Source organism: Geodermatophilus sp. SYSU D01119, from assembly GCF_054049975.1.
In genome coordinates this window covers 1-55,378 of record NZ_JBJGYL010000027.1, presented here as the reverse complement: position 1 = coordinate 55,378, position 55,378 = coordinate 1, and the positions used below count along the sequence as shown (strand labels likewise).

At 76.2% G+C, this 55,378-nt stretch carries 61 protein-coding genes (1 of these 61 cut by a window edge); 36 read left to right on the top strand and 25 right to left on the bottom strand.

Translation table 11 applies throughout. The annotated features are described in order from the left end of the window. Positions 1-1,294, bottom strand: partial view of an APC family permease gene (locus tag ACI79X_RS18825; RefSeq protein WP_457026945.1) — the 5' portion only. Its footprint begins 746 nt before the window's first position; only the first 1,294 of its 2,040 coding nucleotides appear in the window; it begins with the start codon at positions 1,292-1,294; the stop codon falls past the left edge of the window. A 160-nt stretch (positions 1,295-1,454) separates the two neighbouring features. On the opposite strand from ACI79X_RS18825, the gene ACI79X_RS18820 reads away from it, so the two are divergent. The 3 genes from ACI79X_RS18820 (at position 1,455) to ACI79X_RS18810 (ending at position 3,803) form a co-directional block, all read left to right on the top strand. Next, positions 1,455-2,120: a potassium channel family protein gene (locus tag ACI79X_RS18820; protein WP_457026944.1), complete on the top strand. Its 666-nt coding sequence runs from the start codon at positions 1,455-1,457 to the stop codon at positions 2,118-2,120. Then, positions 2,120-2,785 carry a potassium channel family protein gene (locus ACI79X_RS18815; RefSeq protein WP_457026943.1) on the top strand — a complete coding sequence of 222 codons (666 nt, stop codon included), beginning with the start codon at positions 2,120-2,122 and terminating at the stop codon, positions 2,783-2,785. The genes ACI79X_RS18820 and ACI79X_RS18815 overlap by 1 nt, the downstream gene beginning before the upstream one ends. A 130-nt stretch (positions 2,786-2,915) precedes the next feature. Then, the gene (locus tag ACI79X_RS18810; RefSeq protein WP_457026942.1) at positions 2,916-3,803 is read left to right on the top strand and encodes an alpha/beta fold hydrolase; all 888 of its coding nucleotides are present in this window, start codon (positions 2,916-2,918) and stop codon (positions 3,801-3,803) included. Here the strand turns inward: ACI79X_RS18810 and ACI79X_RS18805 are convergent. From ACI79X_RS18805 to ACI79X_RS18775, 7 genes are all read right to left on the bottom strand, one after another. After that, entirely contained in the window at positions 3,800-4,711 is a 912-nt protein-coding gene (locus ACI79X_RS18805) for a DUF3159 domain-containing protein (RefSeq protein ID WP_457026941.1), read from the bottom strand. The genes ACI79X_RS18810 and ACI79X_RS18805 overlap by 4 nt on opposite strands. Further along, positions 4,708-5,085: an OB-fold nucleic acid binding domain-containing protein gene (locus ACI79X_RS18800; protein WP_457026940.1), complete on the bottom strand. Its 378-nt coding sequence runs from the start codon at positions 5,083-5,085 to the stop codon at positions 4,708-4,710. Before ACI79X_RS18800 ends, ACI79X_RS18805 begins: the two co-directional genes overlap by 4 nt. After that, positions 5,082-5,867 (bottom strand): alpha/beta hydrolase family protein, encoded by a 786-nt coding sequence (locus ACI79X_RS18795; protein ID WP_457026939.1) that lies wholly within the window; start codon positions 5,865-5,867, stop codon positions 5,082-5,084. The genes ACI79X_RS18800 and ACI79X_RS18795 overlap by 4 nt, the downstream gene beginning before the upstream one ends. Further along, positions 5,864-6,628 (bottom strand): DUF3710 domain-containing protein, encoded by a 765-nt coding sequence (locus tag ACI79X_RS18790; protein WP_457026938.1) that lies wholly within the window; start codon positions 6,626-6,628, stop codon positions 5,864-5,866. The genes ACI79X_RS18795 and ACI79X_RS18790 overlap by 4 nt, the downstream gene beginning before the upstream one ends. 1 nt (position 6,629) lies before the next feature. Then, positions 6,630-7,109, bottom strand: a complete 480-nt coding sequence (dut, locus tag ACI79X_RS18785) for a dUTP diphosphatase (RefSeq protein ID WP_457026937.1) — start codon at positions 7,107-7,109, stop codon at positions 6,630-6,632. A gap of 23 nt (positions 7,110-7,132) precedes the next feature. Continuing rightward, positions 7,133-8,017, bottom strand: coding sequence for a hypothetical protein (locus tag ACI79X_RS18780; protein WP_457026936.1), 885 nt, complete (start codon positions 8,015-8,017; stop codon positions 7,133-7,135). 124 nt (positions 8,018-8,141) lie between these two features. After that, the gene (locus tag ACI79X_RS18775) at positions 8,142-8,444 is read right to left on the bottom strand and encodes a DUF4193 domain-containing protein (protein WP_336033166.1); all 303 of its coding nucleotides are present in this window, start codon (positions 8,442-8,444) and stop codon (positions 8,142-8,144) included. Positions 8,445-8,735: 291 nt separating this feature from the next. Between ACI79X_RS18775 and ACI79X_RS18770 the strand changes: the two genes are divergently transcribed. Continuing rightward, a complete protein-coding gene (locus ACI79X_RS18770; RefSeq protein WP_457026935.1) occupies positions 8,736-9,779 on the top strand; it encodes a phosphotransferase family protein in 1,044 nt (347 codons plus the stop codon). An 85-nt stretch (positions 9,780-9,864) separates the two neighbouring features. Beyond that, on the top strand, positions 9,865-10,401 hold the full coding sequence (locus ACI79X_RS18765) for a LytR C-terminal domain-containing protein (RefSeq protein ID WP_457026934.1): 537 nt from the start codon (positions 9,865-9,867) through the stop codon (positions 10,399-10,401). A gap of 66 nt (positions 10,402-10,467) precedes the next feature. On the opposite strand, the gene ACI79X_RS18760 is transcribed toward ACI79X_RS18765, so the two are convergent. Beyond that, the gene (locus ACI79X_RS18760) at positions 10,468-11,280 is read right to left on the bottom strand and encodes an inositol monophosphatase family protein (RefSeq protein WP_457026933.1); all 813 of its coding nucleotides are present in this window, start codon (positions 11,278-11,280) and stop codon (positions 10,468-10,470) included. Between the two features lie 51 nt (positions 11,281-11,331). On the opposite strand from ACI79X_RS18760, the gene ppgK reads away from it, so the two are divergent. From ppgK to ACI79X_RS18735, 5 genes are all read left to right on the top strand, one after another. Beyond that, positions 11,332-12,111 (top strand): polyphosphate--glucose phosphotransferase, encoded by a 780-nt coding sequence (gene ppgK / locus ACI79X_RS18755; RefSeq protein ID WP_457026932.1) that lies wholly within the window; start codon positions 11,332-11,334, stop codon positions 12,109-12,111. A 239-nt stretch (positions 12,112-12,350) separates the two neighbouring features. Next, on the top strand, positions 12,351-13,706 hold the full coding sequence (locus tag ACI79X_RS18750; protein ID WP_457026931.1) for an RNA polymerase sigma factor: 1,356 nt from the start codon (positions 12,351-12,353) through the stop codon (positions 13,704-13,706). Positions 13,707-14,102: 396 nt separating this feature from the next. Beyond that, a complete protein-coding gene (locus ACI79X_RS18745; RefSeq protein WP_199505451.1) occupies positions 14,103-14,312 on the top strand; it encodes a DUF7455 domain-containing protein in 210 nt (69 codons plus the stop codon). Between the two features lie 446 nt (positions 14,313-14,758). Beyond that, the gene (locus ACI79X_RS18740; protein WP_457026930.1) at positions 14,759-16,876 is read left to right on the top strand and encodes a VanW family protein; all 2,118 of its coding nucleotides are present in this window, start codon (positions 14,759-14,761) and stop codon (positions 16,874-16,876) included. A gap of 83 nt (positions 16,877-16,959) precedes the next feature. Further along, positions 16,960-18,045: a YihY/virulence factor BrkB family protein gene (locus ACI79X_RS18735; protein ID WP_457026929.1), complete on the top strand. Its 1,086-nt coding sequence runs from the start codon at positions 16,960-16,962 to the stop codon at positions 18,043-18,045. A gap of 9 nt (positions 18,046-18,054) precedes the next feature. Here ACI79X_RS18735 and ACI79X_RS18730 read toward each other — a convergent pair whose 3' ends face one another. Further along, the gene (locus tag ACI79X_RS18730; protein ID WP_457026928.1) at positions 18,055-18,285 is read right to left on the bottom strand and encodes a DUF3039 domain-containing protein; all 231 of its coding nucleotides are present in this window, start codon (positions 18,283-18,285) and stop codon (positions 18,055-18,057) included. Positions 18,286-18,373: 88 nt separating this feature from the next. Here ACI79X_RS18730 and ACI79X_RS18725 point away from each other — a divergent pair, with 88 nt between their 5' ends. Together ACI79X_RS18725 and ACI79X_RS18720 are read left to right on the top strand one after the other, a co-directional pair. After that, positions 18,374-19,315, top strand: a complete 942-nt coding sequence (locus ACI79X_RS18725) for a pseudouridine-5'-phosphate glycosidase (protein WP_457026927.1) — start codon at positions 18,374-18,376, stop codon at positions 19,313-19,315. A 14-nt stretch (positions 19,316-19,329) separates the two neighbouring features. Next, positions 19,330-20,196, top strand: a complete 867-nt coding sequence (locus tag ACI79X_RS18720) for a carbohydrate kinase family protein (protein WP_457026926.1) — start codon at positions 19,330-19,332, stop codon at positions 20,194-20,196. A 3-nt stretch (positions 20,197-20,199) separates the two neighbouring features. Here ACI79X_RS18720 and ACI79X_RS18715 read toward each other — a convergent pair whose 3' ends face one another. Further along, entirely contained in the window at positions 20,200-20,559 is a 360-nt protein-coding gene (locus ACI79X_RS18715) for a DUF3099 domain-containing protein (RefSeq protein WP_457026925.1), read from the bottom strand. 247 nt (positions 20,560-20,806) lie between these two features. Further along, the gene (locus tag ACI79X_RS18710) at positions 20,807-21,406 is read right to left on the bottom strand and encodes an HhH-GPD-type base excision DNA repair protein (protein WP_457026924.1); all 600 of its coding nucleotides are present in this window, start codon (positions 21,404-21,406) and stop codon (positions 20,807-20,809) included. Positions 21,407-21,498: 92 nt separating this feature from the next. Here ACI79X_RS18710 and ACI79X_RS18705 point away from each other — a divergent pair, with 92 nt between their 5' ends. Further along, positions 21,499-22,095 carry a DUF1349 domain-containing protein gene (locus ACI79X_RS18705; RefSeq protein ID WP_457026923.1) on the top strand — a complete coding sequence of 199 codons (597 nt, stop codon included), beginning with the start codon at positions 21,499-21,501 and terminating at the stop codon, positions 22,093-22,095. Positions 22,096-22,225: 130 nt separating this feature from the next. Next, positions 22,226-22,516 (top strand): DUF1540 domain-containing protein, encoded by a 291-nt coding sequence (locus ACI79X_RS18700; RefSeq protein ID WP_457026922.1) that lies wholly within the window; start codon positions 22,226-22,228, stop codon positions 22,514-22,516. On the opposite strand, the gene ACI79X_RS18695 is transcribed toward ACI79X_RS18700, so the two are convergent. Next, the gene (locus tag ACI79X_RS18695) at positions 22,501-22,941 is read right to left on the bottom strand and encodes a hypothetical protein (protein ID WP_457026921.1); all 441 of its coding nucleotides are present in this window, start codon (positions 22,939-22,941) and stop codon (positions 22,501-22,503) included. The genes ACI79X_RS18700 and ACI79X_RS18695 overlap by 16 nt on opposite strands. 104 nt (positions 22,942-23,045) lie before the next feature. On the opposite strand from ACI79X_RS18695, the gene dtd reads away from it, so the two are divergent. The 4 genes from dtd to ACI79X_RS18675 all read left to right on the top strand — a co-directional run bounded on the left by dtd (position 23,046) and on the right by ACI79X_RS18675 (position 26,100). Further along, complete coding sequence (dtd, locus tag ACI79X_RS18690) at positions 23,046-23,477, top strand: D-aminoacyl-tRNA deacylase (RefSeq protein ID WP_457026920.1); 432 nt, start codon at positions 23,046-23,048, stop codon at positions 23,475-23,477. Between the two features lie 245 nt (positions 23,478-23,722). Continuing rightward, positions 23,723-24,706: an RNA polymerase sigma factor SigB gene (sigB, locus tag ACI79X_RS18685; RefSeq protein ID WP_456939766.1), complete on the top strand. Its 984-nt coding sequence runs from the start codon at positions 23,723-23,725 to the stop codon at positions 24,704-24,706. Positions 24,707-24,826: 120 nt separating this feature from the next. Next, complete coding sequence (locus ACI79X_RS18680; protein WP_457026919.1) at positions 24,827-25,378, top strand: TIGR03086 family metal-binding protein; 552 nt, start codon at positions 24,827-24,829, stop codon at positions 25,376-25,378. A 77-nt stretch (positions 25,379-25,455) separates the two neighbouring features. Beyond that, the gene (locus tag ACI79X_RS18675; RefSeq protein WP_457026918.1) at positions 25,456-26,100 is read left to right on the top strand and encodes a dihydrofolate reductase family protein; all 645 of its coding nucleotides are present in this window, start codon (positions 25,456-25,458) and stop codon (positions 26,098-26,100) included. 38 nt (positions 26,101-26,138) lie between these two features. Here the strand turns inward: ACI79X_RS18675 and ACI79X_RS18670 are convergent, their stop codons facing one another. After that, the gene (locus ACI79X_RS18670; RefSeq protein WP_457026917.1) at positions 26,139-28,853 is read right to left on the bottom strand and encodes a bifunctional acetate--CoA ligase family protein/GNAT family N-acetyltransferase; all 2,715 of its coding nucleotides are present in this window, start codon (positions 28,851-28,853) and stop codon (positions 26,139-26,141) included. Beyond that, entirely contained in the window at positions 28,846-30,027 is a 1,182-nt protein-coding gene (locus ACI79X_RS18665) for an acetoin utilization protein AcuC (RefSeq protein WP_457026916.1), read from the bottom strand. Before ACI79X_RS18665 ends, ACI79X_RS18670 begins: the two co-directional genes overlap by 8 nt. A 205-nt stretch (positions 30,028-30,232) precedes the next feature. Here ACI79X_RS18665 and ACI79X_RS18660 point away from each other — a divergent pair, with 205 nt between their 5' ends. Both ACI79X_RS18660 and ACI79X_RS18655 read left to right on the top strand, forming a co-directional pair. Next, positions 30,233-30,940 carry a metal-dependent transcriptional regulator gene (locus ACI79X_RS18660; protein WP_457026915.1) on the top strand — a complete coding sequence of 236 codons (708 nt, stop codon included), beginning with the start codon at positions 30,233-30,235 and terminating at the stop codon, positions 30,938-30,940. A gap of 176 nt (positions 30,941-31,116) precedes the next feature. Further along, entirely contained in the window at positions 31,117-33,195 is a 2,079-nt protein-coding gene (locus ACI79X_RS18655) for a S9 family peptidase (protein WP_457026914.1), read from the top strand. Between the two features lie 72 nt (positions 33,196-33,267). Here ACI79X_RS18655 and ACI79X_RS18650 read toward each other — a convergent pair whose 3' ends face one another. The 3 genes from ACI79X_RS18650 to ACI79X_RS18640 all read right to left on the bottom strand — a co-directional run bounded on the left by ACI79X_RS18650 (position 33,268) and on the right by ACI79X_RS18640 (position 35,596). After that, positions 33,268-34,353 (bottom strand): DUF4192 domain-containing protein, encoded by a 1,086-nt coding sequence (locus tag ACI79X_RS18650; protein WP_457026913.1) that lies wholly within the window; start codon positions 34,351-34,353, stop codon positions 33,268-33,270. A gap of 140 nt (positions 34,354-34,493) precedes the next feature. Beyond that, positions 34,494-35,249, bottom strand: coding sequence for a hypothetical protein (locus tag ACI79X_RS18645; protein WP_457026912.1), 756 nt, complete (start codon positions 35,247-35,249; stop codon positions 34,494-34,496). A gap of 53 nt (positions 35,250-35,302) precedes the next feature. Then, complete coding sequence (locus ACI79X_RS18640; RefSeq protein WP_457026911.1) at positions 35,303-35,596, bottom strand: Dabb family protein; 294 nt, start codon at positions 35,594-35,596, stop codon at positions 35,303-35,305. A gap of 53 nt (positions 35,597-35,649) precedes the next feature. On the opposite strand from ACI79X_RS18640, the gene ACI79X_RS18635 reads away from it, so the two are divergent. The 7 genes from ACI79X_RS18635 (at position 35,650) to yczE (ending at position 41,883) form a co-directional block, all read left to right on the top strand. Beyond that, positions 35,650-36,903, top strand: coding sequence for a glycosyltransferase family 4 protein (locus tag ACI79X_RS18635; protein WP_457026910.1), 1,254 nt, complete (start codon positions 35,650-35,652; stop codon positions 36,901-36,903). Next, positions 36,897-37,658, top strand: a complete 762-nt coding sequence (locus ACI79X_RS18630; protein ID WP_457026909.1) for a class I SAM-dependent methyltransferase — start codon at positions 36,897-36,899, stop codon at positions 37,656-37,658. The genes ACI79X_RS18635 and ACI79X_RS18630 overlap by 7 nt, the downstream gene beginning before the upstream one ends. 49 nt (positions 37,659-37,707) lie before the next feature. Continuing rightward, the gene (locus tag ACI79X_RS18625; RefSeq protein ID WP_457026908.1) at positions 37,708-38,733 is read left to right on the top strand and encodes a prenyltransferase; all 1,026 of its coding nucleotides are present in this window, start codon (positions 37,708-37,710) and stop codon (positions 38,731-38,733) included. After that, entirely contained in the window at positions 38,730-39,620 is an 891-nt protein-coding gene (locus tag ACI79X_RS18620) for a glycosyltransferase (RefSeq protein WP_457026907.1), read from the top strand. Before ACI79X_RS18625 ends, ACI79X_RS18620 begins: the two co-directional genes overlap by 4 nt. Further along, complete coding sequence (locus ACI79X_RS18615) at positions 39,617-40,552, top strand: glycosyltransferase family 2 protein (RefSeq protein ID WP_457026906.1); 936 nt, start codon at positions 39,617-39,619, stop codon at positions 40,550-40,552. Before ACI79X_RS18620 ends, ACI79X_RS18615 begins: the two co-directional genes overlap by 4 nt. A 9-nt stretch (positions 40,553-40,561) precedes the next feature. Then, positions 40,562-41,083, top strand: coding sequence for a DinB family protein (locus ACI79X_RS18610; RefSeq protein ID WP_457026905.1), 522 nt, complete (start codon positions 40,562-40,564; stop codon positions 41,081-41,083). A gap of 158 nt (positions 41,084-41,241) precedes the next feature. Further along, a complete protein-coding gene (yczE, locus tag ACI79X_RS18605) occupies positions 41,242-41,883 on the top strand; it encodes a membrane protein YczE (RefSeq protein WP_457026904.1) in 642 nt (213 codons plus the stop codon). Here the strand turns inward: yczE and ACI79X_RS18600 are convergent. The 4 genes from ACI79X_RS18600 to ACI79X_RS18585 all read right to left on the bottom strand — a co-directional run bounded on the left by ACI79X_RS18600 (position 41,867) and on the right by ACI79X_RS18585 (position 44,724). Beyond that, positions 41,867-42,196: a TraR/DksA family transcriptional regulator gene (locus tag ACI79X_RS18600; RefSeq protein ID WP_457026903.1), complete on the bottom strand. Its 330-nt coding sequence runs from the start codon at positions 42,194-42,196 to the stop codon at positions 41,867-41,869. The genes yczE and ACI79X_RS18600 overlap by 17 nt on opposite strands. Next, entirely contained in the window at positions 42,186-42,761 is a 576-nt protein-coding gene (locus ACI79X_RS18595; RefSeq protein WP_457026902.1) for a class I SAM-dependent methyltransferase, read from the bottom strand. The genes ACI79X_RS18600 and ACI79X_RS18595 overlap by 11 nt, the downstream gene beginning before the upstream one ends. Positions 42,762-42,862: 101 nt before the next feature. Next, complete coding sequence (locus tag ACI79X_RS18590; RefSeq protein ID WP_457026901.1) at positions 42,863-44,131, bottom strand: YibE/F family protein; 1,269 nt, start codon at positions 44,129-44,131, stop codon at positions 42,863-42,865. A 143-nt stretch (positions 44,132-44,274) separates the two neighbouring features. Next, a complete protein-coding gene (locus ACI79X_RS18585) occupies positions 44,275-44,724 on the bottom strand; it encodes an STAS domain-containing protein (protein ID WP_457026900.1) in 450 nt (149 codons plus the stop codon). Between the two features lie 162 nt (positions 44,725-44,886). Between ACI79X_RS18585 and ACI79X_RS18580 the strand changes: the two genes are divergently transcribed. The 6 genes from ACI79X_RS18580 to ACI79X_RS18555 all read left to right on the top strand — a co-directional run bounded on the left by ACI79X_RS18580 (position 44,887) and on the right by ACI79X_RS18555 (position 49,584). Beyond that, positions 44,887-45,381: an Hsp20/alpha crystallin family protein gene (locus tag ACI79X_RS18580; RefSeq protein ID WP_457026899.1), complete on the top strand. Its 495-nt coding sequence runs from the start codon at positions 44,887-44,889 to the stop codon at positions 45,379-45,381. Between the two features lie 75 nt (positions 45,382-45,456). Continuing rightward, positions 45,457-45,867: a MerR family transcriptional regulator gene (locus tag ACI79X_RS18575; RefSeq protein ID WP_457026898.1), complete on the top strand. Its 411-nt coding sequence runs from the start codon at positions 45,457-45,459 to the stop codon at positions 45,865-45,867. A 32-nt stretch (positions 45,868-45,899) separates the two neighbouring features. Then, on the top strand, positions 45,900-46,208 hold the full coding sequence (locus tag ACI79X_RS18570) for a metal-sensitive transcriptional regulator (RefSeq protein WP_457026897.1): 309 nt from the start codon (positions 45,900-45,902) through the stop codon (positions 46,206-46,208). A gap of 25 nt (positions 46,209-46,233) precedes the next feature. Then, positions 46,234-46,443 (top strand): heavy-metal-associated domain-containing protein, encoded by a 210-nt coding sequence (locus tag ACI79X_RS18565; protein WP_457026896.1) that lies wholly within the window; start codon positions 46,234-46,236, stop codon positions 46,441-46,443. Between the two features lie 25 nt (positions 46,444-46,468). Next, a complete protein-coding gene (locus tag ACI79X_RS18560; RefSeq protein ID WP_457026895.1) occupies positions 46,469-47,359 on the top strand; it encodes a hypothetical protein in 891 nt (296 codons plus the stop codon). Further along, positions 47,356-49,584, top strand: a complete 2,229-nt coding sequence (locus tag ACI79X_RS18555; protein WP_457026894.1) for a heavy metal translocating P-type ATPase — start codon at positions 47,356-47,358, stop codon at positions 49,582-49,584. Before ACI79X_RS18560 ends, ACI79X_RS18555 begins: the two co-directional genes overlap by 4 nt. A 15-nt stretch (positions 49,585-49,599) precedes the next feature. Here ACI79X_RS18555 and ACI79X_RS18550 read toward each other — a convergent pair whose 3' ends face one another. After that, the gene (locus ACI79X_RS18550; protein ID WP_457026893.1) at positions 49,600-50,181 is read right to left on the bottom strand and encodes a TetR/AcrR family transcriptional regulator; all 582 of its coding nucleotides are present in this window, start codon (positions 50,179-50,181) and stop codon (positions 49,600-49,602) included. A 64-nt stretch (positions 50,182-50,245) separates the two neighbouring features. On the opposite strand from ACI79X_RS18550, the gene ACI79X_RS18545 reads away from it, so the two are divergent. Next, positions 50,246-51,136 carry an oxidoreductase gene (locus ACI79X_RS18545; RefSeq protein ID WP_457026892.1) on the top strand — a complete coding sequence of 297 codons (891 nt, stop codon included), beginning with the start codon at positions 50,246-50,248 and terminating at the stop codon, positions 51,134-51,136. Between the two features lie 79 nt (positions 51,137-51,215). Here the strand turns inward: ACI79X_RS18545 and ACI79X_RS18540 are convergent, their stop codons facing one another. Then, positions 51,216-52,154, bottom strand: coding sequence for a M56 family metallopeptidase (locus tag ACI79X_RS18540; RefSeq protein WP_457026891.1), 939 nt, complete (start codon positions 52,152-52,154; stop codon positions 51,216-51,218). Positions 52,155-52,178: 24 nt separating this feature from the next. Continuing rightward, on the bottom strand, positions 52,179-52,541 hold the full coding sequence (locus ACI79X_RS18535) for a BlaI/MecI/CopY family transcriptional regulator (RefSeq protein ID WP_457026890.1): 363 nt from the start codon (positions 52,539-52,541) through the stop codon (positions 52,179-52,181). A 172-nt stretch (positions 52,542-52,713) separates the two neighbouring features. Here ACI79X_RS18535 and ACI79X_RS18530 point away from each other — a divergent pair, with 172 nt between their 5' ends. Then, positions 52,714-54,297 carry a cytochrome ubiquinol oxidase subunit I gene (locus ACI79X_RS18530; RefSeq protein ID WP_457026889.1) on the top strand — a complete coding sequence of 528 codons (1,584 nt, stop codon included), beginning with the start codon at positions 52,714-52,716 and terminating at the stop codon, positions 54,295-54,297. A 12-nt stretch (positions 54,298-54,309) separates the two neighbouring features. Then, the gene (gene cydB, locus ACI79X_RS18525; protein WP_457026888.1) at positions 54,310-55,323 is read left to right on the top strand and encodes a cytochrome d ubiquinol oxidase subunit II; all 1,014 of its coding nucleotides are present in this window, start codon (positions 54,310-54,312) and stop codon (positions 55,321-55,323) included. The last annotated feature ends 55 nt before the right edge of the window (positions 55,324-55,378 follow it).

The following is a 55,378-nucleotide window of genomic DNA, read 5'->3' as shown; positions in this document are numbered from 1 at the left end:
TCTCGCGGTTCCAGTGCCGGACCATGCCCCACTGGCCGATCGAGAAGCTGGTGAAGACCCCGACGATGTACATCTGGATCAGCCGGTTGGGGTCGGCCTCGAAGGCGACGATGAGCAGCGCCGCGAAGCCGGCCAGCAGCAGGATGCCGTTGCTGTAGACGAGCTTGTCGCCGCGGGTGTGCAGCTGGCGGGGCAGGAACCGGTCCTGCGCGAGCACCGAGCCCAGCAGCGGGAAGCCGTTGAAGGCGGTGTTGGCGGCGAGGATGAGGACCAGCGCGGTGGCCGCCTGGATGTAGAAGAAGCCGACCGAGGTGTCCCCGCCGAAGGTGGCGGCCGCGAGCTGGGCGATGACGGTGCGCTGCGGGTCGGTCTCGCAGTTCCCGGGGAAGCCGACGAGGTCGCAGGTGTTCTCCGCGTACCGGACGTCGCCGAGCAGGGCCAGCGCGGTGACGCCGGCGAACATCGTGGCCGCGATGCCGCCCATGAGCGCGAGCGTCGTCGCGGCGTTGCGCGACTTGGGCGGCCGGAAGGCGGGGACGCCGTTCGCGATCGCCTCCACGCCGGTGAGCGCGGTGCACCCGGAGGCGAAGGCGCGCAGCGCGAAGAACACCAGCGCGACGCCGCCCAGGTTGTCGTAGCCGTCCTCGGGGAGGACCGACCAGGCGGCGCTCTCGGCGACCACCGGGGAGGCGGTGAAGAAGTCGCGGATCAGCCCGGTGACGATCATCACCATGATCCCGGCCACGAACAGGTAGGTCGGGACGGCGAACGTCTTGCCCGACTCCCGGACCCCGCGCAGGTTGGTCGCGGCCAGCAGGGCGACCAGGCCGACGGCGATGAGCACGCGGTGCTCGTTGAGCGACGGGAACGCCGAGATGATGTTGTCGGTGCCGGCCGACACCGACACGGCCACGGTGAGCACGTAGTCGACCAGCAGCGCGCTGGCCACCGTCAGCCCGGCGAACTGGCCGTGGTTCTTCATCGCGACCTCGTAGTCGCCACCGCCCGAGGGATAGGCGTGCACCACCTGGCGGTAGGACAGCACCACCGTCGCGAGCAGCAGCACGACGACGACGGCCAGCCACGGGGCCAGGAAGAGGAACGCCGTCCCCGCGAGGGTCAGGACGATGAGGATCTCCTGCGTGGCGTAGGCCACCGAGGAGAGCGGGTCGCTGGCGAAGATCGGCAGCGCGAGGGACTTCGGGAGCAGCGACTCGCCGGCCCGGTCACTGCGGACCGGTCGGCCCAGGACGAGCCGTTTCGGGAGTTGCCCGAGGTCGGACAGCTTGGGCACGGCGGCGATGGTACGGACGCCGGGGCACCCGGTGCCGCACGCGCCGGGCGGCTCGCCCACCCGGGTGGGGAGCGGGCGCCCCGCGTCCCGGAGCGGGTGTAGCTTCGCGCCCGGCACGCGGGCGGACGGTCCGCGGCCACGAGGACCGAGGGAGCCACACGTGCACGTGGTCGTCATGGGCTGCGGCCGTGTCGGCTCGGCGATCGCCCGGCGCCTGGAGCAGATCGGCCACAGCGTGGCCGTCATCGACCAGGACCCCGAGGCGTTCCGCCGGCTGGGACCGGAGTTCAGCGGGCGCCAGGTCACCGGCCTGGGCTTCGACCGGCAGGTCCTGCTCGACGCCGGCATCGACTCGGCCGGCGCCTTCGCCGCGGTCAGCAGCGGCGACAACTCCAACATCATCAGCGCGCGGGTGGCCCGGGAGACCTTCGGCGTCCAGCACGTCGTCGCCCGGATCTACGACTCCAAGCGCGCCGAGGTGTTCGAGCGCATGGGCATCCCGAGCGTGGCCACGGTGCCCTGGACGGTGAACCGGCTGCTGCGCGAGCTGCTGTCGGTCAAGGTCAGCGAGCTGTGGCGCGAGCCCACCGGCAAGGTGCTGCTGATGCGGGTGACGGTCACCGACGCCTGGGTGGGCCGCAAGCTCGCCGAGCTCGAGGCCGCCTCCGGCGCCCGCGCGGCCTGGCTGGTGCGCTTCGGCGACGCGCAGCTCCCCACGCCGTCGACCGTGCTGCAGGACGGCGACCAGCTCGTCGTCGCGGCCACCGACGAGATCTCCGACCGCGTGCACCAGACCATCGAGTCCCCCGAGGGAGGCAGGGCCTGATGCGCGTGGCCATCGTGGGCGCCGGCGCGGTCGGCCGGTCGATCGCCGGGGAGCTGCTGTCCAACGGGCACACCGTGATGCTCATCGAGAAGGACGGGCGCAAGGTGCGCGCCCGCTCGGTGCCCGGCGCGGAGTGGGTGCAGGCCGACGCCTGCGAGGTGTCCTCCCTCGAGGAGGCCCAGCTGGCCACCTGCGACGTCGTGGTGGCCGCCACCGGCGACGACAAGGCCAACCTGGTCGTGTCGCTGCTGGCCAAGACGGAGTTCGCCGTCAACCGCGTCGTCGCCCGGGTCAAGGACCCGCGCAACGAGTGGCTCTACACCGAGGCGTGGGGCGTCGACGTCGCCGTCTCCACCCCGCGCGTGCTCGCCGCCCTGGTGGAGGAGGCGGTGACCGTCGGCGACGTCGTCCGGCTGATGAGCTTCCGCAAGGGCGCGGCGACGCTGGTGGAGATCACCCTCGCCGAGGACACCCCCTGGGCCGGCCGGCCGCTGCGGGAGGTGCCGCTGCCGCGGGAGACGGTGCTGACGGCGATGCTGCGCGGCGACCGGGTCATCACCCCCACACCCGACGAGCCGCTCGAGGTCGGCGACGAGCTGCTGTTCATCACGCACGCCGACGTCGAGGAGCAGCTGCAGCAGGTGCTCTCCCCCGCCGGGACGTGACCCCCCGCCGGTGACCCCCTGCCGGTGACCCCCCGCCGCTGACCCGCGCCCGTTGACCGACGTCGAGGCGCGCGGCCACGATGGCGCCGGTCCGGGCGGACGGCCGCCGGGCACCGGCGAGGAGGGCTCGATGAGCGAGACGCAGACCGTTGCCGTGCCGCACCTGGGCGGCTCGACCGTCGGGTACCGGACCGCGGGTCCCCTCGACCCGTCGCGGCCCACCGTGGTGCTGGTCAACTCCTTCACCACGTCCGCCGACCTCTACCGCCCGCAGTTCGCCGACGGGGAGCTCACCGCCGCGGCGAACCTGCTGGCCGTCGAGCCCTACGGCCACGGCCGCACCCGCGCCGGGTACGCGCACTTCACCTACTGGGACACCGCGCTCGCCGCCCTGCAGGTCCTCGACGCGCTCGGCGTCGGCGAGGCGTTCGTCCTGGGCACCTCGCAGGGCGGTTGGATCGCCGCGCGGATGGCGCTGCTGGCGCCGCGCAGCGTCCGGGGCATCGTCGTGCTCGGGACCTCCATGGACGCCGAGAGCCCGCGCAGCCGCGACCTGGGCTGCTGGGACGGCGTCGCCTTCTGCAGCCCGGCGATCGACGCCCTCGCCGAGCCGGTCGGCGAGGACTGGGTGATCCCGACCGAGCTGGTCGACGCCGTCCTCGCCGAGGGCCTCGGGCCCGACGTGACGGATGAGGAGCGGGCCTTCTGGCACGCCCGGCACCAGGAGCACTACGCCGGCGACGACGGGCGCCGGCGCCTGCGGCTGAGCACGGTCAACCTCCGCGACCGCGACGGCCTGCACGCGCGGCTCGACGACGTCCGGTGCCCGGTGCTGTGGCTGCACGGCACCGAGGACACCGTCTACTCCGTGGCCAACGCCGAGCGGGAGATCCGGCTGTTCACCGGCAGCCCGGCCGCCGAGCTGCGCGTCGTCGACGGCGGGCGGCACTTCCTCAGCGCCTCGCACCCGGCGGAGGTCGACGCCGCGACGGTGGAGTTCGTCCGCCGCTCCGCCTAGCGCGCGGGGCCCTCGTGCTCGGCTCTCCCGGCCTCGTCCAGGGACCCGCCGAGGACCTGCGGAGGGCGGGGAGGACGAGGTCCTCCATCGGTCTCCACCCGGTGCCGGTGCAGCCGGGCGACCACCCACAGGGTCACCGCGAGCGCCGCGGCGGTGACCGGCAGGCCGAGCACCAGCGAGGCGACGCCGAGCAGGTCCTCCTCGTTGGCGAGGTACAGCGGTGTCTGCACCGCCACCCGCAGCAGGAAGGTGACCGCCCACATGACGGTCAGCCAGCCGTAGGCGCGCACCACCCGCGGGTCGTCGCGCCAGTGCCGCTCGGGCTCGGGGTCGGCCGGGCGGGCGCCCGGCGGGGGCTCGGGGGGCGGCGGCTGGTGGTGCAGCCGGGCGCGGGCCGTGTCGACGCGGCGGCGCAGGCCGGGCAGCGAGTGCGCGGCCATCGACCCCAGGTGGCTGGGCGCGAGGAACTCGGCGAGCACGCCGACCAGCGGCCAGCGCAGCGGCACCGACCCGAGCAGCACCACGCCGATGACGGCGTTCCGGATGATGCCGGGGACGAAGTAGTTGCGCGCCTGCCCGGAGGCGGCGGCGATGGCGACGGCCACGGCGACGCCGAACAGGCCGCTGAAGGCCTGCTGCAGGCTCTCCCGCCGCACCAGCCGGAAGACCACGACGAGCAGCGCCGCGCCGATCGCGCACCAGATGCCGGTGCGCAGGTCGCCGATCGCGTTGGCGACGATGAACGCCACCGTGGGCAGCGTCGCGTCGACCATCCCGCGCCAGCCGCCGAGCTGCTCGAGCACCAGGTGGCGGTCGAAGGTCAGGCCGCTGCCGGCGTCCCCGGTCTGCTCCTGCGGTGCTGCTCCCCCCGGGTCGCGCCGGCCGTCGTCGTCGGCCGGGGAGGTCACCCGGCGCTCAGCTCGTACCAGGGGTTGTAGATGACCTTGCGGCCGTCGAAGTTGGCGAAGCGCCCGCGCGCGGTGAGCGTGCGGCCCGGCTCGATGCCGGGGATGCGCCGCCGGCCCAGCCACACGAGGGTGACCGAGCCCGAGCCGTCGAACAGCTCGGCCTCCAGCGTGGGGACGGTCTCGCGCGGGGTGTAGACGACCGACTTCAGCCGCCCCGTCACCGTGACCACCGCCCCCTTGCGACAGGAGCTCACCGGCTCGCAGCCGGCGCGGTCGGCCTCGGCGCGCAGCTCCTGCGCGTCGAGCGTGGAGTCGTCGGCGGTCAGCCGCTGCAGCCTGCGCGCGAGCCAGCCACCGGGACGCGTCTGTGTCACGGCTCCAGGGTAGTGCGGTCACGGCGCGCTGCGGCGCGCTCCCGCAGCCAGTTCCGGACGACCGCCCAGCCCTCCCCCGCCGGGTCGATCGGGTCGCGGTGCCCGCCCGGCACGTGGCGCACCTCGACCCGGTCGCCGGCCGCGCGGGCGGCCGCGGCGTAGCGCCCGCTCTGCTCGGGCGGGACGACGTCGTCGCCGGTGCCGTGCACGCACAGCACGTCGGCACCGGTGGGCAGCAGCCGCACCGGGTCGGCCGCGGCGTAGCGGCCGGGCACCTCGCCGGGCTCCCCGCCGAGGAACTCCTGCGTCGCGCGGCGGCCGAGCTCCTGCTCCGCGGCGCGCTCGAGGTCGAGCACGCCGGCCTGGAGCACCGCGGCGGTGACCCGCACCCGCGGCGCGGCGCCGGGGGCGCCCTCGGGCAGCCGCCCGCGGCCGGCGGCCCAGGCGGCCAGGTGACCGCCGGCGGAGTGACCGACGACGGTGACGTCGCCGAGGTCGAGCCCCGCCTCGCCGGCGAGGGCGTCGATCGCGGCGGCGACGTCCTCCAGCGTGGCGGGCCACCCGCCGCCGCTGCCCAGGCGCCGGTACTCGACGGCGACGGCGGCGGACCCGGCCGCGGCCAGGTCGGCGGCCAGCGGCCGGGCGAGCTCGACGCCGTACGCGGCCCGCCAGAAGCCGCCGTGCAGCACGACCACCACGGGCGCCGGCCCGTCCCCGTCGGGGAGGGTCAGCTCGAGGAACTGGTCGGGGTGCGGGCCGTAGGCGAGGGTGCGGGTGCTCACGCGGGCGGGCCCGCGGGCGGCGTCCGCGGGGCCTGCGGCCGGACCGCCGGCGCCTGCCCGCCCTGGGCCTGTCCGCCCTGGGCCTGGGCGGCCTGCTGCTGGCGGGCCAGCTGCTCGGCGGCCTGGGCCGGGAGGGTGAGCGGCAACTGCTCGCGCACCGGCATCGGGTCGGTGCCGCGGACGACGACCACCTGGCGGAACGCCTCCTCCAGCACGGCCGCGGCCTCGGGGCTCTCCGCCGCCGGGCCGCTGATCATGCCGCGCAGGAACCACCGCGGGCCGTCGACGCCGAGGAAGCGGGCCGCGCGGCGCTGCGGCTTGGGCGGCGGGCCACCGGGCTGGGCGGCCGGGGTGACCACGACGCTCCCGGCGAGCTCGGGGCCGAACGGGCCCTCGACCTCGGTCAGCCGCCCGCCCTGGCCCGACGCGCTGCGGGCGAGGTCGGCGCGGACGTCGTCCCAGATGCCGGCGGCACGCGGCGCGGCGAACGCCGACAGCTGCAGGAGCGAGTCGCCGTAGCGCAGCGTCGCGCCGATGACCTTCTGCTGCTGGTTGAGGTCGACCCGCAGCTCCGTGCCCGGCAGCGCGGGCAGCCGCAGCGCGCCGAGGTCGATGCGGGGCCGGCCGTCGTCGGGCGCGTCGGCGGCGTCCCAGGGCCCGGAGGTCTCCTCCACGTCGCGCTCGCGGTGCTGCGGCTCGGGCGGCACCCCGCGCTCGCGCAGGCTGCGGTCGATCCGGTTGCGCCGTCGTCCGAAGGGCATCTCAGGCCTCCTCTCCCGCGGCCCGGCCGGTGGAACCGTGACCGGCCTCGCCGCGGACGCTGGCCGGCAGTTCCTCGACCGGCACGAAGCGCGCCTGCACCACCGGCTGCACGACCAGCTGGGCGACCCGCTCGCCGCGGCGCAGGGTCAGCGGCGTCTCGGGGTCGAGGTTGACCAGGTTCACCTTGATCTCCCCCCGGTAGCCGGCGTCGATGGTGCCCGGCGCGTTGACCAGGCTCAGCCCGTGCCGGTGGGCCAGGCCCGAGCGCGGGTGCACGAACCCGGCATACCCCTCGGGGATCGCCACGGCCACGCCGGTGCCCACCAGCGCCCGCTGGAACGGCGCCAGGACGACGTCCTCGGCCAGCGTCAGGTCCGCGCCCGCGTCGCCGGGGAGGGCGTAGCGGGGCGGCTGCGCGCCGTCGCCGGTGAGCCGCACCGGGACGTCGAGCGGAGGGGGTGCAGGGGCGGGCTCGGGCACGACGGCGACCCTAACCGCGGTGCTCAGGCGTCGCGGCGGCGCAGGTCGGACCGGACGCGCCGGGCGAGGGTCTCGGTCGCCTTGAGGTTGCCGCGGCCGCCGAGTGCGGCGCCCACGAGCAGCGGCGCGGCCGACCCGAGGTTGCGGGCCAGCCGGCGGGACAGGCGGCGGCGCAGCGCCCGGAAGCCCGCGGTGCCGAGCACGGTGCCCATCCCCTGGCGGGCACCGCCCTCCACGGCGCGCTGGGAGGTCCAGCTCGCGAGGTAGGCGGCGGCCCGCTCGCGGTCGCTGCCGGGCGCCGGGCGCCCGTACAGCTCGTGCAGCTCGCCGAGCAGCACCACCTCGACGGCGGCGGTGAGCAGCGTCTCGGCGCCGAGCTCGAGCGGCAGGGCCACCAGCGACGGCGGCGCGAACCAGTGCGCCGCCGACAGCCCGCCGGTGGCCGCGCCGACGGCGGCGGTCATCCGCGCCGCCCGGGTGGTGAGCGCGTCGGCGATCTCCTCGTCCGAGCGCCCGGGGTGGGCGGCGCGGATCCGGGCCGCGTCGCGGATGGGTAGCCGGGGCGCGGCCGCGGCGAGCAGCTCGCCGAGGACCGTGCCGGGGCCGCGGGAGTCGTCGTCGCCCGCCTCGGCCGGCTCCTGCCGGCGACCGGCGGACGCGGCGGTGGACGCGGCGGCGGACGCGACCGCGCCGACGACGTCGCGCAGCAGGCCGGCCGTCGAGCGGCGCCCCTCCCCGGGCGGGGTGGCGCCGGGGGCGCGGTCGGCATCGGCATCGGCGTCGGTGTCGCCGCCGAGCAGCCCGGAGACCGCGTCGGCGAGCGCCCGGGCGGCGCGGCCGAGACCGGTGTCGGCATCGAGCCAGCCGGCGCCGGTCTCCTCCGGCGCCGGCCCCTCGACCCGTTGCACGGGCCGCGGCGGCGGGACGTCCCTGGGCGCAGCCGTCCGCCTCGTGTGCTCGGTCATCGTCTGCTCCCTCCCCGTGCGTCCCGCCGCACGCCGTCGCCGGTCATGCCGCCGATCGGGCGGCGGATCAGGCCGCGCAGTCGCGGCAGTAGTTCTCGCCGCCGCGGCTGGCGGCCAGGCGGCTGCGGTGCTGCACGAGGAAGCACCGCGAGCAGGTGAACTCGTCCTCCTGCTTGGGCAGGACGCGGACGGTCAGCTCCTCGTTGGACAGGTCGGCGCCGGGCAGCTCGAGGCTCTCGTTGAAGTCGGTCTCGTCGACGTCGACCGAGCTGGACTGCGCCTCGGCGCGCCGGGCCTTGAGCTCCTCGAGGGAGTCCTCGCCGAGCTCGTCGGCCTCGTTGCGGCGCGGGGCGTCGTAGTCGGTGGCCATGGGGTGTGCCCCTCCTCCGGGGTCGTTCGCGGGCGCGCCCGCGGCGAGCGCCGGCGGCGGTGGCCGCCGGCGTCCTGGCCGGCCGCACGGGGCGGCCGCTGGACTGTGTCCGGACCGGCTGCCGGACGACCCCGGGGGGCCGTCCGCGCCGGACCGGCAGCCCCCCAACGCCGTGCGGTCCCGGTTTGTGCCCACGCGCGGGCACGGGACACATCGGCCGTTCCTGGGCCGCGGATCGGGGCCCGGACGGGCGGGTCGGGGAGCGGAGTGCCGGAGGTTACCCTGCGGCGCGTGTCGAGTGCCGTGGGAGCTGACCCCACCGTCGTCGGTCCGTACCTCGCCGCAGCCCTCGGCGACGAGCGCTGGCGGGAGGTGACCGTCGACCTCGTCGCGGCCGGCATGTCCAACCTCACGTACGTCGTCACGCCCGCGGGCGGGTCCGCCGACGACGCGGTGATCCTGCGGCGCCCGCCCACGGGCGCGGTGCTGGCCACCGCCCACGACATGGCCCGGGAGCACCGGGTGATCAGCGCGCTCGGGCCGACGCCGGTCCCGGTGCCGCGGACGCTGCACCTGTGCACCGACCCGGAGGTCCTCGGCGCGCCGTTCTACGTGATGGAGCGCGTCGTCGGCCTGCACGTCGTCGACGCGATCCCGGAGGGCTACGCCGACACCCCGGAGCTGCGGCGGCAGATCGGCGACGGCCTGATCGACGTGCTGGCGCAGCTGCACGCCGTCGACCCCTCCTCGGTGGGCCTCGACGACTTCGGCCGGCCCGAGGGCTTCCTGGCCCGGCAGGTGCGCCGCTGGACCAAGCAGTGGGACGCCACGCGCGACCGCGACCGGCCCGGCATGGACGCCCTCGCCGCGCGGCTGGCCGAGACGGTGCCGCAGACGCAGCGCACCGGGATCGTGCACGGCGACTACCGCCTCGACAACTGCCTGCTCGACCCCGAGCGGCCCGGCGGCATCCGGGCGGTCCTGGACTGGGAGATGTCGACGCTGGGCGACCCGCTCACCGACATCGGGATGCTGTTCGTCTACTGGCCCGAGGCCGGCGAGACGCGCCCGGTCCTGTCCCCCGTGACGACGCTGCCCGGCTTCCCCACCCGCCGGGAGATCGCCGAGCGCTACGCGCAGCGCGCCGGCGTCGGCCTCGACGACCTGAACTGGTACGTGGGCTTCGCCTTCTTCAAGTTCGCCGCGATCGTCGCCGGCATCGTCGCCCGCTCGGCGGCCGGTGCGATGGCCGGCAAGGACACCTCCGGCTACGCCGACCGCATCGACCCGTGCGTCGAGCTGGGACGCGCCGCGCTCGACGACGGTGCCCTCTGAGCCGCCCGGCCGCCCCTAGACTCCGGCCGATCCGACCCCGCACGGCCCGCCGGTCCGTGGCGGGTCGGCGCCGAGGAGGACGAGCGTGAGCACCAGCACCGACAGCCCGCCGGTGCGCCGCCGCAGGGACCGCCGGCTGCTGCCTCCCCTGGTCTTCCTGCTGGTGCTGGCGCTGGCCGCGCTGGGCGTGTGGTGGAAGGTCTTCCAGGACGCCGGGGCGCGCGCCGACGCCGCCGAGGCCGCCTGCGAGACGGCCGCCGCCGCGCCGCCGTCGCTGGACCCCAGCACGCTGTCGATCCGCGTCTACAACGCCACCGACCGCGGCGGGCTGGCCAACACCGTCGCCGCCGAGCTGCAGGCCCGCGGGTTCGTCGTCGAGGAGATCGCCAACGACCCCACCGAGCGCGAGGTCACCGGCACCGGCGAGGTGCGGCACGGCCCGCGGGGCAACGACGCGGCCCGCTACCTGGCGCTGTTCCTCCCCGGCGCCGGCGACCTGCTCGACACCCGGGCCACCGCCACGGTCGACCTGGTGATCGGGCCCGAGTTCCAGGCGCTCGCCACGCCCGAGGAGGTCGCGGCGACGCTCACGCCGATCGCCAGCGCCGAGGCCGCCTGTTGAAGGACCCCGTCCCCCTCACCCCTCGCAGGCTCGGGGTGAGCCTCTGGACGGGGCCGTACCAGCACGTCACGGATGGAGGCGGTCGAGCAGCTCCAGGAGGGGCTGGGCGACCGTCTCGGGGACCGCGACCGCCATCGGCTCGGCGAACGGCCGCCCCGGCAGCCCGGTGACCACCAGGCCCGCCTCGGCGGCCACCAGCGCGCCCGCCGCGTGGTCCCACGGCTTGAGGTCGAGCTCGTAGTAGGCGTCGACCCGCCCGGCCGCGGCCGCGCACAGGTCCAGCGACGCGCAGCCGTACCGGCGGATGTCGCGCACCTCGGGCAGCAGCTGCGCGACGACGGCGCCCTGCGCCCGCCGCTGCTCCACCCGGTAGCCGAAGCCGGTGGCCACCAGCGTCTGTCCGAGCGAGTCCGGCCGGTTGCCGGTCAGCCGCACCGGTTCCGGGTCCTCCCGCGTGGACAACCAGGCGCCGCCGCCGGCCGTGGCGGTGAACAGGTCGCCGGTGGGCACGTCGAGCACCGCGCCGGCCACGGTGGCGCCGTCGACCTGGGCGGCGATGGACACGGCGTAGCCGCGCAGGCCGTAGAGGAAGTTGACCGTGCCGTCGATCGGGTCGACCACCCAGCGCACGCCGCTGGTGCCCGCGCGGTCGGCACCCTCCTCCCCCAGCAGGCCGTCGTCGGGCCGCGCCTCGAGCAGCCGGCGGGTGATCAGCCGCTCGGAAGCGGTGTCGACGGCGGTGACGACGTCGGTGGGGCTGGACTTCACGTCGACGGCGGACGCGGCCGACCCGCGCTCGCGGACGATCAGCTCCGCCGCCTCCCGGGCGGTCGAGACGGCGAGGTCGAGCAGGTCGGCGGGCGGCACGGGGGCACTCACCCGGGGGATCCTGCCCGAGCCGCCACCCCGGGTGCGGTCCCGGTCACTAGGGTGACCGCCGTGCAGGGGTTCGGCGTGGACATCGGCGGCAGCGGCATCAAGGGGTGCCTGGTGGACCTGGAGGCGGGCACTCTCATCGGCGAACGGATGCGGGTGGAGACCCCGCAGCCCTCGCTCCCGGAGGCGGTCTACGAGGTCGTCGCCGGGATCGTGAGCTCCTTCGGGTGGACCGGGCGGATCGGCTGCACCTACCCCGGGGTCATGAAGAAGGGCGTCGCGCACACCGCGGCGAACATGGACAAGAGCTGGATCGGCACCGACGTCGACGCCGGCCTGACCGCCCTGGTGCCCGGCACGGTCGAGACGCTCAACGACGCCGACGCCGCGGGGCTGGCCGAGATGCGCTACGGCGCGGGCCGCGGCCGCGACGGCGTCGTCCTCATGCTCACCTTCGGCACCGGCATCGGCAGCGCGCTGTTCGTCGACGGCCACCTCGTGCCCAACACCGAGTTCGGGCACATCCAGGTCGACGGCCACGACGGCGAGCGCCGCGCCTCGGCCGCCGTGCGCGAGCGGGAGGACCTCTCCTACCCCGAGTGGGCCGCGCGCGTGGACCGCTACCTCGACGTGCTGGAGGCGGGCCTGTGGCCGGACCTGATCATCGTCGGCGGCGGGGTGAGCAAGAAGGCGCACAAGTGGGTGCCGCTGCTGACCACGCGCACCCCGGTGGTCCCGGCAGAACTGCAGAACGACGCCGGCATCGTCGGCGCCGCCCTCGCCGCGGCGGAGCGGATCGAGGCGCGGGGCACCGAGGCGCCGGTCCACCCCTGACGCACACGCCCCTTCCGGGCGAGCGCCGGCCGTTCGCGGCGCTGGTCACACGCCGTCACGTCGCTACAATGGAAACGCCCCAGCCCGTCACCACCCAGCCGGGAGTCATCCCCCCTCCGCACCGCGGCCAAACACCGCACCGGACCTGGGGCCTCCCCGCTCCGCGGCCGACGGCCCGGGGCCGCTGCCCGGGAGCCAGATCGCTCCCGGGGACGCACCCAGCACGGGAAGGAACCTGAGTGCCCGCCGACAAGCCTGCACCGGACGCCGCCGTCACGAGCAGCACCCGCTCGAAGACGGTCGCCGCGAGCACCCGACCCTCCCGGACCAGCGCGCCGGTGGGCGTCGCCGGGAACGCGCCGGCCAAGGCCGCGCCCCGCAAGAAGGCCCCGGCGAAGTCCGCCGCCAAGGCCAAGCCGGCCATCAGCCCCTCCCCGGGCGCCGGTGAGGGCACCGTCCTGACCGCGGTCGCCTCCGACGACTCCGCCGTCGCCGTGGTCGACGCCGGCGCCGAGGGCCTCACGATCGACGAGGCCGTCGTCGCCGGTCCCGACGGCGCGGAGGCCGCCGAGGCCCCGGCCGCCGAGGGCACCGCCGAGGGCGGGGACTTCGAGTGGGACGACGAGGAGGAGTCCGAGGCGCTGCGGCAGGCCCGCAAGGACGCCGAGCTCACCGCCTCGGCCGACTCGGTCCGCGCCTACCTCAAGCAGATCGGCAAGGTCGCCCTCCTCAACGCCGAGGAGGAGGTCGACCTCGCCAAGCGCATCGAGGCCGGGCTCTACGCCTCCGAGCGGATGCGCCAGGTCGAGGAGGAGGGCCAGAAGCTCTCCCCGCAGATGCGCCGCGACCTCAACTGGATCATCCGCGACGGCGAGCGCGCCAAGAACCACCTGCTGGAGGCCAACCTCCGCCTCGTGGTCTCCCTCGCCAAGCGCTACACCGGCCGCGGCATGGCGTTCCTGGACCTCATCCAGGAGGGCAACCTCGGCCTGATCCGCGCCGTCGAGAAGTTCGACTACACCAAGGGCTACAAGTTCTCCACGTACGCCACCTGGTGGATCCGGCAGGCGATCACCCGCGCCATGGCCGACCAGGCCCGCACCATCCGCATCCCGGTGCACATGGTGGAGGTCATCAACAAGCTCGGCCGCATCCAGCGCGAGCTGCTCCAGGACCTCGGGCGCGAGCCCACCCCGGAGGAGCTGGCCAAGGAGATGGACATCACCCCGGACAAGGTGCTGGAGATCCAGCAGTACGCCCGCGAGCCCATCAGCCTCGACCAGACCATCGGCGACGAGGGCGACAGCCAGCTCGGTGACTTCATCGAGGACTCCGAGGCGGTCGTCGCCGTCGACGCGGTCAGCTTCACGCTCATGCAGGACCAGCTCACCAGCGTGCTGCAGACGCTGTCGGAGCGGGAGGCCGGTGTCGTCCGGCTGCGGTTCGGCCTCACCGACGGCCAGCCCCGCACCCTCGACGAGATCGGCCAGGTCTACGGGGTGACCCGCGAGCGGATCCGGCAGATCGAGTCGAAGACGATGTCGAAGCTGCGCCACCCGAGCCGCTCCCAGGTGCTGCGCGACTACCTCGACTAGTCCGTCCCGACGACGGCCGGCGCCCCGCACGGGGCGCCGGCCGTCGTCGCGTGTCCGGCGCGTTGCGGGATGGTCACGATCTCACCCGCCCGTGGCGACGGCGCGGTGTACCGAGGCAGCGGCCGGGTAGACGGCGTAGCGTGGGGGACGTCGAGACAGCAGCGGACCCACAGCCGGTCACCATCCGGCGCACAGGAACGACCAGCACCACCCCCCAGACAGACCGGCAACGCACCAGTGACGTCCCTGCTGAACCCACCCGTCCCAGCGGCCACCGGCTCACCACTCCCGGCGAGTCGACCGCAGTGACGGGAGGAACGGGAACACAGGGGTCCATCCTGGCGCTGTGCAGGAGGCCGATCCGCAGCCGCGGGTCCGTGCGGTAGAGAGCGAGTGATGACCCAGATGACCCAGACGCTGACGACGACCCCCGCCGCCGACGACCTGGTCGTGCCCTTCCACTGCGACCGGTGCGGCGCACTGGCCAAGGTGCGTGTCGTGCTCGCCAGCGGCAGCGACCTCGTGTTCTGCGGGCACCACGCCCGGGAGTACGACACCAAGCTCCGTGACATCGCCGTCGACATCATCGCGACGGACGGCGAGTAGCACTCCGTGCCCTGACCGAGGCGCTATCGTCGCTGACCGCGATGATGCCCTCACCCGACGCCGCCGCCGGTGTCCCCGAGCCGCTCGATGCGGACGGGGACCCGGCGGCTCCGTCGTTCCCGGGGACCCCCGGTCGACGGCGACCCGAGGAACCCCCGATGCAGCAGCACCCTGCCCCCTCCGCTCCCGCGTCCGCGGGCCCGCCGCCCGCCGGAGCGGGTGACCCGGGCGGCCTGTCCGACGAGACCCGCCCGGTCCCGCGCGACCGCGGGCCGGTCGGCCCCGACGCGCCGCCGCCGGCGCCCGTCCCGTCCGGGACCGCCGGGGACCCCGGGGACACCGGGGGCCCTGAGGCCTCCGGGGACACCGGGGACGGCGGGGGTGCCGCGGCGGACGGGACGCCTCCGGCCGGCACCCCGGACGCCCCGGCTGCCGATGACGCACACGTGAGCACCGACACGGCCACCCGCACCGACGCCGGAGCCGGGTCGGCACCCGACCCCGTGCACGACACGGTCGCGCTGACCGGCGGCCCGGCGACGGAGGCCGCGCCCGCCGGGGCCGCACCGGCCGCCGTCCCCGCCGCGGAGCCCACCGCCCAGACCGTCGCCGGCCCCGCCGCGGACGCCTCCGACACCGTCACCCTCGGCGCCCCGGTGCCCGCCGCCGGCCCGGCCGGCGACCACGTCCCGGCCGGCCCGGGTGGGCCCGCCGGTCCGGGTGGGCCCGCCGGTCCGGGGGGTCCCGCCGGTCCGGGGGGGCCCGCCGGGTCGCCCGCCGCGGCCCCCGCGCCCCGCCGCCCGCTGTGGCGCCGCCCGGCCGTGCTCGCACCCGTCGGCCTGCTCGCCGTCCTCGGCGCCGCCTACGGCGTCGACCTGCTCGTCGCGGGCGGCGACGTCCCGCGCAACACCGTCGTCGCCGGCGTGGACGTCGGCGGGCTCTCCCCCGCCGCCGCGGCGAGCACGCTCGAGGAGCAGCTGGCGCCGCGGGTGGCCGCCGACCACGTCGTCGTCGCCGACGACGTCGAGGCCACCCTCTCCCCCGCCGTCGCCGGCATCGCGCTCGACGTGGACGCGACCGTCGACGCCGCCGACGACCAGCCCCTGGCCCCGTGGACGCGGTTGGTCACGCTGTTCTCCGACCGCGAGGTCGAGCCGGTCATCACCGGCGACGAGGGCGCGCTCGCCGCGCAGGTGGACACGATCGCCACGCAGGTCGACCGCGCGCCGGTCGACGCCACGATCACCCTCGAGGGCACCACCCCGACGCTGGTCGAGCCGGCCGACGGCCGCACGCTCGACCGCGAGGGCAGCGCCGAGGCGATCACCGCCGCGCTGGCCGCGGGCGGCGACCCGCGGACGCCGATCGAGCTCCCGGTCGACGTCGACCCGGTGCGGGTGCCCGCCGAGGAGGCGCAGCGCGTCCTCGACGAGACCGTCACCCCGGCCCTCGCCGCCCCCGTCACGGTGACCGGCGAGGACGGCGCGACGTCGGTGGAGATCCCGGTCGAGGCGATCGCGGCCTCGCTCACCTTCACCCCGCAGGACAGCGGCGAGCTCGCCGTCGCCGTCGACCCCGCCGCCCTGCAGACGGCGATGGGCGAGGACTTCGCCGCCTTCGGGACGCCGGCCGAGGACGCCCGCTTCGAGATCGACGGCGGCGCGGTGCGCGTCGTCCCGTCGGTCGACGGCACCGGCGTCGACCCGGCCGCGCTGGCCGGGCAGCTGCTCGAGGTGCTGCCGCAGCCGGCGCCGCGGACCGTCACCGTCCAGCTCGGGCCGGTGCCGGCCGACCTGACCACCCAGGAGGCCGAGGCGCTCGGCATCCGGGAGGAGGTCAGCTCCTTCACCACCACGACGACGAACAACGCCAGCGGCACCAACATCCGCGTGGTGGCCGCGGAGGTCGACGGCGCGCTCGTGCTGCCGGGTGAGACCTTCAGCCTCAACGAGTACACCGGCCCCCGCGGCACCGCCCAGGGCTACGTGCCGGCCAACGTCATCAGCGGCGGCGAGCTCTCGACCGCCGTCGGCGGCGGGATCAGCCAGTTCGCCACCACGATGTTCAACGCGGTCTTCTTCGGCGGCCTCGAGGACGTCTACCACAAGCCGCACAGCTTCTACATCAGCCGCTACCCGGCCGGCCGCGAGGCCACCGTGTACGAGGGCCAGATCGACCTGCAGTGGCGCAACGACACCGACACCGGGATCTTCGTCGACACCCAGTGGACGCCCGGCGCCTCCGGCGGGTCGATCACGGTGACGTTCTACGGGACCAAGCGCTACGAGATCGAGGCGATCGAGAGCCCGCGGACGAACTTCCGCCAGCCCGCGGTGCAGGAGAAGGTCGACGACGGCGACTGCATCCCGCAGTCCGGCGTCCCGGGCTTCGACGTGTCGGTCACCCGGGTCTTCCGCGACCTGCAGACCGGCGCGGAGATCCGCCGCGAGCGCTTCGACACGACCTACCAGGCGGAGGCGGTCATCCGCTGCGTCGCCCCGCCGCCGGCCGAGCCCGCCCCGGCGCCCGACGCCGGCCCCCCGCCGGCCCCGCCGACGTCCTGAGCACCCGCCCGACCGGGCGACGTGGCCTCCGCCCCGGCGCCCGGCGTCGGCGGGGCGGCGCCCCGGGCGTGCACACTGGCCCGGTGAGCACCGTGCGGGCCGGCGGGCCGTCCCGCACCGGCGAGGCGCCCGGGGACGGCCGTACCGTCGCCGCGGCCCCCGCGGACGGTCAGGGCGCGCCCGGCGCCAGCCGCGCCGACCTGCCCGCGCCGGGCCGGCTCGACCACTGGCCGCCGGTCGTCCGGGTGCCGATGCAGGTGCTCGGCCGCACCGTGGCCAAGGCCTGGCAGGACCGGATCCTCGGCCTGTCCGGCGAGGCGGCGTTCTGGCAGATCCTCTCGGTGCCGCCGCTGCTCATCGCGCTGCTGGGCTCGCTGGGGTTCCTCGGCAGCTGGATCGGCGCGGACTCGGTGCAGACCATCGAGGACACGCTGGTCAACGCCTCCAGCGAGGTGCTCACCGCCGACGTCGTCGACCAGCTCGTGCGGCCCACCCTCAACGACATCCTGACGTCGGGCCGGCTCGACGTCGTCAGCCTCGGCTTCCTGCTCACCCTGTGGGCCGGGTCGTCGGCGACGGCGACGTTCATGAACACGATCGTGATCGCCTACGACCAGCGCGACGTCCGCGGGCCGATCGCCACCCGGCTCATGGCGCTCTACCTGTTCGTCATCGGCCTGGTGCTCGCCGTGCTCATGCTGCCGCTGCTGGTACTGGGGCGCGGGCTGCTGGTGGCCCTGCTGCCGCAGGACTGGCAGCCGACCGCCACCGTGCTCGTCGACGCCGTCTACTGGCCGGTGGTCGTCGTCGGCCTGATCCTGTCGCTCACGAGCTTCTACCACGTGATCCTGCCCCGGCGGCTGCCGTGGCACCGGCACCTGCCGGGCTCGCTGCTGGCCGTGGGGTTCTTCGTGGTGGCCGCGACCGTGCTGCGGCTGTACGTGTCCGACATCCTGGTCGCGGCGCTGCCCTACGGGGCGCTCGCGACGCCGATCGCGGCCCTGCTGTTCCTGTTCTTCTTCGGGATGGCGGTGCTGCTCGGCGCCGAGCTCAACGCCACCGTCCAGGAGCGCTGGCCGGCGCCGCAGCGCCGGCACACCCGCCGGGCGCAGCGCCGGCGGGCGGCCGAACTGGAGGCCGAGGCCAAACGGCTCGGGCTGCGGGACTAGCCCCGCCGGTCAGTCCCTGCGGAGCTGCTCGTAGACCTCCTTGCAGGCCGGGCACACCGGGCTGCCGGGCTTCGGGGACTTGGTGACCGGGAAGACCTCGCCGCACAGCGCCTCGACCAGCGTCCCCATGACCGCGCTCTCGGCGATCTTGTTCTTGCGGACGTAGTGGAAGACCTCGTTGGCGTTGCCGGTGTCGCCCTCGCGGACGTCGGGCTTCTCGAGGAGGTCGGACTGGCTCACGGGCTGCTCCCAGGCTGGTGACGGGGCGGCGGCCGGCCCGCCGGGAGGCGCGGCCGGGCGCCGGTCGGTCGCCCACCATGATGGCAGGGTGAGCGCCGAACCCCGTCATGCCGCCGCCCCCGCCCCCCTCGCCCTCTCCCCCGAGGTCGCCGAGGCGCTCGACTCCGGCGCCCCCGTCGTCGCCCTGGAGAGCACGCTGCTCGCCCACGGCCTCCCCCGCCCCGACAACCGCGCCGCCGCCGACGAGGTGGAGGCCGCCGTCCGCGCCGGCGGTGCCGTGCCCGCGACCATCGCCGTCCTCGACGGCGTCCCGCACGTCGGCCTGACCGCCGGGCAGGTCGACCGGGTCTGCGAGGACCCCGACCTCGCCAAGCTCGGCGTGCGCGACCTGCCCGTCGCCGCGGCGCTCGGCCTCTCCGGCGCCACCACCGTCTCCAGCACCGCCCTGCTCGCCGCCGCGGCCGGCATCGGCGTGTTCGCCACCGGCGGGCTCGGCGGCGTGCACCGCCAGTCGGCCGAGACCTTCGACGAGTCCGCCGACCTGACCGCGCTGTCGCGCACGTCGCTGGCCGTCGTCTGCGCGGGCGTGAAGTCGATCCTCGACGTGCCGGCCACCCTCGAGCGGATGGAGAGCCTGTCGATCACGGTGGTCGGCTACGGGACGACGACGTTCCCCGGCTTCTACGTCGCCGACTCGGGGTCCAGCGTCGACTGGTCGGTCGACACCCCCGAGCAGGCCGCCGCCGTGCTGGCCGCGCGCCGCGAGCTGACCCCCGGCGCCGTCGTCGTCGCCAACCCGCTGCCGGCCGACCAGCAGCTGGACACCGAGCTGCACGACCGCGTCATCGCGGGCGCGCTGGCCGCCGCGGAGGCCGCCGGGGTGCGCGGCAAGGCGGTGACGCCGTTCGTCCTCGACCACCTGCACCGGGAGAGCCGGGGCGCGACGCTGGAGGTCAACGTGCGGCTGGTGCTGCGCAACGCGGAGCTCGCCGGGCGGATCGCCGCCGCGCTGGCCGGGGCGGCCCGCTGAGCACCGGTCGGCCGGTGGTCGTCGTCGGCGACGTCGCCACCGACGTCGTCGCGGTGCTGTCCGGGGAGCCGGCGCCCGGCTCCGACCGGCCGGCGGCCATCCGCAGCCGCGGCGGCGGGGCCGGGGCCAACGTGGCCGTGCACCTCGCCGCGCTGGGGACGCCGGTGGTGCTGGCCGGCTGCGTCGGCGACGACCCGGCCGGGCTGGCGCTGGTGGCCGAGCTGACCGCGGCCGGCGTCGGCCTCGCGCTGCGCACGGTGCCGGGCGCGGCCACCGGCACGATCGTCAGCCTGGTCGAGCCCGGCGGGCAGCGCAGCATGCTCGCCGACCGCGGCGCCAACCTCGACCTGCGGCCGGGCGACGTGCCGGCCCCCGGACCCGGCGGGCACCTGCACCTGTCGGGTTACACGCTCCTCGACGAGCGGCCCCGGGCGGCGGGGCTCGCGGCGCTGGCCGCCGCGCGGGCGGCGGGGTGCACGGTGTCGGTGGACCCGGCGTCGACCGGGCCGCTGACCGGATACGGCGTCGAGCGCTGGCTCGCCGACACCGCGGGCGCCGACCTGCTGCTGCCCAACGCCGACGAGGCGCGGCTGCTCACCGGCTGCGCCGACCCGGCCGACGCCGCCCGGGCGCTCGCGGCCGCCCACCCGGCGGTGGCGGTGACCCTCGGGGCCGACGGCGCGCTGTGGGCGGCCGGCGACGTGCTGGTGCACCGCCCGGCGCACCCGGCCGACGTCGTGGACACGACCGGCGCCGGGGACGCCTTCACCGCCGGCCTGCTCGCGGTGTGGCTCGCCGCGCCCGGCGGCGACCCGGCCGCCGCGCTCGACGCGGGCCTGGCCCGCGCCGCCGGGGTGGTGGCGCGGGCGGGCGCCCGCTGAGGCTCAGCCGTCGATGACGCGGCCGCCCTCGATGACCCGCCGCTCGCGGGCGGGGGCCTCGAGGATGCGGTCGGGCCGCGGCGGCACGTAGCGGTGCGCGTCGAGCTTCTTCTTCGGCGGCCGGTCGTTGGCCATGACGACGGCGATCCACGGCAGCACCGTGCCGAGCACCGCGAAGATGATCATCAACCAGACGGTCTGGTAGAAGACCGCGGCCAGCACCAGGCTGATGCCACGGACGGCCATGGTCAGCACGTACCGCTTCTTCCGGGCGGCGTGCTGCTCCACCAGGCTCGGTTCCGCCTGGGTGATGAGCACCGGCTCGGCCCTGCGGGCTCGCGCGGACTGCTGGCTCGAGGCCACGTGCACCCATCCCTCCGTGGATCGGGGACAGAGACGGCACGGTGTCGCCTGTGCTGGGCCTGTTGCCCGCCATCCGGTGGCGGGCAATCCGGCATCTCCCGGTCCGGCTCCCATGGTGCCACCGTCGGGGGGCCCGTGCCCGCCCCCGGGCAGACGATCGGGTACCGCTTCGGCGCGCCGGGTCGGCGCACCGGGTCAGCGCGCCGGGTCAGCGCGCCGGGTCAGCGCGCCGGGTCAGCGCGCCGGGTCAGCGCGCCGCGGCGGCGGCCTCCCCCGCCCGCTTCGCGGCCTTCTTCGCCTCCTGCTTGGCGGCCCGGACCTCGGCCAGCGACTCCGGGCCGGTGATGTCGGCGACCGACCGGCGGGAGCCCTCCTCGCCGTAGGAGCCGGCCGCCTCCCGCCAGCCGGGCGGGGTGACGCCGTACTGCTTGCCGAGCAGCGCGACGAGGATCTTCGCCTTCTGCGCGCCGAAGCCCGGCAGCTCGCCGATGCGGCGCAGCAGCGTGGCGCCGTCGGGGGCGTCGGACCACAGCGCGTCGGCGCGGCCGTCGTAGCGCTCGACGAGCAGCCGGCAGACCGCCTGCGCACGCCGGGCCATGGAGCCCGGGTAGCGGTGCACGGCCGGCGGCCCCTGGAACCAGGCCAGCAGCGCGTCGGGGTCGGCGTCGGCGAGGGCGGCGGCGCTGAGCTCGTCGACGCCCATCCGGTCGGCGAGCAGCCGCGGCCCGGCGAAGGCGCGCTCCATGGGGAACTGCTGGTCGAAGAGCATGCCGAGCAGCAGCGCGAGCGGGTCGCGGCCGAGGAGTTCGTCGGCGGCGGGGTCCTGGGTCAGGCGGAGGGTCGGCACACCGGAGATGGTGCCGCAGCCCGGTCCGGGGCGGTCGCCCGCCGGTCCGGACCGGCGATCCCACGGCGCGGCCCGCGGCCTAGCGTGGCGCCATGACGACAGAGGCGACGACGGAGTCCCTGCCCTGGTCCGCCGGGACGTGGACGACCCCGCCGGTCGCCGTGTCGGAGGAGGGCCCGGACCTGCTCGTCACCGCGGCCGCGGGCAGCGACGCCTGGCGGCACACCGCCTACGGCTTCGTGCACGACGACGCGCACGCGCTGCTCGCCCCGCTGGCCGACCCGGGCGCCGTCGAGGTCTCCTTCGGCGCCGACTTCGGCGAGCAGTTCGACCAGGCGGGGCTCGTGCTGCGGGCCGGCGCGGAGACCTGGCTCAAGGCCGGCGTCGAGGTGTCCGACGGCGCGCTGCAGGCCGGCGCCGTCGTCACCCTGGGCCGCTCCGACTGGTCGGTCGCGCCGGTGCCGGGGTGGGCCGGGCGGCGGGTGACCGTCCGCGCGAGCCGGGCCGGCGACGCGGTGACCGTGCGGGCGCGGGTCGACGACGAGCCCTTCCGCCTGGTCCGCGTCGCCCCGTTCCCGGCGGGCGTGCCGGTCGGTGCGGGCCCGTACTGTTGCGCGCCCACGCGGGCCGGCCTGACCGTCCGCTTCCGCCGGTGGGCAACCGGCCCGGCCGACGCCGCCCTCCACTGAGCCCGCCGCCCGGTCACGGCGGAGGGGTCTCGCGGACGCCTCCTGCGGGGGTCCTCCGGGACCCGTCCGTGCAGGTCAGGGCAGCCTCAGCTTGCTGGCGGGCACCCGCGCGAGGTGTCACCCTGTGGCCATGACGACGATGCAGGAACTGCCCCAGGTCCAGGACTGTTCGGTGTCGAGCTGCTCCTACAACGCGGAGTCGAGCTGCCACGCGGGCGCCATCACCATCGGCGGCGACCACGCCCACTGCGGCACCTTCGTGGAGATCTCCTTCCGGGGCGGCCTCGACCGCACCGGCCTCGTCGGCGCGTGCCACCGCTCCGACTGCGTGCACAACCAGCAGCTGGAGTGCACGGCCCCCGGCGTGCGCGTCGGAGCCGGCGCCGACGCCGCCGACTGCCTGACCTACGAGGCCAGGTAGTCCAGACCGCTGTCCGGGCCCTCCACGGGCTCGAGCGACAGGCCGCCGTCTGCGCCGGACCGCAGCGCGCCGTCGGCGAAGGAGAGCGCGGCCACCGGGTCGGCGTCGTCCACCAGGACGGCCCGCCCGGGGCCCGCGACGCCGCGCAGCGCGCTCAGCACGCTGCGCCGGTCGGCCGCGGACAGCCCGTCGGTGAGCCGGTCGACCAGGACGATCGCGGCGCCGCCGCGACGGGCCTCCGCCACGGACGCGAGCCGCGGCGCGACGCCCTCGTCCCGCGACGACGACAGCCGCTGCACCGCGACCGAGCCGTGCCCGCCGGCGCACCGGCCCGTGCTGTCGTCGAGCGCGCCCATGACGCGCCGGCGGGTGCGCTCGGCACCCATGAGCACGGTCACCTGACCGAGCGGCAGTCGCAGCCCCACGGACCCTCCCCGGGATCGAGATAGGCGAGCCTAACCTTCCCGGGTCGCAGGCGTCCAGGACGGCCGCCGCGGCCCGCGCCCGCGCGGACGCGCAGGATGACCGGGTGCGCGCGGTGGTGAGCAGGGTGACCTCGGCCTCGGTGACCGTCGACGGCGCCGTCGTCGGGGAGGTCGGCGCGGGCCTGCTGGCGCTCGTCGGCGCAGGCCGGGACGACGACGACGCCCGTGCGCGGACGCTCGCCCGGAAGATCTCGGAGCTGCGGGTGTTCCCCTCGGAGGACGGTGAGCGCTCGGCGGGCGACCTCGGCCTGCCCGTGCTCGTGGTGAGTCAGTTCACGCTCTACGCCGACACCCGCAAGGGACGCCGTCCGTCGTGGCAGGACGCCGCGCCCGGGGAGGTGGCCCAGCCGCTGGTGGAGGAGGTCGTCGCGGAGCTCCGGCGGCGCGCGCACGCCGTCGCCACCGGGGTCTTCGGGGCCCGGATGCTCGTGTCGTCGGTCAACGAGGGGCCGATGACCTTGCTGCTGGAGGTCTGACCCCGCGATCGGCCGGGTACGGATGGTGACCGAACACACGGCCTGTGGGTTCGCTGTGAACCGGGTCCGTGTGGAACACCAGGCCCCGTGCGGACCGTTGAACGGGGCGTAACACAACGGACCACAACGGACGAACAGCGGGTTCCCGCCCGGACAGCGGGGGCCCACCCCCAGACGCGGGTGTCGCCGCCGGCCACGAGGGCCGCCGGATGCATCCGAACCACAGGCAAGGACGAAGACATCCCGTGACGCTCCTCCAGTCTTCCCCCAGTGACGCCCTCGAGGTCCGCTCGCCCCGCCGCGAGCCGGACACCAGTGGCCTGGTGTCGACCGACCTGGTGCGCGTGTACCTCAACACCATCGGCAAGACCGCCCTGCTGACCGCCGAGCAGGAGGTCGAGCTCGCCAAGCGGATCGAGGCCGGCCTCTACGCCGAGCGGCTGCTCGCCGAGCGGCAGCTCACCCCCGCCCTGCAGCGCGACTACAAGGCCCTGGCCGTCGACGGCAAGGCCGCCAAGCGGCACCTGCTCGAGGCCAACCTGCGCCTGGTCGTCTCGGTGGCCAAGCGCTACACCGGCCACGGCATGACGTTCCTGGACCTGATCCAGGAGGGCAACGTCGGCCTCATCCGCGCCGTCGAGAAGTTCGACTACACCAAGGGCTTCAAGTTCTCGACCTACGCGACGTGGTGGATCCGCCAGGCGATCACCCGCGCGATGGCCGACTCCGGCCGCACCATCCGGCTGCCCGTGCACCTGGCCGAGCAGGTCAACAAGGTCGTGCGGACCCGCCGACGGGTGCACCAGGAGCTCGAGCGGGAGCCCACCGCCGAGGAGCTCGGCCTCGAGCTCGACATGACGCCCGAGCGGGTCACCGAGCTGCTCGAGTACAGCCGCGACCTGGTCTCCCTCGACCAGACCGTCGGCGCCGACGAGGAGTCCCGCCTCGGTGACTTCATCGAGGACGCCGACGCCGCTGTCGCCGAGGACGCGGTGGCCTTCCAGATGATGAAGGGCGACGTGCGCAACGTCCTGTCCACGCTGGAGGACCGCGAGCGCGACGTGGTCGTGCTGCGCTTCGGCCTCGACGGCGGCCAGCCCCGCACCCTCGAGCAGATCGGCAAGCAGTTCGGTCTCTCCCGCGAGCGGGTGCGCCAGATCGAGCGCGAGACGATGGCCAAGCTGCGCGACCCGCAGCGCGCCGACGCCCTGCGCGACTACCTGGCCTAGCAGCGCATCCGAGAGCCGGCTCCCCTGGCGGGGGAGCCGGCTCTCGGCGTCTCCGGGCGTTGACAGGGGCAGCGCCCCGGGCCAGGCTCGTGCTCAACCGGACGGTTGAGGAGGCTGGTCATGGCGGACACGGCGGAGCGCTGGGCGAGGCTCGCGGACGACCTCGGCCGCAGGGTCGACGGCGTCCCGCCCGGCCGCTGGGACGACCCGGCGCCGTGCGAGGGCTGGGTGGCCCGCGACGTCGTCCGGCACCTGGTGGAGTGGATGCCCGCCCTCTACCTCCCCGCGGTCGGCCTGCCGGTGCCCGCCCTCCCCTCGGCCGACGACGACCCGGCCGGCGCCTGGCACGGGGCCGACGCCGCGATCCGGGCCCTGCTCGCCGACCCGGACCTCGCCTCCCGGCCCACCAGCACCCGGGCCGGGGAGATGACGCTCGCCGAACTGGTCGCCATGACCGGACTCATGGACCTGCTCGTGCACACCTGGGACCTCGCCCGCGCCACCGGCCAGGACGAGACGATCGACGCGGCCGAGGCCTCGGCGTTCCTCGCCGGCATCGAGCCGTGGGACGCCGCCCTGCGCAGCAGCGGGCACTACGGCCCGCGGGTGCCCGTCCCCGACGACGCCGACGACGCGGCGAAGCTGCTCGCCTTCACCGGCCGCCGCCCCTGAGCCGGGCCGGTGCGGAGGGCGCCGATGAGTTCCGGGGCCGGCGGCGGTCTGCCCGTCGTCGATCCCGAGGAGGAACCGTGACCCAGCTGCTGAGGGTGCAGAACTTCACCGTCTCCCGGGACGGGTACGGAGCGGGCGAGGGCCAGAGCCTGGAGCGGCCGTTCGGGCACGCCGACCCCATGACCTTGATGGCCTGGGCCGTCGCCACGGCCGGCTTCCCGAACCGCAGCGCGCCCGGCGGCACCCGCGGCCTGGACGACCTCCTCGTCCGCGACTTCTCGCACGGCATCGGCGCCGAGATCATGGGCCGCAACAAGTTCTCGCCGCACCGCGGCCCGTGGCAGGACCTCGAGTGGCAGGGCTGGTGGGGCGACGAGCCGCCGTTCCACACGCCGGTGTTCGTGATGACCCACCACGTGCGGCCGTCGTTCACGCTGTCGGACACGACGTTCCACTTCGTCGACGGCGACCCGGCCACGGTGCTGGAGAAGGCCCGCGCGGCGGCCGGCGGCCTCGACGTGCGGCTCGGTGGCGGCGCCTCGGTGATCCGCCAGTTCCTCGACGCCGACCTCGTCGACACGATGCACGTCGCGGTCGCCCCGCTCGAGCTGGGCGCCGGCTCGCGGCTGTGGGCCTCGCCCGACGAGCTGCTCGACCGCTTCCACCGCGACGTCGTGCCGAGCCCGAGCGGCGTCACGCACCACCTGTTCTGGCGGAGGTAGCCGGCCGAGGACGTCGTCGGGGCCCGCCGACGACGTCCTCAGTCGCGCATGCGGCGGGGGCCCGGCTCGACCCGGGCGGTCGGCGGGCCGACGCGCACGGTGCCGCCGGCGACCACGAGCGACCGGCCGCCGTGCCAGGGGTTGGCCGGCCCGGCGATGACCGGTGACAGCGTCAGGCCGAGCACCTCGGGCAGGTCGTCGGCGAGCCGGGCCACCCGCAGCAGCAGGTCCTCCAGCGCCGCGACGTCGGCCGGCTCGGCGCCGCGCCAGCCGTCGAGCAGCGGCCACGCCCGCGGGGCGCGGACCAGCTCGGCGGCGTCGAGGTCGGTGAGCGGCAGGGTGCGGTAGGCGCGGTCGCCGAGCAGCTCGGTGGCCACGCCGCCGAGGCCGAAGCTCACCAGCGCGCCGAACGACGGGTCGTCGACGATCTCCACCACCGTGGCCACCCCGGGGGCGGCCATCTCCTGCACGATGACCGGGTCGCCGGCGGGGATGGCCTCGAACGCGGCGCGGACCGCGGCGGCGTCGCCGAGGTCGAGGCGGACCCCGCCGAGGTCGGTGCGGTGCCGCAGCCACGGCGCCGTCGACTTGAGCACCACCGGGTAGCCGATCGCGTCGGCGGCGGCCACCGCCTCGTCGGCCGTCGTGGCGGTGCGGGTCCCCAGTAGCGGCACCCCGTAGGCGGCCAGCAGCGCGAGCACCTCGTCGTCGGTGAGCGCGCGCCCGCCCGGCGACCCGGCCAGCGCGCCGCGCACCACCGACCGCGCCCGGTCGACGTCGACGTCGGGGAGGTCGGGCACGGTGCCGACCGGGCGGCGCCGCCAGCGGGCGTACTCGGCGACGCGGGCGAGCGCGATGACCGCCCGCTCGGGTGTCGCGTAGGACGGCACCGAGCCGCGCGCGGGCATGCCGTCGGCGTCGGGGACGGTGAGCTCGGGGAGCAGGCCCTCGGCGGACAGGAAGGTGCCGAGCACCGGCTTGTCGGAGGCCAGGGACACCTCGAGCAGCGCCCGCCCGTAGGCCTCCGGCGAGGTGCGCACCAGCGGCGGGAGGAAGACCGCGACGACGGCGTCGACCCCGTCGTCGTCGACCGCCTCCTGCAGCGCGGCGCGGAACGCCTCGGGGCTGCCCGCGGTGCCGATGTCGACCGGCGCCTCGTGGGCCAGCGCGAGCCCCTGGTCGAGGACGGCGTCGGCCACGAGCACGCCGAGCGCCGTGGAGTTGCCGACGACGGCGACCCGGTCGCCGGGCGGCAGCGGCTGGTGGGCCAGCAGCATGCCGACCTCGAAGAGCTGGGCGACGGTCTCCACCCGGATGACACCGGCCGAGGCGAACAGCGCGGCCACCGACTGCTCGGGCACCGCCACCGAGGTGCCGGCGAGGCCCGGCGCGAGCCCGCCGTGCCGGCCGCTCTTCACCGCGACCACCGGCTTGGTGCGGCCGACGGTGCGCGCCAGCCGGGCGAACTTGCGCGGGTTGCCGAAGCTCTCCAGGTGCAGCAGCACGACCTCGGTGCCGGGGTCGGTGGCCCAGTACTGCAGCAGGTCGTTGCCGCTGACGTCGGCGCGGTTGCCCGCGGAGACGAAGCTGGACAGGCCGATGTTGCGGCTGCGGGCCCGCTCGAGCAGGGCGACGCCGAGCGCGCCGGACTGGGCGAAGAACCCGACCCGGCCGCGGCCGGGCACCTGCGGGGCGAGGCTCGCGTCGAGCCGGATCGCGGGGTCGGTGTTGACGATGCCGAGGCAGTTGGGCCCGACGACCCGCATGCCCGAGGCGCGGGCCGAGGCCACCAGCGCCCGCTCGGCCGCGCGCCCCTCGGGCCCGGTCTCGCCGAAACCGCCGGAGATGACCACCAGCCCGCGCACCCGCTTGCGCCGGCACGCCTCGACCACGCCCGCGACCTCGTCGGCGGGGACGGCGACCACGGCGAGGTCGACGTCGCCGGGGATGGCCTCGATGGACGCGTAGGACGGGACGCCGCGGACGTGCCGGGTGTTCGGGTTGACCGGGTAGACCGGCCCGTCGAAGCGGTAGTCGAGCAGGTTGCGCAGGACGAGGTTGCCGATCTTGCCCTCGTCGTTGCTGGCGCCCACGACCGCGACCGAGCCCGGCGTGAGCAGCCGTGCGATCGAGCGGGACTCGCTGCGCTGCTCGCGCTCGTAGGCCACCGCGAGCGAGGTCTCGGTGGGCGCGATCGGGAAGGTCAGGTGCACGACGCCGTCCTCGTAGGAGCGGCGCGGCTGGTAGCCGGCGTCGAGGAAGACCCGCACCATCCGGGCGTTCTGGGCGAGCACCTCGGCGACGAAGGTGGTGATGCCGCGCTCGCGGGCGGCGGCGGCCAGGTGCTCGAGCAGCACCGAGCCCAGCCCGCGGCCCTGGTGGGCGTCCTCGATGAGGAAGGCGACCTCGGCGTCGGTGGTGTTCGGGTAGCGGTCGTAGCGGCCGACGCCGATCAGCTGGTCGCCGAGCAGCAGCACGAAGGCGACCCGGTCGACGTGGTCGACGTGGGTGAAGCGGTGCAGGTCCTTGTCCGAGAGCCGCTTCATCGGCCCGAAGAACCGGTAGTAGCGGGTCTGGTCGGAGCTGCGGTCCATCAGCCCGGTCAGCCCGTCGGCGTCCTCGGGGCAGATCGGGCGCAGGTGCACCGTGCCGCCGTCGGCGGCGATGATGTCGGCCTCCCAGTGCGCCGGGGGCAGCGGCGCGGACTCCTCCGCGGCGAGCGCCGGCGCGGGTGCCGTCTGCGGCTCAGTCACGGGGGTCGTCCGGGTCGAGGCCGAACAGCGGGTAGGAAGCCTTGCGGCTGCGGGCGATGGCCCGGTCGACGCGCGACTCGGTGAACGGGTCCCAGGCGGAGAAGCCGGTGTAGCCGCCCTCGGTCATGTGCGTCGGTGGGCGGGCGCGCAGCCCGCGGGCGACGACGTCGTCGCGCCAGGACTGCGGGATCGCCGTCACCGGGTCCAGCCGCTCCCCCGCCGCCTCGGCCAGCAGGTGCGTCCAGGCCCGCGGCACGCAGCGCACCAGGCCGTAGCCGCCCCCGCCGAGGGCGATCCAGCGGCCGTCGCAGAGCTCGTGGGCGAGGTCGTGCACGGCCCGGTAGCTGGCGCGCTGGCCGTCGACGGTGAGCGCGAGGTCGGCCAGCGGGTCCTCGTGGTGGGCGTCGCAGCCGCACTGGGTGACCAGGATCTGCGGCGCGAACGCGCGCAGCACCCCCGGGACGACGGCGTGGAAGGCGCGCAGCCAGGAGGAGTCGTCGGTGCCGTTGGGGACGGCGACGTTCACCGCGCTGCCGAGGGCCTTGTCGGGGTCGCCGGTCTCCTCGGGGTAGCCGGTGCCGGGCCACAGGGTGAGCGGCGTCTGGTGGATGCTCACGGTGAGCACCCGCGGGTCGTCGTAGAAGGCGGCCTGGACGCCGTCGCCGTGGTGCACGTCGAGGTCGACGTAGGCGATCCGCTCGTAGCCCTGGCCGAGCAGCCAGGCGATGGCGATCGCGGCGTCGTTGAAGACGCAGAACCCCGACGCCCGGTCGCGCATGGCGTGGTGCAGGCCGCCGGAGATGTTGACCGCGTGCTGGGCCCGGCCGCTGTGCACCAGCTCCGCGGCCTGCACGCTGCCGCCGACGACGAGCGCCGCGGCGTCGTACATGCCCTCGAAGACGGGGTTGTCGGTGGTGCCGAGGCCGTAGCGCTCGTCGGGGTCGGTGGGGGCGCGCCGCACCGCCTCGAGGAAGTCGGCGTCGTGGACCAGCGTGAGCAGGTCCTCCCCCGCGGGCTCCGGCCGCACGACCTCCACCCGCGGGCTCGACAGCACGCCCAGGCCGTCGGCCAGGCGCATGGTCAGGTCCAGCCGCACCGGGTGCAGCGGGTGGTCGCCGCCCATGGTGTAGCCGAGCAGCGCGTCGTCCCAGACGACGGCCACCGAGTCGCTCACGGGCCCTCCTGTCGACGTCGGGACCCGCCGCCGGGACGCCGTCGTCCCGGGGCCGTCCCCGGCCCGGACGCTACCGCCGGTGCCCCCGGGCCGCCCTCCCCGCGCCTCCGGCGTGACCTGCGCCGCGCGCCCGCGGCACCCCCGCGGAGGGCCCGTCGGGGTGGCGCCGGGCCCGTAGGATCGGCACCGACACGGAGGAGTGCCTGTGAACGACCTCATCGACACCACGGAGATGTACCTCCGCACGATCTTCGAGCTGGAGGAGGAGGGGATCGTCCCGCTGCGGGCCCGCATCGCCGAGCGCCTCCACCAGAGCGGCCCCACGGTCAGCCAGACGGTCGCGCGCATGGAGCGCGACGGGCTGCTCACCGTCGAGGGCGACCGCCACCTGCAGCTCTCGGAGACCGGGCGGGCGCTGGCCACCGCGGTCATGCGCAAGCACCGGCTGGCCGAGTGCCTGCTCGTCGACGTCATCGGCCTGGACTACGCCGACGTCCACGAGGAGGCCTGCCGCTGGGAGCACGTCATGAGCGAGGCGGTGGAGCGCAAGCTGCTCACCCTGCTCGGCAACCCGACGGTCTCGCCGTTCGGCAACCCGATCCCCGGCCTCGACGCGCTGGGCGGGGAGACCTCCGCGGTGCTCGACGCCCTCACGCTGCTGTCCACCACGGCCACGGCCGACGGCCGCCGGGTGGTCATCCGGCGGATCAGCGAGCAGCTGCAGGAGGACGGCGAGCTGCTGCGCCGGCTGGCCGACCTCGGCGTGCGCCCCGGCGCCACGGTGGTCGCCCGCTCGGCGAACGGCACGATCACCGTCGACGACCACCCGCTGCCGCACGGCGTCGCGCAGCACCTGTTCGTCGCCGCGCTCGACGAGGACCTGACCCCGGCGGAGGCCGCGGTCCAGCTCTGAGGGCGGACCCCGCTGCCCCCCACGCCTCGCGGGCTCGGCACGGGCCCCTGCAGCGCGGCCGTTCCAGCACGTCACCGGCGCCCGGTCCCCCGCTCCGGCGGAGGGGCCGGGCGCTGCTCGTTACGGTGGGGCCGCGCGTCCGCCAGCGTCCGCGACCACCCCCGCGAGGAGCCCCGGTGAGCCAGCCCGAACCCCCGACCGACGTCCCCGTGGAGGCTGCGACCCCCTTCGAGCGGCTCGCCGACTTCGTGGCCCTCCCGCGGGTCGGCGGCCTGGCGCTGTCGGCCGACGGCACCCGGCTCGCGGTGTCGGTGCAGACCCTGGACCCGGAGCGGAAGAAGTGGCAGTCGGCGCTGTGGGAGGTCGACCCGGCCGGCGAGCGCGCGCCGAGGCGGCAGACGCGCAGCGCGCCCGGGGAGTCCGCGCCCGCGTTCGCCCCCGACGGCACGCTGCTGTTCGTCTCCGCGCGCCCCGACCCCTCCGCCGGCCCGGACGCCGGTGACCCGAAGCCGGCGCTGTGGGCGCTGCCGCCCGGCGGCGGGGAGGCCCGCCCGGTGGTCACCCGGCCCGCCGGCATCGGCGGGTTCGCCGTCGCGGCCGACAGCGGCGAGGTCGTCGTCGTGGCCGCCACCTCGCCCGGGGCCGCGGACGCGGAGGAGGACGAGGCCCGGCGCAAGGCCCGGCGCGACGCCGGGGTGTCGGCGATCCTCCACGACACCTACCCGGTGCGGTACTGGGACGCCGACCTCGGCCCCACCGCGCCGCACCTGTTCTGGGCCGGCGCCCTGCCGGCCGAGGGCGACGCCGGCGAGGCGCCCGCCCCGGTCGAGCTGCGCGACCTGACGCCCGACGCGGCCCCGCCGATCGGGGCCGGCGAGTCGGTGGCCCTCTCCCCCGACGGCACGCTCGCGCTGCGGCACGAGCAGGTGCCCGACGGCCCGGCCGGCCGGCGCACCCGGCTGGTGGCCGTGGAGACCGCCACCGGGGAGAGCCGGGTGCTGGTCGACGACCCGCTCGCCGACGTCCACTCCGGCGCCTTCTCCCCCGACGGCGCCACCGTGGTCTGCGTGCGCGAGTCGCTGACCACCTACGCCGAGCCGCCGGACTACACGCTGCTGCTCGTCGAGTCGGCCACCGGCCGGGCCCGCGAGCTCACCGAGGGCTTCGACCGGTGGCCCAGCGCCCCGCAGTTCTCCGCCGACGGGACCGCCGTCTACTTCCTCGCCGACGACGACGGCCGGCACGCGCTGTTCCGCGTCGGGGTCGACGGCGGTGCCCCGGTGCGGCTGACCACCGACGGTGCCTACAGCGACCTGCAGGTGGCCCGCGACGGCAGCGCCCTCTACGCCCTGCGCTCGGCCTACGACGAGCCGCCGGTGCCCGTGCGCCTGGACCCGGTGGCGACCGGGCAGCACCCCGACCCGCTGCCCGCGCCGGGCGCGGTCGGCCCGCTGCCGGGCACGCTGACCGAGGTGCGCACCACCGCCGCCGACGGGGCCGAGGTGCAGTCGTGGCTGGTGCTCCCGGAGGGCGCCTCCGCGGAGAGCCCGGCCCCGCTGCTGCTGTGGATCCACGGCGGCCCGCTGATGAGCTGGAACTCGTGGTCGTGGCGCTGGTGCCCGTGGGTGCTCGCCGCCCGCGGCTACGCCGTGCTGCTGCCCAACCCGGCGCTGTCGCAGGGCTTCGGGCAGGACTTCGTCCGCCGCGGCTGGGGCGAGTGGGGCGGCGCGCCCTACACCGACCTGATGGCCGCGGTGGACGCCGCGCTCGAGCGGCCCGACCTCGACGCCGACCGGACCGCGGCGATGGGCGGCTCCTTCGGCGGCTACATGGCCAACTGGGTGGCCACGCAGACCGACCGGTTCCGGGCGATCGTGACCCACGCCAGCCTGTGGGACCTCGACAGCTTCGTGGGCACCACCGACGCCGCCTACTACTGGGAGCGCGAGTGGGGCGACCCGCTGGCGACCCCGAAGCGGTACGAGCAGAACTCGCCGCACCGCTTCGCCGACGCGATCCGCACGCCGATGCTGGTCATCCACGGCGACAAGGACTACCGCGTGCCGATCGGCGAGGGGCTGCGCCTCTGGTACGACCTGCAGAAGCGCGGCGTGCCGTCGCGGTTCCTGTACTTCCCCGACGAGAACCACTGGGTGCTCACCCCCGGCAACGCGACGGTCTGGTACGAGACGGTGATCGCCTTCCTCGCCGAGCACGTCCTCGGCGAGGAGTGGCGGCGGCCCGAGCTGGTCTGACGGAGGACCACCCCTCTCCCCCGACCTCGCTCCGCTCGGCCCGGGTCCGTGAGGGGCGGCCGTTCCTGCACGTCACCGGGAAGCGGCGACCGTCCGGCTGATCAGCGCCCGCAGGTCGGCCGGGCGCACGCACGCCTCGAGCCCCTCGGCGAGGAGCTGGGGCAGCCGTGCCTCGGGGTCGGCGGCCAGCGCCCGCTCCAGCGCCACGTTGGCCATCGCGCCGTCGCCGCGCAGCCAGGCGCTGACCGCCAGCAGCGTGGCGGGGGCGCCGTCGAGCGGTACCGGCGCGCGGCGGGTGCACTCGGTCCACAGCACCTCGGCGGCCGCGGCGTCCTCGCCGAGCGCGAGGGCCAGCGCCCGGTCGCGGACGTCGGGGACGGTGAGCGCCCACAGCACGGCGGCCACCTGCCCGTCGGGCAGCCGGGTGCCGGCGGTGTCGGGCCCGGGCCGGCAGGCGGCGGCCGCCTCGGCGACGGCGGCGTCGCCCTCCGCGGCGACGGCGGCGACGCCGAGCGCGCGCAGGCGTGCGGCGTGCGTCCGCCCGGCACCGAGGCAGGCGTCGGCCATGGCCGCGGCGGCGGGGCCGTCGGGGGCGGCGATCCGGGCGGCCAGGGCGGCACGGTCGGCGGCGAGCACCGCGCCGCCGGCGACCGCGGCCGCCGCGAGCGGGCTGTCGCCGTCCGGCACAGGGGTGCCCGCGCCCGGCACGCAGCAGGGGTACGGGCAGTCGTAGTCCCACCACCGGCCGCCCCGGACGAGCAGCGCCTCGCGGACGGGCACGTCGCGCGCGTCGAGGGCGAGCACCACCTCGTGCACGACGTCGCGGTGCGGCAGCTCCGGCCACGCCTGGGGCGGGCCGTCGTCCACCCGGAGGACGGGCACCGCGCCCACGTCGGGGGCGTCGGAGACGACCGCGAGCAGCACCGCGGCGGGGTCGTCGGTGACCACCTTCGCGGCGAGCGCGCGGGCCAGGGACGCGGCCGCGTACGGGGGCGGGAGGTCGGCGCGCACGGTCAGGCCGACGCGGCTGCCGCCGGGCCCGCGGAGGCTGACCAGCACGAGCGACTCGGCTGGCCGGAAGCCCAGCAGGTGCGGCAGGGCCGCGGCGACCTCACCGGTGTCGCCGAGCCGGATGACGGGGATCGGGGGTTGGTCCACGCGGCCGACCCTGGGGCGCGGACGCGGCTCCAGCCGGTGCCTGCGCCCACCTGTGGACCGCCCGGCCCCCTGTGGACACGGCCCTCCTGCAGGGGTCCGCCGCGCGCGGAGCGCGTGGTGGGGGGCAGGAGGGTCCTCCCTCAGTCGAGGGCGTCGGCCTGCACCCGGAAGGCCTCCTCGAGCAGGCCGGCGAACCCGGCCGGGTCGAGGGGGTCCCCCGCGACGCTCGTGCTCACGAGCACCAGCGCCCGCTCGCCGTCCTGGGCCGCCCCGATCAGGGCCGGGACGGCGATCTGCTGCCCGTCGGGGCCCGCGACGGTCGTGGTCACGGAGAAGCCGGCGGCGCCGTCGCCGAGGTCGGGCACGTCGAGCGCGGCGTACTGCACGGAGACGGTGCCGATCTGCGGCGACGTCGCCTGGATCGACTCGCAGCCCGCGGGCGGACCCTGGAAGCCGGACAGCGCGTCCGCGGCCGGGCCCCCGGTCACCAGGGCCTCCACCGTGGTCGTCGTGCCGACGGTGGCGACCTGCGCGGCGACGTCGTCGTAGGCGTCGAAGGAGGGCTGGCTCCGCTGGAACGCCTCCGCGCACTCCGGCGGGGTCACCTCCAGCCCCTCGAGGGACCCCGCGGACAGCGCGGCGCCCTGCTCGAGCTCCTCCTGCCCGACCGGGACCACCTGCGCGCCCGGGCCGAACGCCTCGGCGGGCAGCAGCCCCGCGGCGAGGTCACCGCCGCCCGCGGAGGAGGGCTCCGGGGCCTCCGACGACGAGGACGGCGAGGAGCCCTCCCCCGGCGCCGGGGACGCGGTGCCCGCGACGTCCTGCCCGCCGCACCCGGCCAGCAGCAGGGCGGCGAGGGCGGCTCCGGCGAGGGCGGGACGACGGCGAGCGCGCATGGCCGGACGCTAACCGCGGCCCGGCGGACCCGCAGGTCAGCCGCCCGGACGGGTCACAGCTCGTACTGGACGGCGCTGCGGGCGGCGAGGAACGGGCGGACGTGCTCGGCGATGACCTCGAGGTGCACCGGGTCGGTCGCGTAGCGGCGGAAGGTCTCGGCGTCGGGGAAATCGGCGACCAGGATGGTCTGCGCGTTGCCCTCGACCAGGCCGGCGTCGGGCGCGACGGTGAAGGCCAGCGAGCCCGGCACCTGCTCGGGCAGCCGGCGCAGCGCGGCGACGGTCTGCGCGCGACGCTCGACGTCGGCGGCGTCGGACCAGGTGAAGTGCACGACGTGTCGGATCACGGGCCCCACCCTGTCAGGCGGGCGGACGGTACGGGGTCGGTAGTGTCCGGCGCATGGGACGACGGCTGCGGATCGCACTGCTGTCGTACCGGAGCAAGCCGCACAGCGGCGGCCAGGGCATCTACGTCCGGGCGCTGTCCCGGGAGCTCACCGCGCTCGGCCACGCCGTCGACGTGTGGAGCGGCCAGCCCTATCCCGAGCTCGACGACGGCGTCCCGCTGGTCCGGCTGCCGAGCCTCGACCTCTACCGCGAGCCCGACCCGTTCCGCACGCCGCGGCCCTCGGAGTTCCGGGACTGGATCGACGTCGCCGAGTTCGCCGCGATGTGCACCGCGGGCTTCCCCGAGCCGCTCACCTTCTCCCTGCGCGCCGCCCGCGCGCTGCTGCCCCGCGCCGCCGACTACGACGTCGTCCACGACAACCAGTCGCTCGGCTACGGGCTGCTGCGGTTGGTGCGCGCCGGCATCCCGACGGTCGCCACCGTGCACCACCCGGTGGCCATCGACCGGCAGCTCGACCTCGCCGCCGCCCCGACGCTGCGCCGCCGGCTCACGCTCACCCGCTGGTACGGGTTCACCGCGATGCAGGCCCGGGTCGCCCCGCGGCTGGACGCCGTCACCACCGTGTCGGAGAGCTCGCGCCGCGACATCGAGACGCACCTGCACGTCCCGGCCGCCGGCATCGAGGTGGTCCCGGTCGGCATCGACCCCGACGTGTTCACCCCGCCACCGCCCGGCCGGCCGCGCGAGACCGACTCGATCGTCGTCACCACCAGCGCCGACGTCCCGCTCAAGGGCCTGGTGCACCTGCTCGAGGCGGTCGCCAAGCTGCGCACCGAGCGGCCGGTGCGGTTGACCGTCGTCGGCACCGCCCGGCCCGGCGGGCCCGCCGAGACGGCGCTGGACCGGCTCGGGATCCGCGACGCCGTACGGTTCACCGGGCCGCTGCCCGAGGCCGACCTCGTCACGCTGCTGCAGACCGCCACCGTGGCCGCCATCCCGTCGCTGTACGAGGGCTTCTCGCTGCCGGCGGTCGAGGCGATGGCCTGCGGCACGCCGCTGGTGACCACCGACGCCGGCGCGCTGCCGGAGGTGGTCGGCACGCAGGCGGGCCTGCGGGTGCCGGCCGGTGACGTCGGCGAGCTGACGGCGGCGCTGCGGCTGGTGCTGGAGAAGCCGTCGCTGCAGGAGCAACTCGGCAGGGCCGGGCGCCGCCGCGTGCTGGCCACCTACACCTGGCGGCGGACCGCCGAGCGCACGGCCGACTGGTACGCGCGAGTGCTGGAGGAGAAGGGGCGCCCGTGCTGACCGTCGACTACGACCTGCTCGACCTCCGGCCGGGCATGACCGTGCTCGACCTCGGCTGCGGCGAGGGCCGGCACGCGTTCGAGGCCTACCGGCGCGGCGCGCGGGTGGTCGCCGTCGACTGGGGCGTGCCCGAGGTCGGGACGACGAAGGAGTGGCTCGGCGCGATCGCCGAGGCCGGCGAGGCCCCCGCCGGCGCGCACTACGAGGTGGTGCGCGGCGACCTCCTGCACCTGCCCTTCCCCGACGCCAGCGTCGACCGGGTCATCGCCTCGGAGGTGCTCGAGCACATCCCCGACGACGCCCGCGCGATGGCCGAGATCGCCCGCGTCCTCAAGCCCGGCGGCCGGGTGGCGGTCACCGTCCCGCGGTGGGGACCCGAGCGGGTCTGCTGGGCGCTGTCGGACGCCTACCACGCCAACGAGGGCGGTCACATCCGCATCTACCGCGGCGACGTGCTGCGGGCGCGGCTGTCGGTGGCGGGCCTCGTGCCCGGCGCCACGCACCACGCCCACGCGCTGCACGCGCCCTACTGGTGGCTCAAGTGCGCCGTCGGCGTCGACCGCGACGCCGCCGTCGTCCGTGCCTACCACCGGCTGCTGGTGTGGGACCTGACGGAGCGGCCGTGGCTGACCCGGACCGCCGAGCGGGTGCTCGACCCGCTGATCGGCAAGAGCCTCGTCGTCTACGCCGACCGGCCGGCCGCCGCGGCGGCGGAGGCCGTCCCGGAGCGGGAGAAGACCGCTGCCGCGGGCTGACCTGCCGGAGCTGCCGGGGGTCCTCGACGCGGCGGACGTCGCCCGCACGGTGGCGGCGATCGCCGCCGAGCAGGCCGCCGACGGCGCGCTGCCGTGGTTCCGCGGCGGCCAGCTCGACCCGTGGGACTCCGTCGAGGCGGCGATGGCGCTGCAGGTCGGCGGCGAGCACCGCCGCGCCGCGGCCGCCTACCGCTGGCTGGCCGCCCGGCAGCGGCCCGACGGCTCCTTCGCCGCCGAGTACCGCGCCGGCGCCGAGACGCAGCCCGGCGTCGAGAGCAACCACGCCGGCTACCTCGCCGTCGGGCTGTGGCACGGGTGGCTGTCCCGCCCGGACGAGGCGCTGGTCGCCGAGCTCTGGCCGGTCGTGCGCCGGGGCCTGGACCTCGTGGTGCGCATGCAGCTGGGGAGCGGCGCGGTCAGCTGGGCGCTGCGCCCCGACGGCACCCCCGACGACACCGCGCTGCTCACCGGCAACGCGAGCCTGTTCCAGGCGCTGCGCTGCGGCATCGCGCTGGCCGGGCTCGTCGGGGAGCCGCAGCCGGACTGGGAGCTGGCGGTCACCGACCTGGGCGCCGCCCTGCGCACCGACCCGGGCGCCTTCGCCGACCGCTCGCGCTGGTCGATGGACTGGTACTACCCGGTGCTCGCCGGCGCGGTCACCGGCGAGGCGGCCCGGACGCGCCTGGCCGCCGGCTGGGACCGCTTCGTCGTCCCGGGCCTCGGCGCCCGCTGCGTGGCCGACCGCCCGTGGGTGACCGGCGCGGAGACCTGCGAGCTCGCGCTCGCGCTGGTCGCGGCCGGCCAGCCGGAGGCCGCGCGCGAGCAGGTGGCCGCGATGCAGCACCTGCGCGACGACGACGGCTCGTACTGGACCGGGCTGGTCTACGCCGACGACGCTCGCTGGCCGGTGGAGCGCACCACCTGGACGGCGGCCGCGGTGGTGCTCGCCGTCGAGGCGCTGGCGGGCGGGACGCCGGCATCGACGCTGTTCGCCGACCCCGCCGCCCTGCCCGCGCCCGGTGCGGCGGAACCCACGGGTTCGGCCGCCCCGCTGCCGGGCAGGGGGCAACCGTGAGCCGCCCCTCCCCCGCCCCGGCGCCCGCCCGGCCCGCCGCCCCCGACGGCGTCACCGTCGTCGTCATGAGCCGCGACCGGCGCGAGGACCTGCTCGCCACGCTCCCCCGCCACGAGGCGCCGGTGGTGCTGGTCGACAACGGGTCCGGCGACGGGACCGTGGACGCCGTCCGCGCCGCGCTGCCGCAGGTGACGGTGCTGCCGCTGGGGGAGAACGCCGGCGCGCGGGCCCGCACGATCGGCGCCGGGTACGCGGGCACCGAGTTCGTGGCCTTCGCCGACGACGACTCCTGGTGGGCGCCCGGCGACCTCGCCCGCGCCGCGGAGGTCATGCGCGCGCACCCGCGGCTGGCGGTGCTCAACGCGCGGGTGCTGGTCGGCCCCGAGGAGCGGCTCGACCCGCTGTGCCCGGAGCTCGCGGCCAGCCCCCTCGGCACCCCCGCGCACCTGCCCGGACCCCGGCTGCTCGGCTTCATCGCGTGCGCCGCGATGGTGCGCACCGAGGCGTTCCTCGCCGCCGGCGGGTTCGACCCGGTGGTGCGCTTCCCCGGCGAGGAGGAGCGGCTCTCCCTCGACCTGGCCGCCGCCGGCTGGGACATCGCCTACGTCGACTCGGTGACCGTGCACCACCACCCCTCGGTGCGCCGGCACGACCCGGCCGCCCGGCGGACGGCGGTCTGGCGGTCGAAGGTGCTCACCGCGGTGATGCGGCTGCCGCTGCGCGAGGTCGCCGCCACGGTGGCGGCCGCCGTCCGCGCCGGGGCGCCCGAGCGGCGGGGGCTGTGGCGGGCGCTGCCCGACCTGCCCGCGGCGCTGCGCCGCCGTCGCCGGCTGCCGGCGTCCGTGCTCGCCGACCGGCGGGTGCTCGCCGGGGAGTCCCGCCGGTGACCGCCACGGAGGCCCGGACCGACGAGGCAGGCACCGCGCCGGACCCGCGGGTCGCCGTCGTCGTCATCACCCACGAGCGGCGCGACGAGGTGCTGCTCGCGCTGTCGCGGCTGCTGGCGCTGCCCGAGCGGCCGCACGTCGTGCTGGTCGACAACGGCTCCACCGACGGCACCGCCGAGGCGGTGCGCGAGCGCTTCCCGGGCGTGGAGCTGGTGGCCAGCCCGGAGAACCTCGGCGCGATCGGCCGCAACGTGGGCATCGCCCGGCTGGACACCCCCTACGTCGCCTTCTGCGACGACGACACGTGGTGGGACCCGGGCTCGCTGCGGACGGCGGCCGACGTGCTCGACGCCCACCCGCGGCTGGCCGTCGTGACCGCGCGCATCCTCGTGGAGCCCGGCGGCCGGGAGGACCCGATCGTGCCGGAGCTGCGCGACTCCCCCGTGCGCGGCGCCGACTGGCTGCCCGGGCCGGCGCTGGGGTCGTTCCTGGCCGGCGCGAGCGTCGTCCGCCGGGAGGCGTTCCTCGAGGTCGGCGGGTTCAGCGAGCGGCTGTGGCTGGGCGGCGAGGAGGAGCTGATGGCCGGCGACCTCGCCGCCGCCGGCTGGGAGCTGTGCTACCTACCGGCGCTGACCGTGCACCACCAGGCGTCGAGGGCCCGCGACTCGCACCGGCGCCGCCGCGACGGCATCCGCAACACCCTCTGGACGACGTGGCTGCGCCGCCCGCTGCGCCCGGCCCTGCGCCGCACGCTGCACCTGCTCCGCACGCTGCCGAGGGACTGGGTGACCGCGCAGGGGCTGTGGAACGCCGCCCGCGGGATCCCGTGGGTGCTGCGCGAGCGGCGGGTCCTCCCCGCCCACGCCGAGGCCCGCTTCGCCGCGCTCGACGCCGTGCAGCGCCGCTCGACCGCCCGCCGCTACGTCAGCTGAGGACCCGCCGTGACGCCGCCGGACCACCGCACCGAGCCGCCGCTCGTCGCCGACGAGGCGGCCACCCTGCTGGGTTTCCTCGACTTCCACCGGCAGACGCTGGAGTGGAAGTGCGCGGACCTGAAGCCGTGGCAGCTGGCCACCCGGGCGGTGCCGACGTCGGAGCTCACCCTGCTCGGGATGGTCCGGCACCTGGCGGCGGTCGAGGTGGGCTGGCTCGTCGGCTTCGGTGGCCTGCCGTCCGACCTGTGGCCGGACGTCGTCCGCGACCGCGACGAGCAGTTCCGGGTGGACCCGGACACCGTCACCGCGACCGACGTCGAGGCGGCATGGAGGACCTGGCGCGCGGTCGCGGACACGGTGCGGTCGGTGGCGGAACGGCTGCCGCTGGACACCGCGGACCGGCCGTGGGGCCGCGACGACGCCTGCTCGCTGCGGTGGATCCTCGTGCACCTGGTCGAGGAGTACGCCCGGCACAACGGCCACGCCGACCTGATCCGCGAGGCCCTGGACGGCGTCACCGGCGAGTGAGTCCCCGCCGTCCGTCGAGATGCGGGCGGTGGTCGTCAGCAGGGCGGGGATGACGGCCACCGGGCGCACCTCGGGGCGGGCCGCCCGCCCGCCGGACCAGGCCAATCCCGCCGATTGGCCCGCAGGGACCGGGCCACCCGCGCGGCAGGGTGGACGGCGTGTTGCAACCCCGTCCGGTCCGCCTGCCCCCGCGCCTGCCGCGCCGCCTCGTCCAGCTCTACGCCGGCCTCGCCCTCTACGGCGCCTCGATGGCCCTGCTGGTGCGGTCCTCGCTCGGGGTCACGCCGTGGGACGTGCTGCACCAGGGCCTCGCGCACCGGCTGGGCTGGTCGCTCGGGCTGGTCACCGTCGTCGTGGGCGCGCTGGTGCTGCTCGCCTGGGTCCCGCTGCGCGAGCGGCCGGGCCTCGGCACGGTGAGCAACGTCGTCGTCATCGGGATCGCCGTCGACGGCACGCTCGCCGTGCTGCCCGCGCCGTCGCACCTGGCCGTGCAGGTCGCGTTCGCGGCGTCGGGCATCGTGCTCAACGCCGTCGCCACGGCCGCCTACGTCGGCGTGCACCTCGGGCCCGGCCCGCGCGACGGGCTGATGACCGGGCTGGTGCGGCGCACCGGCGGCTCGGTGCGGGTGGTGCGCACCGCGATCGAGGTCTGCGTCGTGGCCACCGGCTGGCTGCTCGGAGGCACCCTCGGCGTCGCGACCGTCGCCTACGCCCTGCTCATCGGCCCGCTGGCCCAGGTGCTGCTGCCGCGCCTGTCGGTGCGGCTCCCGGAGCGGGCGGCGGTCACCGCGCGCAGCTGATGCAGGTGCGCGCGGTCGGCCGGGCGGCCAGCCGCTCGGGCGCGATCGGCGTGCCGCAGGTCTCGCACCGGCCGTAGGTGCCGGCCTCGACGGCGGTGACGGCGGCGTCGACGTCGGCCAGCCGGCGGCGCGCCTGCTCGAGCAGCGCCGCCACCTGCTGGCGCTCGAAGGCGATCGTGGCGCCCTCGGGGTCGTGCTCGTCGTCGGCGTTGGACGCCTGCGACGCGGCGACGATCTCGTCGAACTGGCGGGTGAGGGCCTCGATCTGCGCCTGCGCGGCCGCGCGCTCGGCGCCCAGGGCGTCAGCGCTCACGGCGCAGCACCCGCAGCGACCCGGTGCCCGGCAGCTCGGTGAAGTCCCCGGAGGCGAGCACCCGCGTGTAGACGCCGAACGGGGCCTGGCCGCCGTCGGCGGGGTCGGGGAAGACGTCGTGGATGGCCAGCGTGCCGCCGACGGCGAGCTTGGCGACCCACGCGTCCTGGTCGCGGCGCGCGGACTCCTCGGTGTGGCTGCCGTCGAGGAACAGCAGCGCGAGCGGCGTCGTCCACAGCGGGGCGAGCACCTCCGAGCGCGCGACGACGGCGACGACGACGTCCTCGGCGCCGGCGTCGGCGATCGTGCGGCGGAACCGCGGGAGCGTGTCGATCCGGCCGACGGCGGGGTCGACCAGCGACGGGTCGTGGTACTCCCAGCCGGGCTGGTGCTCCTCGGAGCCGCGGTGGTGGTCGACGGTGACCACCTGCCGGCCGGTCTCGCGCGCGGCCGCGGCGAGGTACAGCGCCGACTTGCCCATCCACGAGCCGATCTCCAGCAGCGGCCCCGGCACCGCGACCGACCGCGCCGCCTCGTAGAGGGCGCGGCCCTCGTCGTCGGGCATGAACCCCGGGGCGGTCCGGGCGGCCCCCAGCAAGGAACTGGAACGGCCCTGCTCCAGGGGCCCGCCGCGAGCCTGCGAGTGGTGGGGGGCAGTGGGGTCCTTCATCGGGCGAACCTCGCACGCAGTGCCGACATCCGCTCCTCCGGGGCCGCCCCGGCCTGCGTGCCGGCCGCGGTGGCGAAGAACGCGCCGACCGCGGTGGTCACCGGGACGGCGAGGACGAGCGCGATCGCGCCGACCAGCGTCCGGATGACCTCCTCGGCCACCGCGGAGCTCGTGAGGATGACGCCGGCCGGCTGCGAGTAGACCTCGAACAGCAGCAGCAGCGGCAGCGCGGCCCCGGCGTAGGCGAAGACGATCGTGTAGACGGTCGAGGCGATGTGGTCGCGGCCCACGGCCATGCCGCGCCGGTAGAGGTCGCGCCCGCCCATCGCCGGGTCGACCTCGTGCAGCTGCCAGATGGCCGAGGCCTGGGTGATCGTCACGTCGTTGAGCACGCCGAGCCCGGCGACGACGACCCCGGCGATCACCAGCCCGGAGAAGTCCAGGCCGGGGTCGAAGGTCTGCAGCTGCACCGTCTCCTCGGTCGTGAGGCCGGTGAGCCGGGCGACGCCGACCGCGAGCGCCCCGAGCCCGGTGACCAGCGCGAGGCCGAACAGCGTGCCGATGAGCGCCGTCGTCGTCCGGGCCGACAGGCCGTGCGCCAGGTACAGGACGGCGAACATGATCGCCGACGAGCCGACCAGGCTGACCAGGGTCGGCGAGTCGCCCGACAGCAGCCCGGGCATGACGAACTGCAGGAGCACGAGGAAGGCGAAGGCCAGCCCGACCAGGGCGGCGAGCCCCCGCAGCCGGGCCACCGCGGCGACCACCACGGCGAAGGCGACCGCCAGCACGAGCATCGGCGTCGTCCGCTCGAAGTCGAAGAACTGGTAGGCCGGGCTGCCCTCCGCGCCGGCGTCGCGGGTGAGCACGACGGTGTCGCCCTCGCCGATCCCGTTGGCCACGACGTCGGCGGCGAGGTCGACCTGCTGGTACTCCCCCGTGCCCTCGCCGTCGAGCACCTCGACGACGGCGGTGGCGCAGGTGGCCTGCACGCCGCCGGTCTCGCCGCACGGCAGCGTCTGCAGCGAGACGATCCGCCCCTCGGGATAGGTGGTGCCCGGCGGCAGGAACTGCTCGGCCGCCTGCTGGGCGCGGGTCGGCTCGTCGCCGGGCCAGAGGACGACCAGGCCGACCAGCGTGGCCAGCGCCGCCGGGACGAGCAGCAGCAGCATCAGCCAGACGGCGCGGCGCCGCCGGGTGAGCGTCTCCGCGCTCGGCGGCGGCGCGTCGGGGTCCGGGCCGTGGGCGTGGGAGTGGGGCGGCACCCGGTCAGGCTAGGAGCAGCGGCCCGTCCCCGGACCGCCCGACACAGGAGCCGGTCGGGCGCTGGGCGTCAGGCGCTGGTTCGTCAGGCGCTGGTTCGTCAGGCGCTGGTTCGTCAGGCGCTGGTTCGTCAGGCGCTGGTTCGTCAGGCGCTGCGGCCGTCGGGGCCGTCGGGCCGGGGCGCCTGGGCGCCCGACACCGGGGAGCCGCCCGCGTCGGCCGGGCCGGCGTCGTCGTCCACCACCTCGAAGCGCCGCCACAGCCCGGTCAGCTGCAGTGGCCGGGCGACGGCGGCCGGCGGCGAGACCAGCGCCACGGTGACCGCGCGCGGCTGCGTCATCCGCTGCAGCTGCACCAGCACGGCCATCCCGGCGGAGTTCATGAACGTCACCCCGTCCAGGTGCAGCTCCAGCCGCGACAGCGTGGGTACCGACAGCAGCTGGTCGGTGACCGCGCGGACCAGGGGCCGGCGCGCGGCCTCGGTGAGCTCGCCGCTGACGGTGACGCGGCTGACGTCGCCGTCGAGGGCGGCGGTCACCTCGGGGCCGGCGGCGGCGTCGGCGTGCCCCTCGCCGGTCGGTACGGACTCGTCCATGCCGGGGCACTGCCCGCTGCCGCGCGATCCCATGCGCGCCGGGAACAACATCAGGCGAGAGACGTTTACATCGGTGCGTGACCGAGGTAATCTCCAGTCGCCACTAGAGGTTCATCCTCGGGCAGCGAACACCGACCAGTACGACCCAGGAGGTGCACCAGCATGATGCTGACCGCCTACGACCCGTTCGCCGCCACGTCCGCCGCCTTCCGCGCGCTGGACCAGCTCGCCGGCCGCACCGGCACCGCCCGCGCCCTGTCGGGCATGCCGATGGACGCCTACCGGGTCGGCGACAAGTTCGTCGCCCACTTCGACCTGCCCGGCGTCGACCCCGGCTCGATCGACCTCTCGATCGAGGGCACCACGCTGACCGTGAGCGCCGAGCGCTCGGTGCCGCAGCTGGAGAACGCCGAGTGGGCCGTAGCCGAGCGCCCCTACGGCTCCTACACGCGGCAGCTGGTCCTCGGCCGCAGCCTCGACACCGACCGGCTCGAGGCGAGCTACCACGACGGCGTGCTCACCGTGAGCATCCCGGTGGCCGAGAAGGCGCGGGCCCGCAAGATCACCGTGACCCGGGCCGACGTGCCCGCCGCGGTGGAGAGCCGCACCATCGAGCACGAGTCGGCCGGCGGCGAGCAGCGCGCCGTCGAGAGCTGACCGGCGCGTCCCGCACACGGGGCCGGGCCCGCGGGCCCGGCCCCGTGCCGTTCCCGCCCCTCCCGAGGAGTCCCCATGACGACGAGCGACAGGCCGGGCCGCGACGGCGGCACGGCCGGGGACCCCGCCGGCGCCGCGGCCGACGCCGTCCGGCGCCTCGACGACCCCGACTACCCGGCGCTGACCATGAGCCAGGCCGCCGCCCTGCTCGGCGTGCAGGCCGCCTTCCTGCGCAGCCTCGACGGGTCGGGCGCGCTCTCACCGCACCGCTCCCCCGGCGGCCACCGCCGCTACTCCCGCCACCAGCTGGTCCTCGCCGCCCGGCTGCGCGGCCTGCTCGACGAGGGCCACCCGCTGGCCTCGGCCGAGGTGATCGTCGGCCTGCAGGACCAGCTCGCCGACGCCCGCGCCGACGGCGACCGGCTGCGCGACACCGTCGCCCGGCTCCGGGACGGCCGCGAGGAGCCCGCCGACGACGACGCGTGACACCCCTGGGGGGTAGGGGTACTATGGGCCGCATGCCCGACCCGGAAGCCCCCGGTCACGTCCACGGCTACATCCACCGCAAGGACGACCACCTCAAGCGGCTGCGCCGCATCGAGGGCCAGGTCCGCGGCCTGCAGCGCATGGTCGAGGACGAGAAGTACTGCATCGACATCCTCACCCAGGTGTCCGCGGTGACCTCGGCCCTGCAGTCGGTCGCCCTCGGCCTGCTCGAGGAGCACCTGGGCCACTGCGTCGCCGAGGCCGTGGCCGCCGGCGGGCCCGAGGCCGACGAGAAGGTCCGCGAGGCCTCCGCCGCCATCGCCCGACTCGTCCGTTCCTGACCACCCCACCCCCGAGGAGCCCCCCGTGAGCACCGCCACCTACACCGTCACCGGCATGACCTGCCAGCACTGCGTCGCCTCCGTCACCGAGGAGGTCGGCGAGATCCCCGGCGTGACCGAGGTGCAGGTCGACCTCGCCAGCGGCGGCCTGACCGTCACCAGCGACGCCCCCGTCGACGACGCCGCCGTGCGCGCCGCCGTCGAGGAGGCCGGCTACGAGGTCGCGGCCCGCTGACGCGGGCGCGTCGAGGGGAGCCGTCGTGCGCACCGCCACCCGGGCCGCCGCCACGCTGGGCGTCGCGGCCGCCGTCCTCGGCGCCGGCTGGGCTGCCGGCGCGCTCGTCGGCCCGCTCGACCGTCCCGCCGCCGCGGCCGAGGAGCACGCGGCGGCCGGCGAGCACGCAGCCGACGCCGGCGGCCACGAGGCCGGCGCCGGGGCGGTCGAGCACGACCTCCCCGCCGGGCTCGCCGTCTCCGCCGAGGGCCACACCCTCGACCTCGCCGACGACGTCCTGCCCGCCGGCGACCCCGTCCCGCTGTCGTTCCGCCTGCTCGGACCCGACGGCGCGCCGGTCACCGACTACGAGACGGTGCACGAGCAGGACCTGCACCTCGTCGTCGTCCGCCGCGACCTCACCGGCTACCAGCACCTGCACCCGCAGCTGTCCCCCGACGGCACCTGGACCACGCCGGTCGCGCTGACGCCCGGCTCGTGGCGGGTGCTGGCCGACGCGACGCCGTCGGCGCACGGCGCGGGCCTGGTCCTGGGTGCCGACCTCGCCGTCGGCGGGGCGGGCGAGCCGGTGCCGCTGCCCGCGCCGTCGCGCACCGCGGAGGTCGACGGCTACACCGTCACCGTCGACGGCGACCTCGTCGCCGGGCGGGAGTCGGAGGTCGTGGTGACCGTGGCCCGCGACGGCGTCCCGGTGACCGACCTGCAGCCGTACCTCGGCGCCAACGGCCACCTCGTCGCGCTGCGCGCCGGCGACCTCGGCTACCTGCACGTCCACCCGACGGCCGCCTCCGGAGCGGAGGTCCGGTTCGCCGTCGAGGTGCCCGCGGCCGGCGACCACCGGCTGTTCTTCGACTTCCGGCACGGCGACGTCGTCCGCACCGCCGCCGTGACCGCCACCGCCAGGAGCGCCGCATGACCAGCTCGGTCGAGCTCTCGATCGGCGGGATGACCTGCGCCTCGTGCGCGTCCCGCATCGAGAGGAAGCTCAACCGCCTCGAGGGCGTCACCGCCACCGTCAACTACGCCACGGAGAAGGCGCGGGTCAGCTACGCGGACGGCGTCGTCCCCGAGGACCTCGTCGCCGCCGTGGAGAAGGCCGGCTACACCGCCGCGCTGCCCGCCCCGCCGCAGGAGGACGCGGCGGAGGAGGACGCGGACGCCGGGCTGCGGCAGCGGCTGGTCGTCTCCGCGCTCCTGAGCCTGCCGGTCGTCCTGCTCGGCATGGTGCCGGCGCTGCAGTTCGAGTACTGGCAGTGGGCCTCGCTCACGCTGGCCGCCCCGGTGGTCGCGTGGGGCGGCTGGCCGTTCCACCGCGCCGCGTGGACCAACCTGCGGCACGGCTCGGCGACCATGGACACGCTGGTCTCGCTCGGCACCCTCGCCGCGTTCGGCTGGTCGCTGTACGCGCTGTTCCTCGGCACCGCCGGCGAGCCCGGCATGACGCACCCGTTCTCCTTCGCGGTGTCGCGCACCGACGGCGCCGGCGACGTCTACCTCGAGGCCGCCGCCGGGGTGACCACCTTCCTGCTCGCCGGCCGGTACGCCGAGGCGCGGGCCAAGCGGCGGGCGGGCTCGGCGCTGCGCGCGCTGCTGGAGATGGGCGCCCGCGACGTGTCGGTGCTGCGCGACGGCGTCGAGCGGCGGGTGCCGGTGGACGCGCTCGGCGTGGGCGACCTGTTCGTGGTCCGCCCCGGCGAGCGGGTGGCCACCGACGGCGAGGTGGTCGAGGGCTCCTCGGCGGTCGACGCCTCGATGCTCACCGGCGAGTCGGTGCCGGTGGAGGTCGGCCCGGGCGACGCCGTCGTCGGGGCGACCGTGAACGCGGGCGGGCGGCTGGTCGTGCGCGCCACCCGGATCGGCGCGGACACCCAGCTCGCCCAGATGGCGCGGCTGGTCGAGGAGGCGCAGCACGGCAAGGCGCAGGTGCAGCGGCTCGCCGACCGGGTCTCCGCGGTCTTCGTGCCCGTCGTGCTCGCCCTGGCGCTGGGCACGCTCGGCTTCTGGCTGGGCACCGGCGCGGGCCTGGCCGGGGCGTTCCCCGCCACCGTCGCCGTCCTGATCATCGCCTGCCCCTGCGCGCTCGGGCTGGCCACGCCGACCGCGCTCATGGTCGGCACCGGCCGCGGCGCGCAGCTCGGCATCCTGGTCCGCGGGCCGGAGGTGCTGGAGTCCACCCGCCGGGTGGACACCGTGGTGCTCGACAAGACCGGCACGGTCACCACCGGCCGGATGAGCCTGGTCGACGTCGCGGCCGCCGACGGCGAGGACGCCGCCGAGGTGCTCCGCCGCGCCGGCGCGCTCGAGGACGCCTCCGAGCACCCGATCGCCGCGGCCGTGGCCTCCGCCGCCCGCGAGCGGCTCGGCGCGCTGCCCGCGGTCACCGGCTTCGCGAACGAGGCCGGCCTCGGCGTGCGCGGCACCGTGGAGGGGACGGCCGTCGTCGTCGGCCGGCCGGCACTGGTCGGCGCGCTGCCGACGGAGCTGGCCGCGGTCGTGGCCGGCGCGGACGCCGCCGGTCGGACCGCCGTCGCCGTGGGCTGGGACGGCGCGGTGCGCGGCGTGCTCGTCGTCGCCGACACCGTCAAGCCGACGTCGGCGGCCGCGGTCCGGCAGTTCCGCGACCTCGGGCTGCGGCCGGTGCTGCTCACCGGGGACTCGGCCGCGGCCGCCCGCGCGGTGGCCGCCGAGGTGGGCATCGACGACGTGGTGGCCGAGGTGCTGCCGCAGGACAAGGTCGACGTCGTCCGGCGGCTGCAGGCCGACGGCGCGACGGTGGCGATGGTCGGCGACGGCGTCAACGACGCCGCAGCGCTGGCCCAGGCCGACCTCGGGCTCGCGATGGGCACCGGCACCGACGTCGCCATCCAGGCCAGCGACCTGACCCTGGTGCGCGGCGACCTGCGCGCCGCCGCCGACGCCGTCCGGCTGGCCCGCCGCACGCTGGCGGTCATCAAGGGCAACCTGTTCTGGGCGTTCGCCTACAACGTCGCGGCGATCCCGCTGGCGATGGCGGGCCTGCTCAACCCGATGATCGCGGGCGCGGCGATGGCGCTGAGCTCGGTCTTCGTCGTCACCAACAGCCTGCGGCTGCGCCGGTTCGCGCCGCTGCCGGGCAACGCGACGTCGGCCGTCCCCGGCTGACCTGGGGCCGGCCGGTCAGCGCGGCCGGAGTCCGTCGAGGAGCGCGTCCACGGTCTGCACGAGCAGCGCGTCGACGTCCGCGCCGCGGAGCACGCCGCTGACCGAGAGCGCGGCGACGCCGTGCAGGGCGGCCCACAGCGCCGTCCCCAGCGCGACGGGGTCGCCGTCGCGCACCTCGCCCCGGGCCTGCGCGTCGCCGACCACCACGTCCGGCCCGGACAGCCCCGCACCGTCGTGCGACTCGCCGGCGGCCTTCCCGGCGAACATGAGCTCGAGGAGGGCCGGCTCCCCGGTGGCGAAGCGCACGTAGGCGCGGCCGAAGGCGAGCAGCCGGGGCCGCAGCCCGGCGTCGGCACCCGGGTCGGCCTCGGTCAGGGCGGCGTCGAGCCGCTCCCAGCCCGAGCGGGCCAGCGCGCGCAGGAAGGACTGGCGGTCGGGGAAGTGGCGACTCGGGGCGGCGTGGCTCACGCCCAGGTCACGCGCCAGCGCCCGCAGGGACAGGTCGGCCACCGCGCCGACGCGCAGCTGCTGCGCCGCCCGCTCCAGCAGGGCGGCCCGCAGGTCGCCGTGGTGGTAGGGCTGCTCGGGTGCGCGCACGACGGATGAGCGTAGTCCGTGTAGGCGTTGCCAACATTGTTGTCGGCGACTACATTCACTCGGCATGACGAACCCCCCGTTCTCCGTCCCGTCCCAGGCCGGCCGCACCGCCGTCGTCACCGGCGCCACCAGCGGGCTGGGCCTGGCCACCGCCCGGGCCCTGGCCGCCGCCGGCGCCCGCGTCGTCCTCGCGGTCCGCGATCCCGCCCGCGGCCGGGCCGCCGCGGCGGGGCTGACCGGCGAGGTCGAGGTGCGCCGCCTGGACCTCGCCGACCTCGCCTCGGTGCGCGCCTTCGCCGACGACTGGAGCGGGCCGCTCGACGTCCTCGTCAACAACGCCGGGATCATGATGGTCCCGCAGGGGCGCACCGCCGACGGCTTCGAGCTGCAGTTCGGCACCAACCACCTCGGCCACTTCGCGCTGACCAACCTGCTCCTCCCCTCCCTCACCGACCGGGTGGTCACGGTCTCCTCGACGGCTCACCGCGTGGGCTCGATCGACCTCACCGACCTCAACTGGGAGCGGCGCCGCTACTCGCCCGAGCGGGCCTACGGGCAGTCGAAGCTGGCCAACCTGCTGTTCACCCTCGAGCTGCAGCGCCGGCTCACCGCCGCGGGCTCCCCGGTGCGGGCGATGGCGGCCCACCCGGGCTGGGCGGCAACCGACCTGCAGGGCCGCACGGAGAACCGGGTCAAGCACGCGGCGTTCGCGCTGGGCAACCGGCTGGTCGCCCAGTCCGGCGAGCGGGGCGCCCTGCCCACGCTGCTCATGGCCACCGCGGACCTGCCCGGCGGCAGCTACGCCGGCCCGGAGGGCGCCTTCGAGGTGCGCGGCGAGCCGACCCTCGTCGGGCGCACCCGCGCGGCCAGCGACCCGGAGCTCGCCCGGGCACTGTGGGCGGCGTCCGCGGAGCTCACCGGCGTCGACTTCCCGGCGGCCATCCCCACCCGCTGACCGGAGCGCCTTCGTAGCGCTCTCGGTCCCTCCAGGAGGAGCCGACAGCGCTACAGAGGCACCCAGAGGGCGGCGACCCTCAGAGGGCGGGGAGCAGGAGCAGGACCGTCGGGACGAGCAGGAGCAGGCCCGCGCACAGCAGGGCGGCGGCCCGGGCCGCCGCGGGCAGGGGCGCCGGTGGGTCGACCAGCCGCAGCACCCGGGCGCCGAGCGCGCCGCCGGCCACCGACAGCGCGCCGCTGGGCACCCCGCCCGCTCCCCCGGCGGCCCCGCCCGCCGCCAGGACGATCGCCTGCGCGAGCGTGCGCCGCGGGTCCGGGCCGCGCAACGATGCCAGCGCCCGGTCGTCGGCGCGCATCTCCACGAGCTCGCGCACCGCGGCGTGCGCGCGGGCGGCCGCGGGGAGCACCGGCAGCGCCGCCTCCCACGCCACGAACGGCAGCAGGTAGAGGTGGTGGTGCTCGGCCAGGTGCGCCCGCTCGTGCGCGACGACGGCGGCGAGCTGGTCGTCGTCGAGTTCGGCCACCATGCCGGAGGACAGCACGAGCAGCGGGCGGGCGCCGGGGATGCAGAACGCCACGGGCGCCGGGTGCTCGAGCAGCCGGGCGTCGGGGACCGCGGGCGAGGGCTGCACGACCAGCTCCAGCAGCGCGCGGTGCCGGCGCCGGGTGCGGGCGGTGCGCGCCCACGACAGCGCGAGGACGCCGAGCAGCTCCACCGCCAGGACGGCGGCGAGGGTCAGCGTGACCCAGTGGTCGCCGCGGACGGGGTCGACGGCGGGGTGCCCGCGCAGCACCGCCCACCCGGCCTCGGGCAGCGAGTGCCCCCAGGGCGCCAGGCCGTGCACGAGCAGCGCGCCGATGATCGACAGGCCACCGGCCAGCCCGATCGCCTGCCAGCAGACGAGGGCGACGAGGGGGTCGCGCCGGGGCCACCGGGCGCGGCCGAGGAGCGCCGGCACCGGCCAGGCCAGCAGCGCCGCGAGGACCGCCAGCGCCGCGGCGGTCGCGGGGAGCACGTCAGGTGGAGGTGGCGGCAGGCGTCAGCGGGCGGCGCCCGGGGCGGTCCCGTCCAGCAGCGCGCGCAGCATGCGGGCCTCCTCCGGGTCGACCCCGCCGACGAACCGGGCCAGCACGGCCTGCCGGTCGCCGGAGGCACCGAGGACCTCGTGCATGAGCTCGGCGGCGTGCTGCTCGCGCGTGGCGCGCGGGCGGAACCGGCGCGGCCGCGCCTCGTCGTGCTCGACGAAGCCCTTGGCCTCCAGCCGCGACAGGACCGTGTGCACCGTGGTGAGGGCGAGCGAGCGGTCGGCGAGCGCCTCGCGCAGCTCCGCCGCCGCGACCGGCCCGTCGGCCGCCCACAGCACGTCCATGACCGTCCGCTCCAGGTCACCCAGCGACGCCACGACGCCTCCCCTCCTCGTTTCTACTCAGCGTAGAACGGATGTGCGGACGGGCGCACGGACCGTGTCGCGCACCTCACCCCCACATGTTCTACGGGACGTAGAAACGGAGTTCTACGAGGCGTAGAAAGGAACTGTCGGCCCGACGGTCGAGCCGGCGTGAGGAGCAGGCCCCGTGGACCTCCTGGCCCTGGACACGTTGGACGTCGCCCGCTGGCAGTTCGGCATCACGACCGTCTACCACTTCCTCATGGTCCCGCTGACCATCGGTCTCGGGATCCTGGTCGCGGTCATGCACACCATGTGGGTGCGCACCGACAAGCCCGAGTGGCTCCGCATGACCCGCTTCTGGGGCAAGGTCTACCTGGTCAACTTCGTGCTCGGCGTGGCCACCGGCCTCGTCCAGGAGTTCCAGTTCGGCCTCGCCTGGAGCGAGTACTCCCGCTTCGTCGGCGACGTCTTCGGCTCGCTGCTGGCGATGGAGGCGCTGCTCGCCTTCTTCCTCGAGTCGACCTTCCTCGGCCTGTGGATCTTCGGCTGGGGCCGCATCCCCAAGCGGCTGCACCTCGCCGCGCTGTGGGCCGCCGTGGTCGGCTCGATCGTCAGCGCGTACTTCATCATCGCGGCCAACTCCTGGATGCAGCACCCGGTCGGCGTCACCGTCGGCCCCGACGGCCGCCCGCAGCAGGTCGATTTCCTCGCCGTCCTCACCAACAACACGGCGCTGGCCGCCTTCAGCCACGCGATCGTCGCCGCGCTCATGGTGGCGGGCGCCCTGCTCGTCGGCGTCGGCCTCTACCAGCTGCGGAAGCGCAAGCTGGCCGGGGCGCCCTCGTCCGACGTCCCGGGTGGGCGGGTGGACGACACGGTGTGGCGCCGCTCGGTGCGGCTCGGCGGATACGTGTCGCTGGCCGCCTTCGTCCTCGTCGCCGTCACCGGCGACTGGCAGGGCAAGCTCATGTACCAGCAGCAGCCGCTCAAGATGAGCTCCGCCGAGGCGCTCTGCGAGACCGAGGCGCCGGCGCCCTTCTCAATCTTCGCCTGGGCCAAGCTCGGCTCCAACGAGTGCGACGACGTGCACAGCTGGACCGTCCCCGGCCTGCTCTCCTTCCTCGCGCACAGCGACTTCGAGACCGCCGTCCCGGGCGTCAACCAGCTGCAGGAGGAGTACGCCGCCGTCTACGGCGAGACCTACCCCGACGACCCGTCGTTCGGCGACCGCGCCGGCCAGGAGATCGACTACACCCCGGTGCTGGCGGTCACCTACTGGAGCTTCCGGCTCATGATCGGCATGGGCGCGGTGTCGGCCGGTGTCGCGGCCTACGCGCTCTGGTCGACCCGGCGGGGCCGGGTGCCGACGTCGCGGATCGGCGTCCACGGCTCGCTGCTCGCCGTCGGCGCGCCCTTCGTGGCCAACGCGGCCGGGTGGGTGTTCACCGAGATGGGCCGCCAGCCCTTCGTCGTCCACCCGAACCCCGACGTCCCGGTCGGCGAGCAGGTCTACTTCTTCACCGCCCAGGCCGTCTCCCCCGGCGTCACCACGGCGGAGGTCTGGACCTCGCTCATCAGCCTCGGCGTCCTCTACGGCGCGCTCGCCGTGGTCGAGCTGTTCCTGCTCACCCGGCTGGTCCGCCGGGGCGTCACCACCGGCGACACCACCCCGACGCCGCCCGCCGTGGGCAGCTCGTCCCGGGACGACGACGACCGTCCCGACGGCGGCCCGCGGTCCGACGACGACGTCCTCTCCTTCGCCTACTAGGAGCTCCCTCCCATGGACCTGCAGACCCTGTGGTTCGCCGCCGTCGCGGTGCTGTGGACCGGCTTCCTGCTGCTCGAGGGGTTCGACTTCGGCGTCGCGGCGCTGCTGCCGGTCCTCGGCCGCCGGACCGCCGACCGCCACCTCATGCTGCGCACCATCGGCCCGGTGTGGGACGGCAACGAGGTCTGGCTGATCACCGCCGCCGGCGCGGTGTTCGCCGCCTTCCCCGGCTGGTACGCCACCTGGCTGCCGGCGCTGTACCTGCCCTTCGTCGTGGTGCTGCTCGGCCTGATCGTGCGGGCGGTGGCCTTCGAGTGGCGGCACCAGTCGCACGACCCGCGGTGGGACGCCACCTGGACCCGCGTCATCACCGGCGGCTCGCTGGTGGCCGCAGCCGGCGTCGGCGCCGCGCTCGGCGCCACCACGCTCGGCCTGCCCATCGACGGCGACGGCACCCGGGTGGGCGGCGCGTTCGCGGGCCTGGGCTGGTCGTCGGTGCTCGGCGCGGCCGCCGTCGTGGCCTACTCCCTGGTGCACGGCGCGCTGTTCCTGGCGCTCAAGACCGACGGCCCGCTGCGGCTGCGGGCCCGGGCGTTCGCGCTGCGCTGGGCGCCGGTCGGCGCGCTGCCGCTGCTCGCCTGGGCCGGCCTGGTGCACCTGCGCTCGGGCACGGTGGTCACCGGCGTGCTGTGGCTGGTCGCCGCGCTCGCGGTCGTCGTCACCTGGACCCGGGTGCGGCTCGACCGCGAGGGCCAGGCCTTCGCCGGCTGGGCCACCGTGCTGCTGGCCTCGGCGGCCACGCTGTTCGGCGCGGCCTTCCCGGTGGTCGTCCCCTCCACGGTCGACCCGGCCTTCGACGTCACCGTCGCGCAGGCCTCGGTCAGTGACTACACGCTGGGCATCATGACGTGGGTGGCGGCGGTCGGCCTGCCGGTGGTGCTGGCCTACCAGGCGTGGACGTACTGGGTGTTCCGCGAGCGCCTCACCGCCGAGCCCCAGCACGACGACGCTCGCGTGGCTGTCTGATGAGCCGAGAGCGCGACAAAGGCCCCTCCCGGGCCCGCCGTCCGCGCGCGGACGG

Excerpts from the sequence above, each read along its gene's own strand:
- ACI79X_RS18790 (WP_457026938.1), bottom strand. The coding sequence starts at position 6,628 with ATGCCCTTCGGACGACGGCGCAACCGGATCGACCGCAGCCTGCGCGAG.
- ACI79X_RS18680 (WP_457026919.1), top strand. The coding sequence starts at position 24,827 with ATGGCGGACACGGCGGAGCGCTGGGCGAGGCTCGCGGACGACCTCGGC.
- ACI79X_RS18575 (WP_457026898.1), top strand. The coding sequence starts at position 45,457 with ATGACGACGAGCGACAGGCCGGGCCGCGACGGCGGCACGGCCGGGGAC.
- ACI79X_RS18635 (WP_457026910.1), top strand. The coding sequence starts at position 35,650 with ATGGGACGACGGCTGCGGATCGCACTGCTGTCGTACCGGAGCAAGCCG.
- ACI79X_RS18595 (WP_457026902.1), bottom strand. The coding sequence starts at position 42,761 with ATGCCCGACGACGAGGGCCGCGCCCTCTACGAGGCGGCGCGGTCGGTC.
- ACI79X_RS18580 (WP_457026899.1), top strand. The coding sequence starts at position 44,887 with ATGATGCTGACCGCCTACGACCCGTTCGCCGCCACGTCCGCCGCCTTC.
- ACI79X_RS18700 (WP_457026922.1), top strand. The coding sequence starts at position 22,226 with ATGACGACGATGCAGGAACTGCCCCAGGTCCAGGACTGTTCGGTGTCG.
- ACI79X_RS18570 (WP_457026897.1), top strand. The coding sequence starts at position 45,900 with ATGCCCGACCCGGAAGCCCCCGGTCACGTCCACGGCTACATCCACCGC.
- ACI79X_RS18745 (WP_199505451.1), top strand. The coding sequence starts at position 14,103 with ATGACCCAGATGACCCAGACGCTGACGACGACCCCCGCCGCCGACGAC.
- cydB (WP_457026888.1), top strand. The coding sequence starts at position 54,310 with ATGGACCTGCAGACCCTGTGGTTCGCCGCCGTCGCGGTGCTGTGGACC.
- ACI79X_RS18555 (WP_457026894.1), top strand. The coding sequence starts at position 47,356 with ATGACCAGCTCGGTCGAGCTCTCGATCGGCGGGATGACCTGCGCCTCG.
- ACI79X_RS18545 (WP_457026892.1), top strand. The coding sequence starts at position 50,246 with ATGACGAACCCCCCGTTCTCCGTCCCGTCCCAGGCCGGCCGCACCGCC.
- ACI79X_RS18775 (WP_336033166.1), bottom strand. The coding sequence starts at position 8,444 with ATGGCCACCGACTACGACGCCCCGCGCCGCAACGAGGCCGACGAGCTC.
- ACI79X_RS18810 (WP_457026942.1), top strand. The coding sequence starts at position 2,916 with ATGAGCGAGACGCAGACCGTTGCCGTGCCGCACCTGGGCGGCTCGACC.
- ACI79X_RS18645 (WP_457026912.1), bottom strand. The coding sequence starts at position 35,249 with ATGCGCGCTCGCCGTCGTCCCGCCCTCGCCGGAGCCGCCCTCGCCGCC.
- ACI79X_RS18585 (WP_457026900.1), bottom strand. The coding sequence starts at position 44,724 with ATGGACGAGTCCGTACCGACCGGCGAGGGGCACGCCGACGCCGCCGCC.
- ACI79X_RS18815 (WP_457026943.1), top strand. The coding sequence starts at position 2,120 with ATGCGCGTGGCCATCGTGGGCGCCGGCGCGGTCGGCCGGTCGATCGCC.
- ACI79X_RS18705 (WP_457026923.1), top strand. The coding sequence starts at position 21,499 with ATGACGACAGAGGCGACGACGGAGTCCCTGCCCTGGTCCGCCGGGACG.